We start from the raw sequence: 57,671 nt of genomic DNA, 5'->3' as shown, positions 1-57,671 counted from the left end.
GGAAGCTAAACAGTTCGCAGATCGCAACTGGAAAGGAGTAGTTAAATTAACAGCGATCGCTGAAAAAAATGGTAGACAAATTGCCTCCGATAGTATTCAAATAGGTGTAGTTCCCTGGTTAATGTCTCCCAATACTGCTCCAGTTAAAGAGCTTCATGTCAGCGAACGTGGTTTTGGCAATCAAGAATTTGTCGCCAAAATCAAACAGATCGTCGAAAAAACAGGTGCTAAAGCTCAAATTAATTCTGGTGGTACCACCTGGATGCAAGATACTAAAGAAATAGGTTATGTGCAATTTCCCTCTCAAGGTAAAACCCGTAATATGAATGTGGCACTTAAAGCTAATCGCCCTGGGGAAAATGACCAATACGCTAGAAGTCTGCTCAAAGAAGATTTTGGCTGGTTTGAAGTAGGTAAACCCAGACAACTCGATCCCCTAAATAGGTGGGCAGATGCTTATGGAAACCTAGAAGTGACACCACCTCTACCAGGATACAATCTGGGAAGAATTTATTATGGTAAGGCAGGTGAAGTAGGAATGAATCCAGAAATCGTTGATTTTATTAAAGCGCAAAAAATTCAAGGTCCGCCAGTAGATATTGATACTTCTTGGTTAATGATTCGTCATGTAGATGAAATTATTACTTTTATTCCTAGTAAATTTGGCAAACCTTTAATGTTAATTGTTAGTCCAGAAGCAGGGGTAAAACTATTAGAAGAATTGAGTCTACAAGGATATGGACAAGCGGCAATAAATCGTGGTTTAAGTACTCAAACAACGGTACGAGCAGCGCTAAAAAATCAGAAGTTAATTCAGCATAATCTTTATTTGCAGCGGGAAAAATTAGACCCATTAATTGAAAAGTTGAAGCGGGAGTTTAATTTAAGCGATGACCAGATTATTCAAGTGCCAGCTATGTTTGGATATAGTGGTTATTCTTGGTGGCCGAATATGGTGAATTCGGTGGTAGTGAATGGAGAATTGTTGGTTTCAAATCCCGTAGGAGCATTAATTAATGGTAGAGATTATACTCAGGAAAAATTCCGCAGGTTAGTAGCTGATGCTAGTTTAAATATTAATTTTATAGACGATAAATATTATCAGAATCTCAGGGGAAGTATCCATGATGCCACAAATACAACCCGTTTAGGAAAAAATAATCCTTTCTGGAAATCTTTGTCTGAGGATATTTCAGAGTTGAGATTTCAAAATTATGAGCTTAGAGGTCAGAGGTGATATAGCAGAAGGAAGAAGGAAGAAGGAAGAAGGAAGAAGGAAAAATCCAACGTTGTTTGAGTTTTAAGCTTTTGATCTATCCTGACCTTTCCTTCAACTTCTATAGAACCCCTGAGTGGTATCTCTGCAAAGGTGAGGGTTTTTGGCAAAGGAGTCAGGAGATTGAGAAATAAAATATGGGAAAAAAGTTGAAATTTGCCCCCATCTCCCCACACTCCCCACACTCCCCACACTTCCCACACTCCCAATCTATAGATCCCAAATGGGTTCTATATTATCCCAGGGAGTAGGGACGTTGCATACAGCGTTTGTAGGTCCTAGCGTCGCTACCCGGAAGTTAAAAGTCAAAAGTATTGATTCGCACCCTACATGATTTAATATTTATTTGACAAACACTCTCTTAATCAAGTTAAGAAGTCTTATTTTTGACTTTTGATTTGCTATTAAACCCTATCTATCAGGAGAAAAAATGTCGGATTTTATGGATTTTTTGAAGCATAAATATGCTTATGTTGCTTTGGGAGAATTTAAACCAGGAAAGTTTGAAGAAGCAAGAGAACTTTATGAAAAGGCAGTTGCTACCTATAACGAAGGTTTTAAGGGAGCTTATTTATTGCAGTTGCCAGGAACAGATAAAGGTATTGCCGTTATTTTTTGGGAAGGGGTTGAAGATATGGATGCTAATCAAACTGAAGCTTATAAAGCGGCATTGGAAGAAATGTCACATTTATTTGCTCAACCACCAGAAACTAATTTTTATGAAACTGTTACTGAGATATTGCCAGAATAATTTGGCAGATGAGGGTAATTTTTTGTCTAATTTATAGCAGAAGGAAGAAGGAAGAAGGAAGAAGAAAGAAGAAAGAAGGAAGGACTGAAGAACCGAAAAATATTGCTTTGTCTGAATTTTCAGCTTTTGATCTGTCCTAACTTTTTCTTCGAGTGCTATAAATTGACAAATCTTGCCTTTAGAGCAGTTTTCTTGCACGGTAGACCACAGTAGGGACGTTCCATGGAACATCCCTACAGGGTTTTGATTGTGACGCGAGGTCATCAATATGAAAAGCGCTGTAATATCTTGGCAATTAGATAAATTTTCCCTCTACATTCTCAATTGGGGAATAGACTTTTTCTATCCCCCAATTCCTGAATATTAGGAACTAACTTTGATTGTAATCTCAATCCGATCTGCGACACCAGAGGGAACGCGCCATTTTAAAAGCGATCGCTTAATTTCTTCTACAATTTTTTTATCCTTCAAAGTGGAAAGTTCATCATCTAAAATTACTCGGAGTACGCGATCGCCTTTTGCCTGCAATTCCAAAACTATTTCACCATGAATATTTGGTGGAACATCCAAATTTTGTAAATGCTGTTGCAGATTTTTTTGCTCTGCTGTATCTAACCCGATAACTTGGATAATGTGCAAAGGAGTATCAGTTGAGTTTGCAGAATCTTTTTGTTTGAGAGAAAGTACCATTTGCATAAAATTCCCTACTACTTTAGGAGTTTCCTCCACATTTGCAACTTCCTTCAAGTCTGTCGCTATCCGTTTCAGCAGTTGCTCGGAAGTAGGAATTTTTCGGTCGCGGACTAATATTTTAACTACAACCTTATCGTTAGTTTTGAGAAAGCGCTCTATATGAGAAAGTCTTACTTTATAGTCATTATCCGAAATATTGTAGCGTATCCTTACTTCCTTAGTAGAAGCAGTTTCCTGTAGTTCGCCTTGTTTCAAGAATCTCGAAATTCCTTTCTTGATACCCAAAGACCCTATTTTCTCTTGTTGCTCCACCGAATCTATTGCTTGAAGTTGCGATAGCTGCATCATCAAGTCCGGAGAGTCAGAATAAGTTGACATGATACGATCTGAATCATTGTCTAGCATCCGACACAGCAAGTCCGGAGAGTCGGAATAAGTTGACATGATACGATCTGGATAATTGTCTACTCGAAATCTGTCAGGTGCAGGACCGAACCCCTTATAGCTCACTCCCTCTGGCATTTCCACAGGAACTTCCATCGAAATCCGCTGACCACCAGGTTCAACACGCACATCTTCACTTACTGCCACAAACGCCGTATATTCTGACAACAATTGATAACTTAAAGCTGTCTCCGTCACCTCTTTTACCATCGACTTCTTATCATAATCAAACATCTGATTCATCAAATGCTTAATCTTTTGTCTCGCCCAAATTTGAGCAACTGCCACATTACCACTCTCAGCAAAAATCATCTCGAAAGTCTGCTGATAAATTTCCCCACCAGCAGCAATACCATTAACCTGTAACTCACCTCCCACAGCATCCTGTTTGTACCCAAATAAAACCAAAGGTTGTTCGGCAAACAAATCTGGAGTTGTCACCGGATAAATTTCTGGTATTTCACCCCAACCATTCCACTCAACCTCAATTTGAGTCAATACTGGATTATTAATTTGCTGAAAAAATTTCTCTGCTACTTCCTGAGTGGGTTCATCCTGTCGCACAACCCTGGCAATACCCTGCCCAATTTCTGCCAAACGATTAATCAAATATCGATTTACCGAACTACCAACGCCAAAACTATAAAGTCGGTTGCCTGGTTGGAGTTTGTCTTGCACTTCTGCCAATACTGCTTTTTCATTACCAATATAACCATCGGTCAACATCACAATACTCCGCAGTCTTCCCGCAGGTGGAGGCGGAAAATTCAAAACTTCCTGGATGCCATTAAGTAATTCAGTGCCACCATTTGCATTTAATCTGTTGATATAGTTAATTGCAGTGGCAATGTTTTTAGGTGTATTTGCCAAAGGAGTTTCTGATAGTTTTCTGGTAGTATTGGCAAAGTCGATAATTGTGAAAGTGTCGTTGGGGTTAAGTCTGTGAATAAAACGGCGCATCAATTCCTGACATTTGAGCAAGGGTTCTCCCATTTGGGAACCGGAAGTATCCATGAGGAAAACGACATCTTTCGGCACAATTTCATCACTTCGATACTGTAAAGCGGGAATTAGATAAACGGCAAAATATCCGCCACGTTCGTCTGCTTGAGTTAATACTGTTGCTTTGGTATGATTGCTAGCAACTTGATAGCGGAGAATGAAGTCTTTATTTGGGATGGTGTCTTCATTTCCTAATTTAACCGTAACAATTTCTCTTCGCTCAGATGTTTGAATTTGGTGGGATGTGGAATTCACCTGAAAAATTGGCATCCCACAGTCTATTTCTACTGTCATACCAATATCATGTCCCGAACGCATTGCCGGGGGAACTATTGGCGGTGTAATTTGACTAGCATCAGGAACTTGGTCTGTATCACCACTTCTATCTAAAGGCGTTCCGGGAATATAGCGAGGTCCCACAACCATGGGAAATACAAATTCATAGTCCCCACCTTCAAATTTCAGGGAGTCTGTATAGCGAATAATTACATCTATTTTCTCCCCTGGTTTGATATTTGCTAAGGACTGAGTGAAAATATTATCGCGCTGTTGTTCGAGTAATCCTGCGGTGCGACCTTGTTGTTTAGCTTGTTGATAGATTTTTTTTGCTTCTTCTCGTTTTTTGATATTACCTTTGATTAAGCGATCGCCTATTTTGATTTCCATTTCATCGACTGCTGCTTCGTCTGGTAGTGGGAAGAGATAAGTTGCTTCTAGGGGTTCGGTGAATGGGTTCTCAAATTGTTGAGTTACTTCGACGCGGGATAGGTTGCCCGCTATTTTAGCTTTAACTTCGGTGTGTTTGAGCGGAAAAGTTAGTTTTTCTTCTGAGGATAGAATGTATAATCCTGCAAGAGTTGGTGTATTTGTAGACATAACTATGTATGATTCTAAAGAAATTAATTAGTTTTGTAATATATTCTTTTTCTTGTAGCATAGTCATTTAGGAATTGTCTATTAAGAATTATGTATTATTATGGTCAGCTTAAAAATTTAGGGGAGAGATTTCAAGATTTTTTTTCTGTTGTCCCTAAAGGGTTTTAGTTATGGCGATATGGTTCATCAATTTGAAAAGCGCTGTATAAAGTTATTTTTCTGGGCGTTGCACAGTGACGAATGATTTGACATTTTTGATGAACATAATTTTGGATTTGAGAATTGCTAGAATGATTAATACTAGGTTTTTTCGATTCAAATTATCGACTATTTTTTGGCAATATGGCAATATACATAGGCGTAAAAATCAAAAATAAAATCAATTATTATCCATAAATTATCAATTATTTCTCCCTATTCCCTATTCACTGTTGCCTGTTACCTGTTGCCTGTTGCCTCTTTTATGGAGATGTCTAATATCATTCCATAATGTGCAACCCCTTTTTCTGGGGATATATAATTATTTTTATCTCCACAGATGATCGTATAAAAAAACTAACTTGAATTTGAAAAGCGCTGTATAAAGTTATTTTTCTGGGGATATATAATTATTTTTATCCCCAAAGATGATCGTACGAAAAAACTAACTTTCGTCTGAATTATCCTCTTGACGTTCGTTAAGTAAAATATCTAAAATACGCCGATTTTCTGTTTGCAAACCACGAATTTCCGCTTGTTGTTGTGCAATAATTTCCAATATTTGCTCTTGTTTTTGTGAGATTCGTTCTCGTTCTTCTGCTGCTTCTGCTGTGCTATTTGCTAATGCTTGAATAATACGAGCATTACTGTTAATCAAATCCCGTGTTTCTGATAATTTATTATCTTGAGCTTCGATGACACGAGCGTTACTTTCAATGGTACGAGCATTGCGCTCTACTATCTCTCGTGTCTCTGCAATAGCACTCATAATACCAATTTAAAAAAAGAATGCTACAAAAAAGTAGACCTCGAACGGATATGCTTAAAAATAGCTGCTCCAGTTCATTTAAAATAGTTATTCCTATCTTTTTTCCCTTTTTTTCAATATTTACCCCAACTTCGGTCTTCCCTATTCCTTCTTTCGTACGGACTATGCAACGTCCCTACCATTTGTAACAAACATTTATCACGCTTGGTATAAGACGGTCTAATATTTCATTATTCCAACGTTCTGTTGTCATATTTTTTTCTCCTATTATAAAGTTATTTTTTTTGGGGATATTTCAATAATTGATAATTGATAATGGATAATTGATAATTACCTCTCCCTAAAAGGAAGAGGATTGAATAAAAGGAAAATTTTTTCTTGCTTCTCCTTTAAAGGAGAGGCTTTAAACCTTAATTATTCGGTAATTATTTTTATCCCCAAAGATTATGATACAAAAAACTAATTTTCGGCTGAATCAATAGAAAATAAAATCAATCATTACATCTAGATACATCAATTATTTTCCCTACTACCTACTCCCTAATTCTTATTTTTATAAATTATTCTGTTTATTCTGAGCAAATTTCAACAATTCTTGAGCTTCTTGATAATAAGTTGTTTCTGGTTTAATATTCTCTAACTGATTAATAATTAATTGAAGTTTACTTGCCAATATACCACGATTAGAATTATTATCAGCAGCATATCTTTGCCAATCTGCAATTAAATTTTTAGCCTCCTTCAAAGCTTTTTTTGACTCTGTTTCTGCTTGCAACCGCATTTTTACATTAGCTAAATTAACCTGATATTCTCCCAGTTTAGTCTGTGCTTCCAAATAAGCTGGATTATCTGCTGGTATTTTCTGTAATTGATTAATTGCTTGCTCCCATAAACTCGCCACCACTTGCCATTGTTGCTCTGGATGTGGTCCATTTTGGGCAGCTGTAGCTGCTTGCATATTAAATTGTTTTGCCACTTGCATAAAAGTGAAACTGAGTTTACTTCCCTCAGCTAAAACCGCCTCTATTTGAAAATCTCGCTTTGTCGCTGCTAACTTTGGTTTCACCATTTTTCCAGCGAGAGTAGTAGGAGGAATTTGCTCTAACTTATCTATTGCTGCTTGCCAGTCAGCGATCGCCTGTTGTTTATCTGCTGGTGTTGTCGCTTGTTGATACTGTTGTTTAGTTGTTGTAATTGTTTGTTCCGCTTCCGTTAACAATGTTTGAGCATTTTTTTCTTGAAATACCTTTGCCTCCATTCGTCCTATCTGTTTTCTCGCAGTTTCAAATTCATCTAATGTGAATTTCCAAGAACAACTAAAAAAGGTACAGTATCTTTCAGGATAATAACCTAAAAACCAAACTGGCAATTCATCAAGATGTTTTTGTGCTAAAGCAACTTTCTCAGCACCAAAATTGATATCTACACTGGAAGTTGCCTGATTAATTAATTGGTCTGCTTGTTCAACATTAGCGATCGCCTGTCGATAGTTATTATCCATACTTATATAGCTAGGTATCAAAATTATTGGTGCTACTCTAGACACAGGTTTACGAATCATTGGATAGGGTAAATTTGCCACCCAAACTATCCCTGCCATTCCCACTAATGCAGCAGGTATCCAGGCAATTTTACTCAACATTCCTGGTGGTTTATTTGCTTTAGCCGCTTTCTGAATAACTGTGTCACTAAAATTAGGAAATTGGTCTTTTACTAAATAACTTAACTCTTCTTCTTTTAGGGGTTCTCCTGATTGGAAAGTTAACTTATCCAATCTTTTCATTACTATATTTTTTCCTACTTCCCCAACCACATCTTCTTTAGCACACTTGTTAACTTCAACCTCTAATATTTTATAAGCTCGGTTATATAAACGTGACATATTTTTATTTTTACCTCTAGATTTATTACTTATATTATAATCTTCGGATAACTCATCAGTCCAGTAGTTAATTTAATAATAGATATACCTAATAGTTGCCCAATTTAAAATCCAGTTGATAGATAATACCGTAGGTTGGGTTAAGCGACCGCGCAACCCAACACCAAGCTATAATTTTGGGTTTCCGTAAACTTCAACCTAACCTACAAAGTGTCAATAATTTTTTAGTATAAAATTCGGTGTAAGAATTATGCCTGCCAAAGATGTTTTTCATGATGCTGTCAAAAATGCTTTAATTAAAGAAAATTGGACTATTACTGATGACCCCCTTTTTTTAGAATTTGGTGGAGTTGATATGTATGTCGATCTGGGTGCAGAAAAACTTGTTGGTGCAGAAAAAGATGGGGAAAAAATTGCTGTAGAAATCAAAAGTTTCATTCAAAAATCAATAACTTATGAATTTCATACGGCATTAGGTCAGTATTTGAATTACCGTTTTATTCTTAACCAAAAAGACCGGGAGCGAATTTTATATTTAGCTGTTCCTGAAGACACTTATAAAACTTTTTTTAGGTTACTATTTACTCAAGGAGTAATTGCATAACAACGTCTTAAACTAATTATTTATGATGTAGAGCAGGAGGTAATTATAGAATGGAAAAGTTAGAAAAATACAGAAATTATATTGAGCAAATAATTAAGGAATATGGACAATACAAACCATCTTATGGAGAGGTGGAAGTACAAACAATTTTCGACCGCGATCGCGACCATTATCAACTTTGGCGTTGCTGAATTGAAGTATGAATGCGCGATTGTTTAGTTTTGCTCAAGCCCCCTAAATCCCCCAAATATGGGGGACTTTCAGAGTTTCTTCCCCCCCAATTTGGGGGGCTAGGGGGGCTTGCATCATACCCAGAATCAGCAATGCCCAACTTTTAAATGTTGGTTGGGATGGGAATGAAAGAATACGAGGTTGTGTTTTACAAATAGATATTAAAAATGAAAAAATCTGGATACAACATGATGGTACAAAAATGGGTATTGCGGATGAATTAGTAGATTTAGGAGTGCCTTCATCAGATATTGTTCTGGCTTTTCATGCACCTTATAAACGAAAATATACAGGTTTTGCTGTGTCGTAAAAAGAGGGAGTAGGAATTAGGTAGAGATGTTGTATATAACGTCCGTACAAAGTAGCAGGAAATAATTAGTTTTATTTTTTATTATTAGAGATGTTTAATATAGCAATCCTCATATCAAATTTCATTAATTAGCCATAATAAATCAGCTATCTTTAGTCATCTTCAGATGACTTTTGCTATGAGCCAAGAAATTTATTTCTTGGCGGATGAGAAAGCCAAACTTGATACTCGATGGCTGCCCAAACCAAGCCAAACCAAGCCAAGGATTGAAATCCTTGACTGATAGCTTAAGTCATCTAAAGATGACTAGATTATCTATACCATAGATGACTAAATTATCTATACCATAAATGACTAGATTATCTATACCATCTTTTTGTATTGTGGTTAATTAATGCAACCTGACATAAATTGGTTGTGACAATTTTTATAACAGTTAATTTGAATTGAAAACATGAACAAATTCTGACTTATGACTCCTTAAATAGGGATACATTAACTTTTTTTGTTGACCGCTGAAGCACTTGATTTACTTTTTTCTATAAGTCTTTGCTGAGAATATCAAAGTACAATTTTAAGACTTTTTCTTTTATTCCTTTATCTGAATTTATGTCTATAATTAAGAGATTTTTTTGCTCTTTCTTCTGTTTTGTTTCCATACTAGGTATTTCCGCAGTCCATAAACACGGTAGTACACCGTCTAATTCCAAGTCAAGGTCTTTGTGTAATAACCGCTCCTCCTGCTTTTGCCAACCCAAACTTTCGCAAAAATTATTCAAATCCTCTATTTGCGAGTCTTTTGTCTTATCCTGATTACGGAAAATTTTCTTTTGAACACTAAAGCCAAATTTACCCCCACTATATTTTACCCAAAGTTGATCGATAGTACGAAGCTCATCAGAAAGGAAGTTTTCAATAGCTTTTGAGTATTGTAAGTATTTAAAGTCGCTTGAGCTTAAGCGCAATAATGGAAATCTGTACATTAATTTTACTCCTGATACTGCTACTCCTACTCCTGCTACGATTCCTCCTATTGCTGCTGATACTACTACTCCTACTCCTGCTACTATTACTCTTACTATTAATGCTACTCCTGCGGCTGCTCCGTATCCTACCAGAAATCCAGATACTGCTCCTGCTAATATTCCTGAAGGCAGAGATTCACTAAATTCTACTTCCATTTTTGCTTTCTTTACTCTTTTTACTCCTTCTGCTTTTTCTATTAATGCAGATAATAATCCCCCTACTACTGCTACCCCTAATATTAATACTGAAACTTCTAATAATCCTCTCCATATTGCCACTCTCACTCCCACTACTGCTCCTACTAAAGCTCCTGTTACCCACCCTACTATTGTTTCTCTCCGATATACTGATAAATATTTTTTAATTTTATTAGCTTGAAGTATTAGATCGAAAGTTTCATCATTAGCTTCTTTCCACTTACCTGCTGCTAATAACTCACGAAGTTTGAAATATTTAGGAGATATCCCTTGTTGTGAAACTTGCAGTAACTTTTTAACCTCTCCATTTTGGAAAATATACTTTTTATCATTATTATTCGACTTCATTTTAGAGGAAAGTAACTGTTGAATTTTTGGGTAATTATTAATCCAATAATTTGCATTTCCTTTATCCTTTAATGGCATTATCGAGTTATTTAATTCAGAAGATTGATCGATAGCATATTTTTCTAATTCAGCAAGTAGTTGATTATTATTTTTAAGTTCAACAAGAAGACGAGGATATTTAAGTGTGAGTGCAGTAAATTTACCCATCTGTTCAATAGTTATCGCTTGTTTCTCATCAAAAGTCACTCCAATAGAATAATAAGCAATATAAGTTTTTAACTTCAGGGCATTAACATACTGTTTTAAACGACGGGGGTTATTATCAAAAAAAGGAGCAACTATCTCCATTAGGATAGCAAGGTTTTCTGGTTCTAAATCTTTTTCAATAACTGGAAAAATAGGTAATTCTGGATAGAAAAACTCTGTTTCTTGGAGAATTTTCTCTAAAAGTAGTTTTAAACTTTGTTCTAATTCTGCCTCTTCTTTTGGTGAAAATAATCTGTTGAAAATTTTTCCTGCCAATTCTTTAAACTTTTTGTAAATATCAAATATTTTTATTTTAGCAATTTTAGCAATAAAACTATAAGGAATCCAAAAAAAGTATTTTTTCTTATCAGTTTCTATTTTTATCTCACTTCCAGATACTTTTTCTAGTAAATTATTTAATGTATTGGGAGAAGATTCAGGAACAGAGAATGATAATTGCACAAACTTTTCCAGAAAACTAAAACCATAGTCTACTTGTTTGATAGACCTATCATTTCGATTTTCCCACTCTTGATTTTCTTTAGCAATTGAAGCTAGAAAAGGAATCACATCTTTTTGTTTAAAAGTTATCGAAGCTGCTACCTTTTCCCGATCCATTCCCAAAATAAAAATCAAATTCTGGTCATCATAAATCATCATATTTATACCTTGTAATAGATCCGCAGCTTTACCCAATTCACAACGATCAAGATCATCAATAAAAACATAAATTTTCTCATCTCTACCTACATAAGCACCAACAATTTTAGAGAAATCTTCGTGAAATTCTTCAATAAAAGCAGCTTCCTTTTCATAATCAGGAGACTCAAGATATAGAGTTAAATCCATTTTCTCGTCCCCAATTAAGTCTTTTATTATTCCGAAAAGTTTTCCTATTCCGGCAGCAGAACTACTAATTCCGACCAGTTGTAACAAAATATTTAAAGAAAGATTATTTGCATCTTCTTTATTAGTTGATTCTGAGTCTCGATCATTATTTTCCTTTGTCTCATTGTTAGTTGTTTCAGCCTCTTCTTTTTGACTTTTATCTTCCTCCTTTGAATCAGATTTTAGAGTGTCAGCCAAATTTTCAGACAACTGATAAACTCCCTCAAAACCAAATTTCCAGTATACAATTGGAATAGCTACAGTAATACTCGAAATCAACGAAACCATCACTAAAGTCTGAATAGCTTTAAACGGTTTATCTTTAAAATTTAAACGATAAATAAATAACTGAAACCGACTGTATAAGTTATAGAAAAAATCAGGAATATTGCGATTTTTAGATAATTCTTCCAAAAAAGAAAGAGCAAAAGTCGCCCAAAGTGACTCAGATTTTTCATGTCGCCAAGCATTAAACCAAACAGTTTGAGTTTTTTGCTTTAATCCTAATTTGATAAATTTACCAATATCTGATAGATTGCTGAAAATAATCTGGTCTTCTTTAATTTTCTGCCAAACCTCTGCTAAATCTTTTTTATCTAATTCTTCAGACTTCTTAAGAATCTCCTTTTCCAACTGTTTCATAAAAGAAGATTTACCACTCCCCCATTCACCTTCGATAGAAATAGTCAGTGGAGGTTTTGTATTTTCATTAGTTAAAAATTCAGCCATAGCTATCACATAAGGAGTAAAACCAAGTTCATCTTTTGTTGTTGCTTGGTCTCCGACAGTAATAATTTTGTTTGATTTATCTGTAGATTCTGTCATAATTGATAAATTAAAAATAATCTTGATTTGTAACTATTTGTTGAGCACAAAATAGGTTCAATTCCTCTTGCTTCTTCTTCCCTCCTGTCTCCTGTCTCCTGACTCCTTCTTTATGTTTAGAGATATCTATTTTTGGCGTTGTTGAATTGAAGTATGAATGCGCGATTGTTTGCTTCTGGTCAAGCCCCCTAAATCCCCCAAAATTGGGGGACTTTTAGAATTTTATTCCCCCCAAAATTGGCTTGCTCGGGGGGCAAAATCATACCCAGAATCAGCAACGCCCTATTTTTGTTGGGTTTCCTGACGTCAACCCAACCTACACTTGTGCTAAATAGCTAAATGCTTACCTTCAGTTTTTCCCATAACGAGTAAATTGACGCTTAAAAGCAGAATGAAAACCGATAACTATATCTGAAGTAGGTACACCCATTTGCTCTAATTTCTCAGCAACAGATTCTTCCGTACCATTATATTGAATCCAAATTTTGCCATCTATAATATCAAAGTGCATCACAGGACCAAATACTCTTTTATCTCCTCGCCAACCTACATAAGCTAATTGATAATGGTCACGTTTTGTATCAAATATTAATTCATCTTTTACTGTATCATTGGTATTTGTTATTTCTGCGTGTGAACTCAAAATTTCCTGAACAAATTGTCGATATTGTTCTAATTTATCCATTCAGAAATCACCTCCAATTTAGGATTATAAATAATTAGTTTGACTTGAAAACGTTTAAGAGAACGTTGGATAAAAGGAAGCTGAAAAAAATCTTGATAAGTTTCCAGAGGAATAGCTAAATAAACAATTCGGTCTGCTTCTTGTTCTTCAAGTGCTTGACAATAGTTAAGATATTGTCCCAATGCAGTATGAAATGAGCTAATATCTGAGTCTGCAATAAAGCTTTTAATTTCTACAGCAATTTTTTCAGAACCTCTTTCTGCTGCAATAGCATTTTCTGCTGCCAAATCTATTTGTAATTTGATAGCTTCACTAATCCGAATTGTAAAAGGATCGTGGGTGATATTCCATCCATCCTTGATTAAAGCATTTTTAACCTGTTGATGGAAAATGTCTTTAGCCATTTGAGATAATTTTCATAATATCAGGACTTACGCACGGATACTAATACCATTTCTCACGCATTCTTGCTACACCTCCTTGAGAGTAGGGAGTAGGAACCCACCCCTAACCCCTCCTAAGAGGGGAATTTGAGAGTAGGGAGTAGGGTTAAAAGACATAAGATATTTGGATTTAATGCAGATAATCCCATGCAAACATTACTGAATAATTATTATTACTTAATAACTGAAGTTGCATCGGAAGTATAGCATTATTTTTGGGAATTGGTATAAATCTAGTGAGGGCGTTTTGCTCCGCAACATATAAAGCGAAGCTTTGCGGAACGCAAATGCCATTTGCTTCGCATAACTATCGTTAACGCCCCTACATATGGCATTTTCAATGTTAATTTGCGTAATTCCTGAGATATCTATTTTTGTTAGGTTTATCCTCCGGATAAGCTCCGCTAACCTGATGTCAACCCAACCTACACAACTTTCTTCTCCTCTTGCTTCTTCTTCCCTCCTGACTCCTGTCTCCTGTCTCCTGACTCCTTCTTCTAAACATACCTTGTCAACTGCACCCGATAACGTTCTTTTTTGGTAATCGCAACATCCCCTACTTCTAACCTTCCTTTTCCTCGAATAGCAATTAAATCTCCAGTTTTCACAGTATAACTTGCCTGACTAACTTCCTTCCAATTTACCCGCACATCTCCCCCCTCAATAAAACCAACCATTTTACTACGAGACATTCCAAAACCAGCAGAAGCAACTGCATCTAATCTCATGGAAGCTTCCACAGTTGTTAACTCTTTCTTTTTCGGTTCTCTTATTCTTAAATCACTCAATTCTAGAGGTTTAACTTTAACAGGAACAGACCGAACTTGTTGCAGATTCATTTCTAAATATTCCACCAATTCAGGCACTACTATTACCTGAGCGCCACGTTCTCCCAAAACAATAATATCCCCCGTTTTTTCTCTGACAATTCCCGTCCCTAACATCGAACCAAGAAAATCTCGGTGAGTCGCAGTATCAAACAGAAAATTTCCCTCAATATTAATAGCTGTTAATTCCACACTCGAAATATCAATAGGTAAATCTGAACGAGCGATCGCTAATCTTTTTCGTTCCGCTTGAGGATAACCACCCCAGGAAACTAATTCTACTTCTGTCAACTTTTGAAAAATTGCTTCCGACTCAAATATTTCTGGCGGTGACAAAAAATCACTCTGAGTAATTTCCCAAGTTCTGATAGCTTGTTCTGCTAGATCAATTATGCGAGTAATAGTTTCGCGATTTTCAATTCCTTTGAGAAGTTCTTCTTTTGGTAACATAATTTTTATTGAATAAGTGGCGTTTCTGAATAAATGTATTATTTCACAATAGTCAGGAGTCAGGTAAAAGGAAGGATAAGAATGAGAATTACAGCAAATTCGGTCGTAATATGAAGTACAAATATTAACGTTTGCTAACGCAAAGCTTTCTTTACGGAATGCTACCGCAAACGTTAACATATGTCTGTAGTGCGGGCATCTTGCCCGCAACCAGAATTGATATAACCCGATTTCAAATAGCGTTCAGGAGAACCTTTGTACTCTCCAGTTATTAATTATTAATTATTAATTATTAATTATTTAAAGTATATCCTTGGATATTTTCTGGTTTAAACTCATATAAAGTGCGAGTTGCTAGACGAATCAGAGCTTCTGAACCCTGAACAACAATCAAATACTTACCAGCATTGAGGCGGTTACGATAAGGCAGAGCATCACCACCACCAAAAATCAGACCCACTCCACCACCAACAAAAGTTCCACCCATTGCACCAGAAATAGCCCCCAATATACCACCAATAAAATGATTACCAAATTCTCCTGCCCAAGCAAAAGTATTTAATCCCGTAATGAGACTAAAAGTAACACCAGCAGCAAAACCAAAAGGTGCAAGCCAAGTAACCATCTGCATAGCTTGTTTACGGGCCTGCTCGTTAGGATCGATTAGGCCATATTCATCAGCAGTTTTATAGCCCCGGCCCAATATTGCCACTTGCTTCATTGGCAAGTCTTGTTTTTCCAAAGCAGAATAGGCAGATTCAGCTTGAATGCGGTCTGATAATACAGCAACTAGATAATTCATAAAATTCGGTCGAAGCAATCTAAAATATTTCTGACAATCAATAAAATTATAGGCCCATACTGATACTCTGAAGGGAAAGGTTAAGTCAGCAGCTAATATTTTTGCTAAATCAACATGACTAATCATAATGATAGTCTGGCAAAATTTCCTGCTGTTTGAGAAACTCAAAAATCAAACTGAAGCGAAAGTTTCAGTGGGTAAAACAGTCACATAATTCAATTATTCAACTAACTTCCTATGCCAAAAGTTCTTGTATCCGATTCAATAGATAAAACTGGAATTGATATTATCTCCCAAGTGGCTCAGGTAGATGTCAAAACAGGTCTACCCGCAGAAGAATTGGTCAAAATTATACCAGAATATGATGCTTTAATGATTCGCTCTGGTACTAAAGTTACTAAAGAAATTATTGAAGCTGCTACTCAACTAAAAATTATTGGTCGTGCTGGAGTAGGGGTAGATAACGTAGATGTAACAGCAGCAACCCGTAAAGGTATTGTAGTAGTTAATTCCCCAGAAGGAAATACGATCGCTGCAGCAGAACACGCTCTTGCCATGATGTTATCTATGTCTCGCCATGTTGCAGAGGCTAACCAGTCAGTTGTTAGTGGTAAGTGGGACCGTAAAAAGTTTATTGGGGTAGAGGTTTACAAAAAAACTCTCGGTGTTGTTGGTCTGGGTAAAATTGGTTCCCATGTAGCTAAGGTGGCGAAAGCTATGGGTATGAAAATTCTGGCCTACGATCCATTTATCTCTAAAGAAAGAGCTGACCAATTGGGTTGTAATTTGGTAGATATGGATTTATTGGTCCAAGAGTCGGACTACATTACTCTCCACATACCCAAAACTGATGAAACTTATCATTCAATTAATGCTGAAACTTTCACAAAAATGAAGCCCACAGCTCGTATTATTAATTGCGCTAGAGGTGGCATTATTGATGAAGTTGCTTTGGCAGAAGCTTTAAAAGAAGGCAAAATTGCTGGTGCTGCTATAGATGTGTATGAAAATGAACCTCTAGAAGCTGAGTCCCCACTACGAGATCTAGGACAAAAAATTGTGATGACTCCTCACCTGGGAGCTTCTACTGCTGAAGCTCAGGTGAATGTGGCAATAGATGTTGCGGAACAGATTCGAGATGTGTTGTTGGGGTTGCCTGCTAGATCGGCAGTCAATATCCCTGGTATGTATCCAGATACATTAGAAAAACTTAAGCCCTATTTGTTATTGGCTGAAACTCTTGGTAATTTAGTTAGTCAATTGGCAGGTGGACGAATTGATTTTCTGAATGTCCGTCTTCAAGGAGATTTGGCCACTGGGGATAGTAAACCAGTAGTAGTGGCGGCTCTCAAAGGTTTACTCTCTCAAGCTCTGCGAGAGCGTGTAAATTATGTAAATGCTTCAATTGAAGCTAAGGAAAGAGGTATTCGAGTAGTGGAAACTAAGGATGCTTCAGTCCGGGACTATACTGGTTCGTTAGAGTTGGAAGCAAAGGGTTCTCTGGGCGACCATATTGTTAGAGGTGCTTTACTTGGGGAAGATGAGATTCGGATTACTAATATTGATGGATTTCCAATTAATGTACCCCCAAGTCCCTATATGTTATTGACTCTGCACCGGGATCTGCCCGGAATTATTGGTAAAATAGGTTCCCTCCTGGGTAGTTTTAATGTGAATATTGCTAGTATGCAGGTGGGTCGTAAAATTGTCCGAGGTGATGCGGTGATGGTATTAAGTATTGATGACCCATTGCCAGAAGGAATATTAACTGAAATTATCAAAGAACCAGGAATTAGGGATGCTTATACAGTTGCTCTTTAATAGACATCTCTAGAAAAGAGGGAGTAGGGAGTAGGGAGTAGGGAGTAGGGGGAAATAATTGATGATTTATTTACGATAATTGATTTTATTTTTGATTATTTGGATATGTCTAATAGGTCATTTCAGTTATCAGTTATCAGTTATCAGTACCTCTGCAATAAGGAGGCTACGAAAATACGGAATTATATTTTTTTATCCCCTTAAAAGGGAAGGCTTTAGACCAGGATTTTTCGGTAATAGGTAATATGTTATAGGTTATAGGTAAGAGTAAGATCTAAAAAAGCGTTTGTAGGTTATATACTCTATTATGAATTATGACAAAATTTACCGAATAATTAAGGTATAAAGCCTCTCCTTTAAAGGAGAAAAAATTTTCCTTAAGGGTCAATCTTCTTCTTTTCAAGGAGAGGTAATTGTTAATTATTAATTATTAATTGTTGAACCTACGACCTAACAACTACCACCTAATCTAGAATATAACAATGTAAAAGAGCTGGAATTTTTATGGCATATAACTGGTGGGAAATTAGAGTGTTGTGTCACCCAAGTCTCGAGGAAGTCATTGCTTGGCGTCTAGATACTTTTGGTTGTCGAGGTACTGCGAGTCAAGTCCAAGAGAATCAGTGCTTGATCTTGGCTTATATACCAGAAGAACAAGCTCAAATGTTGGACTTGTCAGCTTTGGCCGTACACTTACGTCAGGATGCCCTATGTATGAATTTACCAACTCCAGTAGTGAATTGGGATTTAATTGAGGAAGAAGACTGGGCAAGTAGTTGGAAACAATATTGGCAACCTCAAGAAATTGGCGATCACTTTCTAATTCATCCTGCTTGGCTAGATTTACCAGAAAATTTAGATAGAATTATCCTTCGTTTAGATCCAGGAGCAGCTTTTGGTACAGGAACTCATCCTACTACGGAGTTATGTTTGGAGTCATTGGAAATGCGCTTGGGGTTGGAACCTAATCCGGAAGCTATTATTGCTGATATTGGTTGTGGTAGTGGTATTTTGTCCATTGGGGCAGCATTATTAGGGGTACGTCAGATATATGCAGTTGATATTGACCCACTAGCAATTAGATCCACTATTGGTAATCGGAAATTAAATGATATAACGGCTGAAAAATTAATTGTTGAACATGGGGATATTGAGCATTTAATTAAGTTAGCTTCTGGTCCGGTAGATGGTATAGTTTGTAATATTTTAGCTGAAGTAATTATTGATATAATTCCACGTCTGGAAGCGATCGCTAAACCTACAACTTGGGGCGTTCTTAGTGGAATTTTACTAGAACAAGCTAAATCAATTGCTGATACTTTGGAAGAAAATGGTTGGGTTGTGGCCACTCTTTGGAAACGAGGAGAGTGGTGTTGTTTTAATATTCGCCGTTCTTAATTAATTTAAGAAGGTTTTAGGTTTTAGGTGGTAGGTTGTAGGTGAAAATTTGAGAACGATTTAAGAAGGTTTTAGGTTTTATATCAAATCCGTTTAATTAGGTATAAAAATATTGTCCATCTTCACAATTACCAAATCTTTATAACTGTTTTTCCTCCTGACTCCTGTACGGGGGTTTTGCTGTGGCATAACTCCGTTAACGCTCCGCGAGATGTCAAGCGGAGAGCTTCTATGTTAGCAAATGGCCGTTAGCTTCGCATAACTATCGTTAACGCCCCTACTACCTGAGTCCTAACTTCAAAAAATTTTATACCGATGCTAACAGATTTGATATTAGGTGGTAGGTGAAAATTTTAAGAACGAAGATATAGCAGTGGAAGGAAAGGGCGCGGACATATCAAAAGTTTAAAACTCAGACAAAGCCAGATTTTTCCTTTTTCACTTCTTCCCTTTTCCTTCTTCCTTCTTCCTTCTACTATAAAAATAAATATAACTACTACCATAAAAAATATTAACTAGAACTATCAATACTTTTCCTATTGCAGAATTAATACTAGGAAATATCCACAAACTTGCTAATAACACCAGTAAAATTTCTATCAAGGCAACAATTGCTCCATAATGTTTCGGGTCCCAATAAGAAATAGGGCTAATAAATCGATAATTACTTAAAGGGAAAAAATGTCTATGAGCATCATTATTATGTACTGGTAAATCAAACAGAGAATGAAGCACCAAACTAATACAAATAACTTGCATGATTTCCCAGCCAAAATAGTAAGAAATTAGTAATAAAATTATTGCTAAAGGAATAGAATGAAAAGTAGCAACAAGATTTTGTATTAATGGTTGATAATAGGCTTCTGACCAAATTTTGGCTTCTGGTAACCGGACAATAAATTTTGCCCAAAAGTAGAAAATAAAGATCGGAATATCTGGTAAAACTCCACCTATTACAATTGCAAGATTAGCTTGTGGTAATTGTGGTTTAGCAAGAATAACTAGATTAATAATGGCATGACTTGGTGTATTCATTAGAAGTAAGAAACAAGAAGGAAGAAGTAAGAAGGAAGAAGGAAAAGAGATTTGCCCTTGAAGTGAGAAGATAATTTTTTTTCACCACTAATAGACATCTGGTAAAAATCAAAAATAAAATCAATTGAAGAAGGAAGAAGGAAAAGAGATTTACCCTTGAAGTGAGAAGATAATTTTTTTCACCACTATATAGACATCTGGTAAAAATCAAAAATAAAATCAATTATCGTACAGGAATTATCAGTTATTTCCCCCTCCATACCTATTCCCTATTCCCTATTCCCTCTTTTCTGGAGATGTCTTATTAAACAGAAATGATATAAAACTTGCTTCAACAAAATTCTTGCTACAATAAAAGTTTGAATAATTTATATAGCAATCAGAAATCAGATGTGAGAATTGGGGTGTTCCTTTAAAGCATAGAACATGGCAGTTATCTTATTCATATATATTCGTTTTTTCCCTGTTGCCTGTTGCCTGTTGCCTGTTGCCTGTTGCCTATTGCCTAAAAGTCTTCAATATCTCACAACTAAAATCATATTGTTATATTTAGCTAAACTAATTAAAATTAAGTATGTCCTTACCTATAGTAGCTATTATTGGCAGACCAAATGTGGGAAAGTCCACAATAGTAAATCGCTTGGCCGAGAATCAAGATGCAATTGTCCATGACGAACCAGGAATAACTCGCGATCGTACTTACCGTAACGCATATTGGCGAGACCGAGAATTTCAAGTTGTAGATACAGGAGGCTTGATATTTGATGATAATACAGAATTTTTACCGTTAATTCGCGAACAAGCTATGGCCGCTCTCGTGGAAGCAAGTGTTGCTATTTTTGTAGTAGATGGACAAGTTGGTCTGACTGGAGGAGATGAAGAAATAGCTAGATGGCTTCGTCAACAACCTGTCCCTACCCTCCTAGCGGTTAATAAGTGCGAATCTCTGACAGAAGGATTAACCCAAGCTGCAATGTTTTGGGAATTGGGTTTAGGAGAACCTTATCCCATTTCTGGCATTCATGGCAATGGCACTGGAGAATTATTGGATGAGTTAATTACCCATTTACCACCTATTACTGAAATTCCAGAAACAAATGAGGTTAGAGTAGCAATTGTTGGTCGTCCTAATGTGGGTAAATCTAGTTTATTAAACGCATTTCTTGGAGAAAATCGTGCAATTGTTAGTCCTATTTCTGGTACTACAAGAGATGCTATTGATACTGTAGTAGAACGTAATGGAAAAACTTATCGTTTGATTGATACTGCTGGTATTAGAAAAAAGAAAAATGTGGAATATGGTGCAGAATTTTTTGGTATTAATCGAGCTTTTAAAGCTATTCGTCGTACTGAAGTTGTTCTGTTTGTAATTGATGCTTTAGATGGGGTAACAGAGCAAGACCAAAAATTGGCAGACCGGATTATTGAGGAAGGTAGAGCTTGCGTTATTGTGGTGAATAAATGGGATGCTGTGGAAAAGGATGCCTATACTATTTATACTTATGAACAAGAAGTAAGGTCGCGACTATATTTTATGGAATGGGCAGAGATAATTTTTATTAGTGCATCTACAGGAAAACGAGTAGAGAAAATTATAGATTTAATAGATAATGCTGCCAATGAATATCAGCGTCGGGTAACAACTTCAGTTATTAATGAAGTTTTAGAGGAAGCTATTAGTTGGAATTCTCCTCCAACGACTCGTCAGGGTCGTCAAGGAAAAATTTATTATGGAACTCAAGTAACAAGTAAACCACCAACAATTGCTTTATTTGTGAATGACCCCAAGCGTTTTCCTGATAATTATCGTCGTTATATACAAAGTCAGTTTCGTCAACATTTAGGATTTACAGGAACACCAATAAGATTACTTTGGCGTGGCAAAAAAGCTCGGGAAGTAGAGCATAATACTGTTAATAGAGCAACTCGTGTTTAGGGTTAATGAATTCAAAAGTCAAAAGTCAAAAGTCAAAAGTTAGAAGTTTTTTTGTAACGGGGATCTGAGCAAGTCTCCAAAAACATTTTGCCATTTCCCGGTGGGGTTGCGCGACCCAATTATTTTGATAATTAACAGGTAATTGTTAAAGTTAATTATTAATATATTTGCCTGTTTTTTTTATTTGCTAAATAATGTTATATCTGGTTAAATACTGAGATAAATAACATTAATATTAGACATATTCCATAATAAAAAATGAAATCAATTATCGCACATAAATTATCAATTATACCAATTTGAAAAAAGAATGCTATAAAAAGTGCCTCTCGATCAGATATGCTTAAAATAGTGGCTTTCGTTCATTTTAGATAGTTATATCTATTGTTTTTACCTTTTTTACAATTTTTTCTCCTTCTTCCTTCTTCCTTCTTCCTTCTTCCTTACCTCTACTATTTGTAACAAACACTTATCAAATTGGTATTATTTACCCCTAATTCCTACTCCCTACTTCTTACTCCCTCTTTTGATTCATTACCAGAGATGGGTAGATAGCAAAATAACTTATATTTCATCTAAATTTGTTCTTTTATATCTCATATCGCTCAACTTTTCGTGATTTTAATTAATTCCAAAGACTTGAGATAAAACCTACCACCTAATACCAGTTTGATAAAATACTGCTAAAGTAGTTTAGTTTGGTAGAAATATAGAGATTAAGACTGTAACTACCGAAAAATTATGCTCTAAAGCCTCCCCTTTTAAGGGGATAAAAAAGCGGTCGAGAGATGGCGAGGAGACCTCGCCATCTCTAATCGACCAAGAGAAGAGAATATTTCAGATTTCAAGCCTCTAGCTGTTTGCGCAGCATTCCGTAGGAAAGCAAGAAGTACTGATAACTGATAACTGATAACTGATAACTGAAATAACCTACCACCAAAGTAAAAATGGATTTACTACGATCGCTTCCTTTAGGACTATACTTAGAAAAACCCATAACATGGCTACATAAACTCGACCCGAGAGTTAAATTAATCTGGCTAATGAGCTTTCTAATCAGCCCAGTTTTGAGTAGTTCAATCTGGCGTTTAATATTAGTAGCTATGTTAATTTTATTAACATTTAGTGCCTCAATTCCTTTACGAGTTTGGAAACGACAAATGGGTTGGTTGCTCACATTTTGTTGTTTAGTTTTTGTCATGAGTGCAGCTATTGCCCCTGATGGACTTTCAATTAACTATCAACCCCGTCTACCAAAAGATGAACTAACCTTTGCTGAACAAACTAATAATTTACCACCAGTACCAGAAGCTAAAAATTTTTCCAATTTTTTTGGATTGGTAAAAACAGAAACTTCAACTGAATCAACTTCTCAAACACAACAGCAAAAACCAACTGAATTACCTCAACCCACCTCTTATAAATACGTCCTTTTTCAACAAAGACCACTAACTATAACTCGTCGTTCAGTAGATTTAGGTATTAGGATTGCCACCTTATTATTCACCGTTATTTATAGTACGAACTTATACCTTTTAACCACAGGGTCAGAAGAAATTACAGCCGGAATAGAAGACTTAATGCAACCTTTGAATAAATTAAATTTACCTGTAACAGAAATAAGTTTAACTTTAACGTTATCCTTAAGGTTTATTCCCCTAGTTTTAGAGGAAATACAAAATTTAGTTCGTTCAGTTAGAACTAGAGCAATTAACTGGAAAAAACTAGGACTGCGACAAGCTTCTCAGGTATGGTTAATAGTAGCAGAAAGACTATTAGAAAATTTGCTATTGCGAGCAGATCAAATTGCCAGTGCAATGAAAGTGCGAGGTTTTACAACTCCCGATCAACATAAAGTACAATGGCATGATCTACAGTTAAAGGTATTGGACTGGTTAGTATTGGTTACCTTAGTGTTATTCTGGTGGGTTAGGTTAGTTTGGGGAGGACAAAATTAAAACAAAATTATATATTCTTATAGATAATTATTTATCTGGTATGGTTAATGTATTCAAAGTCAAAAAAATTCAAAAAGTTCTGTGGGATACCTAGTCACTGATTGATTTTGTTGATAATTTTTAAGACAAAAATTATAGATTGATATTCAACTCAAATATCAAATAATTATAATTGCAGAAAATATATTTTCTGGGTCTATTTACTTCTAAGAGAATTTAATAATTTACAGAAAAAAACAAAAACCTAAATTTATCTGTTAAGCTGTAAAATTTAAAATCTAAAACAATTAGGGGCTTTCAATTGACAAAGGCCACTAAGTTATTTAAAAATCCTGTCATTATCTGCTGATTTTTAAGCCTAAATGACCAACGAAACTTATATGAACCATCCTAACTTTGGCCTCTTATACAGAGTGTGCTTAGTTGAGGATAACCAAGAATTATTTACTACCCTCTATGCTCAACGCTTATTTTTTTTAGTGACAAATGGAATAGGAGGTATTAAATTTGAACCTTTAGGTCGTTCAGACGCACGTTTAATGGTGGAAATTCGCCTCCGCCAACTGCGTCGAAATGGTCAAGCAACTGAGTACCAAAAACTTCAGGCAGTTCACAAAAATACTTTTCAATAATGAAACTGTTCTGTGCTTCTACTCAAGTAAAGTAAAGTTAACTATATTGTCCGGCCTAATCTTGAAGAAGGCAGAAGGCAGCTATGCTGAAGGCAGAAGGGAAAATTGCATGGGTATAGTCAAGACCGCCCACCTGCGTGTCTTATCACCCCAAGCAATTTTAAGCACCCCCGTTGACGGTGGGTTATTAAGCCCGCCACAGACAAAGATAATAAGAAATTCTCAAATCTCAAGATAAAATGGTTGAGTCAATTACTGAACGTATTACTAAAATCCGCTCTAACTTACCTGCATCAATACGCCTAATTGCTGTAACTAAACAGGTATCAGTTGATGCTATTCGTACTGCTTATGCAGCAGGAATAAGAGATTTTGGAGAAAATAAAGTTCAAGAAGCAGAAGAAAAGCAAGGCCAACTACGAGATTTACCAGATATTACCTGGCATATGATTGGCCACTTGCAAGGAAATAAAGCAGCAAAAGCCTTACAGCAGTTTCAATGGATTCATTCTGTAGATAATTTAACACTGGCCAAACGCCTTGACCGTTTAGCAGAAGAGTTATCTTGTAGTCCTAATATTTGCCTGCAAGTCAAAATTTTACCCGACCCTAATAAGTATGGGTGGAGTATACCAGAATTAATTACTGACTTACCACAGTTAAATCAATGTCAAAATCTTAAAATTAAGGGTCTAATGACTATTCCACCCCAAGGATTAGATCATGGGCAAACCTTATCAGTATTTGAGAAAACTCAGGAGTTAGCCCAGGAAATTAGCAAAAAAAATTTGTCTAATCTAAATATCCAGGAACTTTCAATGGGAATGTCAGAAGATTATAATTTAGCCATAACTGCTGGTACAACTATGATTAGACTAGGTAGAATTCTATTTGGTGAGAGGAGGATTATACATAAGAAGGTTGAAAGCTCCTCGCCTTTAGGCAAGGGATGAAAATGACGGTTTGGGATTTATCCCGCCGAAGTGATAAAATTAAAGTTTGAGTAAGGGGTTCATCTGCACTTGGAACTGTCCTAGTACGGAGAAATCCAGGTAAATTAAGAAACAACGGTTGATACATTCAACGCAAGCAATGGCAGGATAGGGAGTGTACCATTTTGACATAGTGATAGAACCTCCCGAAAACTAACAATGTGAATACAAGTGAGTTTCTAGGGGCGCTTTGACTGGTCTGACCTAGATAAGTCTGGGTGACAGCTCAGAACAAGCAAGCAAGCAATATGTATTTGTCCCGTTGCGTAGCATCCGCTTAAAATGCCTGTATCTTTAAATTATCGGGGAGAAGTCATTAAATCTGAGGACTTATGATTGTCCAGAATGTGGCTGATCAATAGACCGCGACTTGAATGCGTCAATTAATTTAAAAAAGCGAGTGCGTAATTCTGAGGAGACCTCAGAATGTAAGACGCACTCAAGAGGTGCGGTAGATTTGACCGTTAATGCCTGTGGATGAGTAACTGCCGACGGTCTCACAAGAAGCAGGAAGTAAACATCAATTCGTCACTTTTTGTGACGTGTTGTGTCAGTTTTATGAAGCAGAAGTCAAAAGGACTGATATGCTATCAAATACAACTTAAAAAGTAAAAATAGTAGTAAACTACCCACGATTAAGCTACCTTGGGACAATAGCCCGAATTTGACAGTAGCGAAGGAGTAATTTAATGGTGAATAGTATTTTTTCCAAACTAAAAGATTTTGTGGGACTCAACGAACAAGTTGAGTACGAATATGATTACGATGAAGTGGAAGGAGAACAATATCAAAGTGTTTATCCTCCACAACAGCAAGCTCCTGCTGCTATACCAATAGCAGAAGAGGAAAATCGCAATAGTCGCCGATTAAGAAATAGGGCCACTACTGCGACAACAACGACAAGCAGCACAGGTATTACTGGAGCTGTTAAATCAGAATCTGGAATGGGATCGGTTATGAACAATGTAATTGGAATGCCTGGCGCTTTAAATGGAATGTCAGAAGTTGTGGTTATGGAACCACGAACTTTTGAAGAAATGCCTCAAGCAATTCGTGCTCTACGGGAGCGCAAGTCCGTGGTTTTAAATTTGACTATTATGGACCCAGACCAAGCTCAAAGGGCAGTGGACTTTGTAGCAGGTGGTACTTATGCTCTGGATGGTCATCAGGAACGTATCGGAGAAAGTATTTTTCTGTTTACACCAAGCTGCGTACAAGTCAGAACTCAAGCAGGTGTAATCAATGAGATGCCTCAGACTCAAACACGCCCTCGTGTGGGAACTTCTGGGTCTCAAGTTTGGCAACCAGATCAAATTCAAATGATGCAATAATAGCTGAGGAATTTTGGATATGGGGTCACAAACAAATATAATTAGCGCTAATTATATATATCTATCTAATACCAATTCACTCTAAGGATGTCACAAATAGTCAGCAACTGATGATGTGGAATAATAGGCTGAAATTATTGTGTAGTTAATACTTTAAGTCTATCAACTTTTACTTCGCGCCTTCTGTACGGGCGAATCGCCATTCATTCGCCCGTGCTGACTTCTAACTTCCGTGAAACGGTATAGGAACCCATTCTCAATTCCCTATTCATACATTTTAGTTGAAAAATGAGGCGTTGGTGATTTGAGGTATGATATCATATCCCTATCGGAGTGCGATAGAACTCCGTTCCGCGCTCCGCGACCAAAAAACTTTCTTCTTCTATTCCTCTTTCTTTCCTCCTGACTCGGTCGTTCCCCTCCTGGGAGGGGTTAGGTGCTGGGTTTGCTCCTAAGTAGTTAAGACTAATATCATACACGCTATTCAGCAACGCGAAAAATGACAACTGCAAAGTTTGGTTTAATTGGTGGTGGGGTAATGGGTGAAGCTTTATTATCCCGACTACTGGAACAAAAAATTTATCAACCCTCAGAAATTTTAGTTAGTGACCCGCAGCAACAAAGGCGGGATTTTTTAGCACGGGAATATGGTGTAGAGGTAACTACTGATAATCGTTTGGTGGTGACTACTACAACGGAAGCTTTGTTACTGGCGGTTAAACCTCAAATATTTGATACTATAGCATCGGAATTGGCAGACTGGCAAGTTGGTGGTAAGACTATATTAGTAATTTCAATTATGGCAGGTGTACCTCTGCAAAAGTTGGAAGCAGCTTTCCGATCACGACCTATGGTAAGAGTCATGCCTAATGCTCCAGCAACGGTAGGTGCAGGAATGAGCGCGATCGCTCTTGGTAAGCATATTCAACCGGAACATCAGGAGTTAGCTACTCGCATTTTACGGTCGGTAGGAAAGGTAGTGGAAGTTCCAGAAACTTTAATGGATGCAGTTACGGGTTTATCTGGTTCGGGACCTGGTTATGTGGCAATTTTAATTGAGTCCTTGACAGATGGGGGAGTTTGTGCTGGTTTACCTAGAGCGATCGCTTATCAGTTAGCATTACAAACAGTTTTAGGTACGGCAGTTATGTTACAAAAGTCGGGAATGCACCCAGCAGAGTTGAAAGACCGGGTAACAAGTCCTGGAGGAACAACTATTGCCGGAATTGCCGAATTAGAAAGTTTGGGTTTTCGTTCTGCTTTAATTGAAGCAGTGATGGCGGCAAAAGAAAGGTCTCAAGAATTAGGCAATAGTTAAAATAGTCGGCGTTGCTGAATTGAAGTATGAATGCGCGATTGTTTGGTTCTCGCCTTCGCCCCCGCGCATCCCCCGCGCATTGGGGGACTTTTAGAGTTTTATTCCCCCCAAAATTGGGGGGCTAGGGGGGCTTGCATCATACCCAGAATCAGCAACGCCAAATAGTCCAGTAGGGTGCGTTAATGAAATGTAATGCACCATCTAGATCGGAACTTACGCCACTGACAATATATATAGGGTTTTGGTGTGTTACGCTACCGCTAACACACCCTACTGGACTCCTGACTCCTCCCTTATTAACAAGCTATCGGCGCTTCCCTGCGGGATGCTATGCAAACAGCTAAAATCGGCGGGTTCGGCTTCCCCCACGCTGACTTGAAAAAGCTCGTGGTGTGCGTGTTCTGGGGGTTTGTAGACGCGGAGCGGCTTGTCTTGAGTATCCCCCATCATACGCCTTGAGAGCTGACCGCTGATCGCTGAGGTGCTGACTGCTATTTCAAAACACAATTTCCGGATGAACTAACTCAAAACCTTCATCCCTCAATTTTTTATTTGATACTCTGGCATTAAAAGGTCGCATTGATGAGGGGGAACCATCCCAAGAAACTTTTTCTAAACCTTGATATTTATGTAAACCATCCAGTAATTCTCTACCTTTGATTGGTACATCATTAACTAAGTTGTAAATACCCTGCAACTGTCTGTCTCTAGCAAATTCTACAGCACCGACAATATCATCTAAGTGAACCCAATTAGTGACATGATCGCCAGTCCCAGGGCGAGTTTTGCCTGCCGACCTACTAAAAATTTTCATCAGCTCTCTACCGGGACCGTAAATTCCCCCTAGACGCAGGATACATACTCGTTGCTGGGGAGTGGATGCGGATAATAAGACTTGTTCAGTTTCATGGAGAATTTTTCCGTTGTCAGTGGAGGGGTTAGCGGGGGTATTTTCATCTATCCATTCACCATTTTTGTCACCATAAACTGAGTAACTACCTGTGTAAATTACTTGTTGAATATTGGGAGTTTTTTTCAAGGTGGCAACTAGAGTTTGGGCAGTTTCTAAATAGGTTTGTTTGTACTCCATGCCAATATGAGAGCGAAAACCGACACTCAATAATACCATGTCTTGGTTTTGCAATACATCCTGCATCGCTTGGGGGTCATTGCCTTTCATTACTACTACTTGTGAGGTTATATTTTTTAGTTCTGAAGCTCTTTCTGGAGTTGTAGTAGTCACTGTTACTTGATGACCGTTTTGACTCCACAGTTTGGCAACTTTAGTGCCTACATAACCACAACCGATAATTGCAATTTTCATTCTGTTATCCAATATATTACTTACTTTTGATACTATTGTTATCATAGGATATTATTGATTTTTTTGATAGTAGTTAGAGTCTTATATCATGTCTCTTTAAATAACCACTTCGGAAAAATTTAGGGAGTAGGGAGTAGGGAACAAAAGGAAATTTGTTTGCTCCCCATGACAAACTGAAAAAATATTCTCTCTCAAGATAAGAACATTTTTACCCTTGGCTAATTAATGAGACTTTATCTTAACTCTAGTTGTCATTATTTATGTTAGAATTACATCGGTATTGTTAATAGTTGAGAAGTGGCATTTGCTGTAAAAAACATTCATCAAGAGGTTGAAAAGCATATAGGAGAATATGGAGAAAAAAAATTAAATTATGTCTATAAAAAAGGCTTTTCTTGGTTATCAAGATGAAAGTTTGGATAAGGTTTATGAACCCGTTACAAAAACAACTTCTGACTTCTGACTTCGTTAACGACTCCCATGATGATGATTCACGGGTCAATTTAACTGGTGCTAATCTTGAAGGTGCTAATTTTAGTAATTCTAGTTTATATCAATTTAATTTTACCGAATAATTAATAATTAATAATTAATAATTAAATAATTCTGGTTTAAAGCCTCCACTTTTAAGGGGAAAAAAAGCGGTCGAGGGATGGCGAGGTCCCCTCGCCATATCCAATCGACCAAGACAGCGGTCGTTTGCTTTTGCTTCGCAAAACTGGCGTAACGCAACGCTGACGCGAAACGCGACAGCGGAACGGAGTTCTCTCTTCGCAGCTTCCCCGTTGGGTGGGATGGCGATCTTCGGAGCGGCTCTGATAAGAGCGGGTCTCCTCGCCATATCCAATCGACCAAGAAAATAAATAATATCTCCTGATATTCAATTCCGTAACGGTTTTAACTTTCTTGTAATTATCAATTATCCATTATCCATTATCAATTAATGAATAATGCTAATCTCAAAAATGCTAATTTAAGTGGTTCAGAACACGCTTTTTTAGCAGGTGCTTGTTTGGCAGGTGCAGATTTAAGTGATACTTGTTTTATTGCAGGTCATTTTAATGATGCTGTGTGTATTAATACTAATTTTAGTTGAGCTGATTTTTGGCATGAAGATTCACATTTTAGAAATGCTAATTGTAGAGGGGAAAATTTTCAGGAAGCACATTTTACTTTAGGTGAAATGAATGGGGCAAATTTTAGTTATGCAAATTTTTCAGGTGCAACAGGTTTAGATAATTTTTTTGTTAGTGCTATTATGGAGCTACTTACAGAAGAAGTAAATTTTCAAGGTGCTAATTTTACAAATACGGATTTATCAGGAGTGGATTTTACTCAGATTAAGTTGATTAATTTAACTGGAGTAATATTTGACGGAGCGAATTTAAAAAATGCTAATTTTTCTGGTTTAAATTTAAGTAATACTTCTTTTAAAAAAGCGAATTTACAAGGAGCAAATTTAGAAATTTGTAATTTGGCTAATGCAGATTTAACTGATGCTAATCTTGAGGATGTTAACTTAACAGGAGTGATTTTTGAATAGATTTGTCATGGGTGAAAATCTCAAAATTAATGGTATTGAAGAAAGGAAGAAGGAAGAGGGAAGAAGGAAGAAGGAAAAATCTGGCGTTGTTTGAGTTTTAAGTTTTTGGGTAGTCCTGCATGGTAATGGTGAAGATATATCTTTTTTAATTTCTCCCGCACTCCCCATCCCCCCATCTCCCCATCTCCCCATCTCCCGCACTCCCCACACACTCTCTACCATTACTATGCACCACCACCAGTTTTTGATATATCCGCGCCTTTTCCTTGCACTGCTATATTTACAGCAGTTTTCTAGTTGATGAGGTACAAAGTTTTATTGCTCTAGGCAACACAACAGCTCCGGAAGGCAACAGGGAATATAGAAATAAATAGTCTTATAGCTGTACCTCACGCTTCCTCAAAAGTGCTGTAATACCAAATTGATAAATTTTTGCTACAAATAGCTAGGGTATCTCTTAGAATTCAGAATTTCCTACCGAATGCTCCGCAAACAGAATTCAGGAGTCGTATGGGAATAGATTTAATACCATTTTTGATGTTGTAAGTTATCTTTTTCGTCAAATATACTTTCATATAAAGTATGCGTGATGGAGCTTATTATTCGTAACATTCTTTTTTCAAAATGGTATAATTAGTAGAATCGGTTTGCTGACCAAACGCCTAGAAAAAACTAGCTATAAGATCAGAAAATGTTATTTAGACAACTATTTGACCCAACAACAAGTACTTATACTTATCTGTTTGCTGACCAGGCAACTAAAACTGCTGTTTTGGTCGATCCAGTGCTTGAACAGGTGGAACGAGACTTGAAATTATTAACAGAGTTAGAATTGCAACTACGCTATTGTCTGGAAACCCATATTCATGCTGACCATATTACAGGAACTGGTAAGCTAAAGACTGCAACAGGATGCTTAGGTGTTGTACCGAAAAATGCTCAGGTGACTTGTGCCGATCGCTTTCTCGAAGACAAAGAAATATTGGCAGTGGGAGAAATTCAGATTCAGGCGATCGCTACTCCCGGTCATACTGATAGTCATCTTGCTTATTTAGTAAATAACAAATACCTATTAACAGGAGACTCTCTGTTGATTAGAGGATGCGGTCGTACAGACTTTCAAGGAGGAGATGCAGGGGTATTGTATGATGTGGTTACTCAAAAGTTATTTACCCTCCCTGATGATACTTTGGTTTATCCAGGTCACGACTACAAAGGTCAGACTGTTTCTAGCATTGGGGAAGAAAAACGGTTTAACCAGCGTTTTGTCAGTCGCGATCGCCTTGATTTTATTCAACTTATGACCAGTCTAAATTTATCCAACCCGAAAAAAATAGCAGAAGCTGTTCCAGCAAATCAAAATTGTGGACAGCTTAAGAATTAGCTCTTATATAATGCTCGGTTGAATACTTATAAATAACTTAGCGAGGAGTCAGGAGTCAGGAGTCAGGAGTCAGGAGGGAAGAAAGGAGAAAAATCAAGATAATTTCAGTATTTCAAGATAATTTCAGTATTTATTCGGTATTGTCAGTTCTGAAATTTTATTTATAACTGATTATCCGTTAGCGTAGCTCCCCCGGAGGGGGAACATGATATTACTGATCTAATCTAAAAGCATTGACATATAAAGACAAGTGCCTTTTTGGGGTCGAAAAAAGTGCCTGGTTTTCAGCTGTTTATGCTCATGCATATTAGTATTTTATATCATGTTCGGACGGGTCAGTTATAATACAATTTAAGGACTCCGGGTACTGACAGTACCAGAGAAATACTGAAATTATCAATACCCCATCTCTAATATTTCCTATGTATTCCTCCTTTCTTCCCCTCCTGGGAGGGGTTAGGGGTGGGTTGACTCCTGAGGACTGAGGACTGAGGACTGACTCCTCACAACAGTTATTTATAAGTATTCAACCGAACATGATATTAGGCTCATAGTTGGGCAGAAAAATCCCAAATTGACAATTCTTATATCATGTCCGGATAAGAACGTGATGAAAAAAGTTATAATGAATGCTTCAACAGTAAATCTTTCTGTTTTCCCTACTCCCCCGCTCCCCTACTCCCCTACTCCCCCGCTCCCCTACTATCTTAATTATAAGTATTCAACCGGACATGATATTAATCCTACCTCCTCGCTCCCAAGCCATTTCTCCTGACTCCTGAGGACTGACTCCTGAGGACTGATTCTAAGAAGGATGAAAATAATCATAAATTTGCTGCGCCAACTTTGGTCCGACTCCCGATACCTCTGCCAACTGCTGTACCGTTGCCATCCGAATATAATCAACAGAATGAAAATGCCCCAATAACAATTTTTGCCGATGATGTCCCAAACCAGGAATCTCATCTAGGCGCGATCGCTTCATTCTTTGACTTCTTTTATCTCTATGGAAACTTACGGCAAACCGATGCGCTTCATCTCTCAACCTCCGCAATAACTGTACCCCTAATTGTTCCGGATTAGTTTTTAATGGTAGCGACTCCCCAGGTAGAAAAATTTCCTCCCGTTGTTTTGCCAAACTTACCACCCGCACTTCCTCTAATAATTCCATATCTTGTATCACTTTCATCACTGCGGAAAGTTGCCCTTTTCCACCGTCTATCATGATTAAGTCTGGTTTCTCTGTAGTGGGTTGTTTTTCATAGTTGCGAAACCGTCTTTGAATGACTTCTGCCATACTGGCAAAGTCATCAGAATGACCAGACTGCACTTCTGGGTTTTGAATTTTGTAATGTCGATAATGTTGTTTTGCTGGCAAACCGTCAATAAAAACGACTCGCGACGCCACTGCATCTGAACCTTGAATGTGAGAAATATCATAACCTTCAATACGGTGGGGTAATTCTGGCATATCTAATATTTCTGCCAAGTCGTTCATTGCTGCGGTGTTGCGATCGCTCATTTTATTTAATCGTGCCAATTCATATTCAGCGTTCTTTTTTACCATTTCTATTAATTCTGCTTTTCCCTGACGTTGAGGTACGAAAATTTCTACTTTTTTACCTTTTTTTTCTGTTAACCAATTTGTCAAAAATTCACTTTCTAGTAATTCATATTGCACAATAATTTCTACAGGAATTTCTACAGATTCTACTGTTTGATAATGTGATTCTAAAACCCGTTGTAAAATTAGTCCTAATTCCTTACTTTCTCCAGTTACTAAATTGGGTGTTTCAGCAATAAATCCTAATCTACCTACTAATTTACCTGCTCGAATTTGGAATAATTGAACGCAAGCAAATTTATCATTACCAGCTAAGGCAATTGCATCTCTGGAAACTCTATCGTCTGGCAAAGAAACTTTTTGGTCGGCATTTAGAGAATCTAAGCCTCTAATTTGGTCGCGAATAGCTGCGGCTTTTTCAAAATTTAAAGTTTCTGCTTCTTTTGCCATTTGAGTATTCAATATATCAATTAATTCTCCTGTTCTGCCTTGAAAAATCATTGCGACTTTTTGCACAATTTTATGATATTCATCTGGTGTGATTAATGCCTGACAAACTCCCGGACAGCGACCAATGTCATAATTCAGGCAAGGGCGGTCTTTAAATAAAGGTTTTTGTCGTTGGCGTAGAGGAAAAATTTGTTTGACTAAATGTAAGGTATTTCTTAAAAGTCTGGTATCTACATAAGGACCGTAATAACGGTCTTGAGCTTTACCTAATCGTCGTTTTCTAGTAATAAAAACTCTGGGATAATCTTCCGACCAAGTTATACATAAATATGGATATTTTTTGTCATCTTTGAGTAAGACATTAAAATATGGTTGATGCTGTTTAACAAGATTAGCTTCTAATGCCAAAGCTTCTGCTTCTGTATCTGTGACAATAAATTCAATTTCTACCACTTGTTGTACCATTAAGCTGATACGATGACTGTGGTTTTTGCTTTCTCGAAAATAGGAGCGGACTCTATTTCTCAGCTTTTTTGATTTACCAATATAAAGCAGGCGATCGCTACTATCACGCATTAAATAAACTCCCGGAGTTTGGGGAATTTCTTTGAGGCGATTTTCTAATTTTTTTGAGTCTTTTACTAGGGGTAAAATTTTAGTTATCATATTTTTAATTATCCTAACTGGTAAATATTTTACTTAACTATCAATTAAATTCAAAAAGAATAAATGTATAACCAATATTATATTATTTCTCCTCTTTTTTTTTGTAACTTATATTATTTTTACCGAAAAATTAATAATTCAATAATTCAATAATTCAATAATTCAGGTTTAAAGCCTCCCCTTTTAAGGGGAAAAAAATAATTTTTTTCCTTATTGGTCAATCCTCTTCCTTTTAGGGAGAGGTAATTATCAATTATCCATTATCAATTATCCATTATTGAATGTTTTACTTAGATAAAATACAGTAATTGAATCCATTCCATAATTGTCAGCATTCAGGTGCCAGTTCTCAGATCTCAGCGTTCCTAGTTTATTGCATTTGAAGTAGGGATTAGGATTGAGCTTGAGCAAGAATTAAAAGTCTGGGAAAAAGCAAAGGCATCAGCTAACTTGAGCTATTTAGGTTAATTTTCATTCCTGTTTGCGTAGCATCCCGTAGGGAAGCGCTGACCGCTAATAGCTGTTTGCGCAGCAGTCCGCAGGAAATGCTTACCCATAATTTACATTATACTCTATCTACTAATCTTGTTTATAATCAATTATTTAGAACTTCATTAAATACTTAAATAGTTAATTGAAAAATAATGAAATTATCTCCAATTTGTCAAAATCAAATACTCTTAAAATAAAACTATACTGTTAAAGTCTAATTTATTAAAAGTAAAACTATAATTATAGCATTTAAATTTAGCTCAATTTATCAATATTTATTGAGAGGATTCCAAAAGTAAAGAAAGTCAGTGAGCCTCGAAGAACTACTCACCAAATATGTCAAAATTTTTATTTTCAGGTAAAGTTATTGCATATATATATCAAGCCCACAAAAATGAGTAACGACTTGAATCAAATCCCTCCGCTGGATACTACCTTAGTCACATCATCTTCCCTATCTACCACCCCTATTCTCAATAACATTGAAGCAGTCAAAGAATGTTTACTATATGGTGAAGTACAATTGAGAATAGCAGCAGTTTCTGAAACTCTCAAATACGGAGATTTAGGACTAGATTTGTTACTCATGGCCTTGCAGGATCGGTCAGCAGAAGTGCAATGGGTCGCATATTCAATACTCCTAGAACAACAACAACCTAAAGCTAAATTGGCATTGTCCCAATATACTTGGGATATATCTAAACTACTAGAGTTATACACTACTGGAAAACGGAATTTTATCCGAGCTAACATGAGGGGAGCAAACCTTAATGGTTCAGACCTACAAGGTATAAATTTCAGTTTTGCCTATTTAAAAGATGCCGATCTAAGTATTACTAATCTTAGAGATGCTAACCTCACAGAAGCTAACTTAAGAGGTGCTAACCTGAAAGATGCTAACCTAAAAAACACTAATCTTGAAAATGCTAATCTTAGCCTTGCCAAACTCAGGGGTGTTAACCTAACTAATGCTAATTTAACTAATGCAAACCTTAGTGGTGCAGATATAAGTCTTGCTAACCTAAATAATGCTAACTTAACTAATGCAAATCTTAGTCATGCAGACTTAAGAGGTAGTAAACTTAGAGATACAAATCTCAGAGGTACTAAATTAAATAAAGAAACAAAACTTGATCGTAAATGCTTATTAATCTGGGAAATAGTTAATCAGCAAGCTATTGGTAAAGACTTCAGAAATATTAATCTAATTGGCATCAACCTTGAAGGTGTAAATTTGAGTAATTCTAACTTCAGTGGCGCTCAACTTAGAAGAGTGAATTTGAGTAATTCTAATCTCAGTGGAAGTAACTTTAGTGCGGCTAAACTTATAAGTATTAATCTCAAGAATACTGACTTTAGTAATACTAATTTAACTGGTGTAAATTTGAGTGATGCTGACCTAAGTAATGCAAATTTATTTAATGCCGACCTAAGTAATGCCAATCTCAGTGGTGCTAATCTTAACTACGTTAACCTCCGAGAAACAAAAATAAATGATTTGACAAAAATAGACTCTAAATGGCATTTGGTATGGCAAATTGTTAACCAACAACCTACAAATAACAATCTCAAAAGAATCAACCTAAGTCAGTCCGATCTTCGAGGTGTTGACCTCAGCAATATTAACCTCCGGAGTGCTAACCTAGAAGGAGCTAATTTTGGGATGTGCGACCGCAATGTTCTCTATTGCCAAAGACAAAATATTGATAGCAACTACTACAGTTACTCAAATCTCAGAAAAGTCAATCTTTGTAACGCTAACTTGAAAGGAGCTAACCTAGCTGGAGCTTATTTAGAGAAGGCTAACTTGAGTGTAGCTAATCTAATGTCAGCTCAACTCAACTATGCTGAAATGAGCGGTGCCAACCTTACTGCTGCTGACCTCAATGATGCAGACTTGAGAGATGCCAACTTCAGTAGCGCCAACCTCAGTGCTGCTGACCTTAGTAACGCTAACCTTAGTAACGCTGACCTGACAAATGCTCATCTGAGTGCTGCTAAATTCTGCAATGCTCAACTTAATGGCGCTAAAATGAACCAAGTCGATCTGAGTACAACTAATCTCACCAATGTTAATCTCACTAATGCTAAACTCCGTCATGCCAATCTTCGTAATGCTAATTTAACAGGTGCTATTCTTAAGGGAGTCGATCTTAGCAATGCTGACCTTAGTCATGCTCACCTGAAAAATGTCGATCTTAGTTGGGCTGAACTTAAGGGTGTAAAACTCAGTCAAACAACTAGACTTGACCAAAAATGGTATATAGTTTGGGACATTGTGAATCACAAAATAGAAGGAAGAAACTTACAAGGTAATGACCTCAGTAATGCTCAACTAAATCGTGTAGACCTCAATCGTGCCAACCTCAGCAATGCTAATCTCTGTGGCGCTAGTCTACGAGTAGCTGCTCTGTGGGATGCTAACCTAGAAAATGCCAATATTAGCAATGCTAACTTGGGTGGTGTGAACCTTAGTGGTGCTAATCTCAAGGGTGCTAACCTTAGTGGCAGTGACCTTAATCGTGCCCACCTTTGGCATACCTATCTAAGTGATGTCAATCTTAGTGGTGCTAACTTGATGGGAGCTGACTTGTGGGGTGTTAACTTGGATGGTATCGATCTTAGTGGCGTTAACCTTAGTTATGCTAACCTCAGTCATGCAAATCTCAAAGATGCTAACCTGATTGGAGCTAATCTCAGTCGCGCTAATCTTAGCTGTGCAAATCTCAATGGTGTTAATTTCAGTGACGCTAATTTAAGTGGTACTAATTTTAGTGATGCTAATATTAATAATTGCATATTACCGAATTGAAAGGAATTAGATAGAATAGAGAACGATAATTACTTTATTGTAGAGTTAAGATCATCATTTATATAAAGCTAGTAATATTATATAAAACCCATTTGATATCTATCAAAGCTACTAGACATCTCCAGAAAATAGAGAGTAGGGAGTAGGGAAAAAGAATTGATCATTTATGTGCGATAATTGAATTTTATCTTTTATTATTGGAGATGTCTATTTGGAGCTTGCTGATTAAATCTAAAAGTATTCATATATAAAGGTTTTAGCCTTTTTAAGTATCAAAAAGTGCGAGGTTTTAAGTGGTAATGGTTCAAAAATTTATGATTTTGGTCAAGATTTGGGCAGAACAATCTTGGGACAAAACTTAGCTCCTACCTCCTCGCTCATTCCCCATTCTTCCCCTCCTGGGAGGGGGAGGGGCGAGGGGTTGGTTGTCTCCTGTCTCCTAGACCTACTAAAAGACTTTTTCAGCAAACCCTATTTGCTTGTTATACAGCGCATAGCGCTATACAATACTGACTAACTTCTGAGGAAGAAATCATCTCCTGTTAACGAAGCATTATTTGTCAAGTCGGCAAACTGACCTCCATCACCGAAACCAGCGTCGCTACCATTAGGATTATAGAATAAGTGTCCATTGGCACTATTGTAGACAATGACTGCATCAACTGTGGCTGCAAGTTCGTCACTATCTACTGTTGTAAACTCATCATCAATACTGAAACCTGTTCCTGACTCACTGTTAATTGCACTAAAAGTTGTTTTATCGAGAAGAATAATGTCTCCCTGAGTTTCAGAAAAATCAGTAATCTTATCTATACCTAAATCTTCTGAATCAAATTCTTGATTCGTATTGAAAATAAAGCGGTCAATGCTGGCACCACCAGTTAATTGGTCGTTGCCGGAACCTCCATTTAAGCGATCGCGACCTTGACCACCTTTGAGAGCATCGTCACCACTACCACCAAACAAGCGGTCAAAACCCTGACGACCTTCTAACACATCGTTGCCGTCTTTGCCGTAGAGAGAGTCATTACCCAGACCGCCAATATACGGTCGTTGTCGGCGCCACCAACTAGGGTCTCGTTATCCTGAGTTCCTTTAATTAATAGACCTGTATTGATTAACTCTCCTGTATTTAGGAATACAGAAATTTCGTTAGCAGGTTCTGCTTCTTCCCCAAAGATGGCAACTACTAGGTCTAGGTTCTCGTCTTCGTTAAAATCTCCAGTAGCTATAGCTCTAGCTGGAGTTCCTACTGGTAGGTCATTTCGATTATTAAAGTTTCCAGAACCATTTCCTCGCAAAATTGACGCACTATTGCCGAAAAAGTTGGCAACTGCTAAATCTGGATTTCCATCATCATCAAAATCTCCTATTCCAATTTCTGTAGGCAGTTCTCCTACAGGGAAATCAGTACGAGTAAAACTTCCGGTGCCATCTCCGGCAAAGATTGAAACATCTGCATCATCTGCATTAGCGACTACGAAATCTAGATGGAAATCTAGATGGAAATCCCCAGCATTAATCCCATCAGGTCGATCTCCTGCTGGCAAATTAGTAGGCTCCTCGAAAGTACCATCCCCAATTCCAAAGAGGATAGAAATGTCATCGCTCAAGGAATTAACAACAACTAAATCTTCATTTTCATCCTCATTAAAATCTCCTATTGTGAGGTCAAAAGCTCCATCCTCAAAGAAAATTTCTGGCAGTGGTTCAAAACCACCTAGACCATCTCCTATAAGAATTGAGACCCCTTCTCCTCCAAGGTCTTCTAATTCTCCTCCTCCTCCAAAGTTAGCAACCGCTAAATCTAATTGTCCATCGTTATTCAAATCGCCTATTTGCAAGGAAGCTGGGAAATTTCCTACTGGAAAATTAACAGGGTCATCAAAAAGACCAGACCCATCTCCAAGTAATACTGAAACATTGTTATCGAAACCATTAGCAACTGCTAAATCTGAGTTTCCATCGCCATTAAAATCCCCTGCTCTTACAGCGGTAGGTGCTAGTCCAACTGTTATTGCAGTGGAGTCACTGAAATTTCCATTCCCATCTCCTGATAGGAAAGAAACTTCACTACCTCCAAAATTGGCAACTACTAAATCTAAATTCTCATCACCGTTGAAATCATCACTTACAATAGATATTGGAGCTAGTCCGACTTCATATCTTGTTTCATCAAAGGCAACAGAAAAAATTAAATCTTCCATTTAGTGAAATTGAGCTAAGTTTATTTTAAGTGATACAGATAAGTCATAATATCAAAGTTTAGGAAAAAAAGCATTATCTATTGAAAAAAAATATATAGCTCATTTTCTACAAGTTAACATCTTTATGCTTTTTGCCTTTAAGGGGTTTATTTCAGCTATAGAAATTACTCCCAAATCTAAATGCTTTAATAATTGTTGTCAACTTATGTTGTCCTTGTTTTGACGCTTTGTCAAACATTTTGTCGTTATAAGTTGTTATAAACTGACAGATAAATTACCTGTAAACTTAGATAATACACTAATTACCAGCAATAGCGATCGCTAACCATGAATAGTTTGATAACTGTTGTCAACCTATGTTGTCCTTAATTTGACGCTAATAACGGAATATCAATAATCAACCTTCCTCCTTCTTCCTTCATAAAAATAACGGAATGCAAATAATCAATCTTCCTACTTCTTTCTTCTTCCTCCTTCCTTCTTATTTCACAAAAATAACGGAATATAAATAATCAACCTTTCTTTTTCCTTTTTACTTCTTTCTTCTTCCCTCTTCCTCTTTCCTCCTTCCTTCTTATTTCACAAAAATAACGGAATATAAATAATCAACCTTCTTTCTTCCTTCTTCCTTCTTCCTTCTTCCTTCTTCCCTCTTCCTCCTTCCTTCTTCCTTCTTACTTCACAAAAATATCTGACATTAACTGTTGCCAAATATCCGAATTTGTTAAATCATAAGCATCAAATTCATAACCATATTGTTGATAAAGACTATTAAAACTATCAATCCAATGATAAATAGTTTCTGTCATAGATAAAGGAGTATATTTTACAGCTTGTCGTAGATATTTACTCATCTCAACTAAATTCTCATTTCGATGTGCCTGCCATGCTAACCAACTCAAAGTATAATAACGAGATTTTCCCTCTAATTTACGAATAGATACTGATAAATTTGGTCTGCTAAAAAAGTTATCTAAAACAGACATCATACTAACAGCTTGGTGGGTAGATTTTCTAGTAGCATTTCGATGATGTTGACGATAACAATAAGTAACTTTTGGCAACCAAACTGCCTCACAACCATTTACAGATAAACGTAATACTAAATCTATATCTTCTCCATGATGCCAACGAGTATCAAAACCTCCAGCACTTTTTATCCAACTCCGACGAAACATCATAGAAATAGTTACAGGTTTCCAAACTACCCAAGTTTCTAAATCTAATTCTAGGGAACCATGCCATAATTCTATATCAGAAATTTTCTCCCCTTTTTCATTAACTAAACGCCACCCACTATGCACAATACCAAGAGAAGGACGAGTATCAAAAATAGCTACCTGTTTTGCCAGTTTATCTGGTAGAAAAAAGTCATCAGCATCCAGAAAAGCAATAAATTCTCCCCCTGCCATTTCTAAACCTAAATTTCGGGCGTGGGATACTCCTTTATTCTCTTGATAAACATAACGAATTTTATCAAAATAAGGTTCTAAAACTTCGCGGGTATTATCTGTAGAACCATCATCAATTACAATTATTTCATAAGAGGTATAAGTCTGATTAAAAACGCTGGCGATCGCTTCTAATATATAGTGGGCATTATTATAGGTGGCAATAATTACGCTGACTCTCGGTACTACTGGATTAAAAATATTACTAATTAATTTTTTCCACTCTGGTAATTGACTAAAATTATAGGCATTAAATTGATTTCCTTCTTGGCGAGCAAGTTTGGTAAATAATTCTATCCAAGTAGAAATTGCTTCTGTCGTAGAGGCGGAAGTATAAGTTAAAGATTTTTGCAAATAAGCAGCCATTTCGGAAAAGTTTCCCGCCTGATATAAGCGCCAAGAATTCCAAAGTAGGGAGCGATATTTTACTTGATTTTCTATTTGACGTATTGAGGCAGGTAAATTAGGCTTTCTAAAAAAATCATCCAATAATTTTTCCAATTCTTGAGTAATTTTTTGTCGATTTCCTAACCCAGAAACACTACTATTATGCTGTCGATAACAAACACCAACTCTTTGTAACCAAGTCGCTTTTCCGCCGGATAAAGCCAAGCGCAAAACTATTTCTAAATCCTCTGGAATATATCGCGGGTCGAATCCTCCATTCAGATTTAACCACTCACTTCTAAACATCATTGCACTAGGCAAAGTTGCTTGCCAGATTAACCAATTTTCTAAGTCTAATTCTGCACCATTTTCCCAAGGTTTTACATCTTTAATAGTATGACCTTTTTCATCAACAAATCTCCAACCACTTTGCACCATAGTTAAAGTAGAATCTTCTGCAAAACATCCTACTTGTTCGGCTAATTTTTCGGGTAGAAAAAAGTCATCGGCATCCAGAAAGGCGATATATTTTCCTTGAGCTATTTCTATGCCATAATTCCGCGCTTTTGATGGTCCTTGATTTTTTTGATATACATATTTAATTTGATTTAGGTAGGGTTCCAAAACTTGATGAGTATTATCGGTAGAACCATCATCAATAACAATGATTTCATAAATGGTATAAGTTTGAGTCAGGATACTTTTAATAGCGGTAAGAATATAATCGGCATTATTGTAGGTAGGAATTACAATACTAACCAGTGGTAAACCATTAGGAATTACTTTAGTTATCAATTGTTGCCATTCTGGTAATTGATGGAAAAATACAGAATTAAAATCATAGTTTTCTAGAGCAGCATAATATTGAAAATAATAGAGCCAATTACAGATAGTTTTAAGAACAGAAAAAGAGGAAAATTTTAAAGATTTATATAAATAATCAGCCATTTCAGCGAAGTAGTTAGATTTATATAAACACCAACAATTCCAAATTAGGGAACCGTAACGTAACTCTTTTTCTAACTGTTGAATTTTTAGGGGAAGATTGGTGTTAGAAAAAAGTTCATCTAAAATTTGTTCTTCTACTGCTGTTTGAGCAAGTAAATTTCTAGTCATATTACTGCTATGTTGACGATAACATACAGCTACTTTAGGAAACCAAGTAGATTGACAACCTGCTAAAGCTAATCGAATGACAATATCAAAATCTTCTAATCTGCGTAATTTTTCATTAAACCCACCTACTTTTTCTAACCATTCTTTGCGAAACATCATTCCGCTAGGATTAGTAGTTTTCCATTTTAACCAACTTACTAAATCTAGTTCTGGAGATTTATGCCAAGGTTCAATATCTTGAATTTTTTCTCCTTTTTCATTCACAACTCGCCACCCACTTTGTACTAAACCAATATTTGATTGAGCATCAAAAATAGCAAGTTGTTCTGTGAGTTTATAAGAGAGAAATAGATCGTCAGCATCAAGGAGAGCAATTAATTCTCCTTTTGCCAATTTAATGCCACGGTTACGAGTTGCAGATAATCCTTTATTCTCTTGATAAAAATAGCGAATTTTTGTCATATATGGTTGTAATACTTGACGGGTATTATCTGTAGAACCGTCGTCTATAACAATAATTTCATAGTTAGTATAGGTTTGTTTAAATACACTTTCAATTGCTTGGGCGATGTAGAGTTCACAATTATATACTGGGATAATTATACTTACTTTTGGAGTTAGAAAAGCTTGGGACATTATAGTTTTTTATTTTTAACTTTGCTGGTGGTTTAGGTGCGCAAGATATAGGAAAAATTGCTATGACTAAAGCCATAAAATTTGAGAATATTCTAGCAGTAATGGCAACTGCTATAAATGCGCAGCATTCAGTAAAAAAGAAAAGAGAAAGATGTTTTTAGCTTTTAGTAGTTTGGTATCCCATGTATAGCATAACTTTTGGTAATTGGTATAAAACTCTATAAAAAAGCTATAAAAAGAAAGTAAAATATACTATTTATTTCACAAAAAATTAGGTTATGTGCTGAAACAAGTAGATGTATATTAATATTCCCAAAATTATCTGGGTATATAGGAAAAATGTCTATTTTAAAGAAATGCTAAACTATTTAATATTATGTTTGGAAACAATGAAAATTAATTCTGAAATAGCCGATATTATTAGACATCTCCGATCATATAACGTTTCTCAACCTAATGAGGTAGGCTTATACTTATTTATTTTCTATTTCCTGTTCCCTCTAATATAGGAAAAATGTCTATTTTCAAGAAATACAAGACTATTTAAAATTATCTGGGGAAACAATGAAAATTTATTGGGGAATAGGCGATGTTATGAGAAATATCTGATAATATAGTATTTCTCAAACTCATAAAATAGACCTATACTTATTTGTCTTTTATTCCCTATTTCCTATTCTCTCTGATATAGGAAAAATATCTATTTTCAAGAAATACCAAACTATTTAAAATTATCTGGGGAAACAATGAAAATTAATTGGGGAATGGCTGATGTTATGAGACATCTCCGATCATATAGAGTTTCTCAATCTAATAAGGTAAAGCTATACTTATTTATCTTTGGATTCCCTATTCCCTATTACCTGTTCCCTGTTCCCTATTCCCTATTCCCTCTGATATAAAAAAAATATCTATTTTCAGGAAATGTCAGACTATTTAAAATTATCTTGGGAAACAATAAAAATTAATTGGGAAATAGCCGATGTTATTAGACATCTCCAATCATATAACGTTTATCAACCTAATGAGGTAGACCTATACTTATTTCTCTTCTATTCCCTCTGGGTATATAAAAAAAATATCTATTTTCAGGAAATGTCAGACTATTTAAAATTATCTTGGGAAACAATAAAAATTAATTGGGAAATAGCCGATGTTATTAGACATCTCCGATCATATAGAGTTGATCAACCTAATGAGGTAGACCTATACTTATTTATCTTCTATTCCCTCCATAGCTATTCCCTCTGATCGGAAAAATATCTACTTTCAAGAAATACCAGACTATTTCAAATTATCTTGGGAAACAATGAAAATTAATTGAGGAATAGGCGATGTTATTAGACATCTCCGATCATATAATGTTGATCAACCTAATGAGGTAGACCTATACTTATTTATCTTCTATTCCCTCCATAGCTATTCCCTCTGATCGGAAAAATATCTACTTTCAAGAAATACCAGACTATTTCAAATTATCTTGGGAAACAATGAAAATTAATTGAGGAATAGGCGATGTTATTAGACATCTCCGATCATATAATGTTGATCAACCTAATGAGGTAGACCTATACTTATTTATCTTCTATTTCCTATTCCCTCCATACCTATTCCCTGTTCCCTCTGATATAGGAAAAATATCTACTTTCAAGAAATACCAGACTATTTCAAATTATCTGGGGAAACAATGAAAATTAATTGGGAAATAGCTGATGTGATTAGACATCTCCGATCATATAGAGTTGATCAACCTAATGAGGTAGACCTATACTTATTTATCTTCTATTTCCTCCATACCTATTCTCTATTCCTTGTTCCCTCTGATATAGGAAAAATATCTACTTTCAAGAAATACCAAACTGTTGAAAATCATCTGGGGAAACAATGAAAATTAATTGGGAAATAGCCGATGTGATTAGACATCTCCGATCATATAGAGTTGATCAACCTAATGAGGTAGACCTATACTTATTTATCTTCTATTCCTATTGCCTATTTCCTCTGGGTATATAAGAAAAATATCTATTTTCAAGAAATACCAAACTGTTGAAAATCATCTGGGGAAACAATGAAAATTAATTGGGGAATAGCCGATGTTATTAGACATCTCCGATCATATAATGTTGATCAACCTAATGAGGTAGACCTATACTTATTTATCTTCTATTTCCTATTCCCTCCATACCTATTCCCTGTTCCCTCTGATCGGAAAAATATCTACTTTCAAGAAATACCAGACTATTTCAAATTATCTGGGGAAACAATGAAAATTAATTGGGAAATAGCCGATGTGATTAGACATCTCCGATCATATAATGTTGATCAACCTAATGAGGTAGACCTATACTTATTTATCTTCTATTTCCTATTCCCTCTATACCTATTCCCTATTCCCTCTGATCGGAAAAATATCTACTTTCAAGAAATACCAGACTATTTCAAATTATCTGGGGAAACAATGAAAATTAATTGGGAAATAGCCGATGTGATTAGACATCTCCGATCATATAGAGTTTATCAACCTAATGAAGTAGACCTATACTTATTTATCTTCTATTTCCTATTCCCTCCATACCTATTCCCTATTTCTTCTGAGTATATAGGGAAATGAAAAAACAACAGGAATATTCACTATATGAGTTAAATAAAACAGTAGAAATATATTTAGCCCAAGGAAAATTAGAAGAGGTAATAACAGCTTGTAACCAAGTATTAGAAATAGTGCCAGATTTTCCACCCACCTATAAAACATTGGGAAATATTTTCCACTTAACGATGCACTTATTTTGATATCCTACTCTGTAACTTATATAAGCAAGTAGGGATTAGAAGTTAGTTGACAAAGAAATGAAAATGAAAAAACAACAGGAAAATTCACTATATGAGTTAAATAGAACAGCAGAATTATATTTAACTCAAGGAAAATTAGAAGAGGCAATAATAGCTTGTAACCAAGCATTAGAAATAGTGCCAGATTTTCCACCCATCTATAAAACATTGGGAAATATTTTCCACAAAATGGGAGAAATAGACAAAGCAAAAGAATGGTATCTCAAAGCAATAAATCAACAGCCAGAATGGGCAGAAGTTCATGCAAACTTAGGCAGCTTATATGCCAAGGAAAAACAATGGCAATTAGCAATAAAATCTTACCAAGAAGCCATCGGAATTAAACCAAATTTACCAGGTTTTTATCGGAACTTAGGAAAAATCTGGCAACAAATAGGAAAAATAGAATTAGCCAGAGATTGTCAGGAACAAGCATTAAGTTTAGAAGCTGAATATCCTCAAGCTTTAGAATACTTAAAACGGGGAAAAAAATTTCTAGAAAATGGGGAAATAGAAGAGGCGATCGCTTATTTCCAGCAAGCCATAAAATTCAACCCATCTTTGGCAAATGCCTATCAAAAATTAGGGGATGCTTTAGTTGAAAAAAAAGAATTACATCCAGCAATTAAATCTTATCAACAAGCAATAGAACAGAAACAAGACTTGTTTATAGCTCATCATAAACTAGGAAAAGTATTTCAAGAAATAGGAGAGTTAGATACAGCTATCATAGAATTTAAACTTGCTATAGAAATCAACCCAAATTCTCCTTTGCCTTACAAAAAATTAGGTGAAATTCTAGAAAAAAAAAAAAATTAGACCCTGCAAAACACTATTATCAAAAAGTGATAGAAATTCAGCCAGATGCTTGGAATATTCACCGCAAATTAAATCAGATTATGCTGAAGCAAGGAAAATTAAAAGAAGCCATTACAGCTTGTAAGATTGCTATAAAACTAAATCAAAAATTATCTTGGCCCTATAAATTAATTGGTGACATTTATCAACAAAATCAAGAATGGGATGAAGCAGCTTTAGCTTATTATAATGCCTTAAAACTTGCAGAAAATAAAGATGTACTACATAAAAAACTAGGGGATATTTTACATAAAAAAGGTTTGGTAGAAGAAGCGATCACCAGTTACAAAAAAGCCATAAAAATCAACCCCAATTCTTGTTGGTCTTATGGAGCATTAGGAGATGCTTATGTTCAACAGCAAAGGTTTTCTGAAGCAATACCTTATTTAATTCAAGCTCTAAAATTGAGACCAGATTATGATGAAGTGCATAAAAATATAGAATATATCCTCACAAAACAAGGTCGTCAAGATGCAGCTAATATTTGGTCTTGTGAAGACAAATTACCCCTAGATTGGCTAGAAAAATTTTTTAAATTAACAGGAAACTGGGAAATTATATCTAGTTCATTAGACAGTAATATTATTCACATAAAAATATATCCAGAAATGCTAGTAACTTTCTTAGCATCTCAAACAATAGATTCCAAACTTCATCCCAATTTTAAAGAAAAAAAACTTAAATTAGCAGAAGCATTTATAGCAATAGTAGCAGAAGGAAGAGGTTGTGTAGAATTAGGAACAACTGCAGTTATTAGCTCAGATAATAAATTAGTATCAGACGTTTCTACGGGTTGTGCTGCAGTTATTATGTCCTCTTCCCAATTACCTCCTATTTATTACATAAATAAAAATGTAGCTTTTTTGTCAGCAAAGTGGAGAGAAAAAAATTATTTTCACTGGATGTTTGATGTAGTGGCACGGATAGATTTATTACGTCGAACAGATATTAAAATAGATAAGTTTATTTTTGGTAGTTGCGAAAAAAAAATTCATCGAGAAAGTTTAGAAGCATTGGGAATTTCCCAAGATAAAATAATCGAAAGTAGATTGTATCCTCACATAAAAGCAAAACAATTAATAGTGCCTTCATGTTCTGCGAAACAAAGAGAAATATGGGTAAATAAATGGAGTTGTGAGTTTCTCAGAAATTTATTTTTGAAACCTCAAAATATTAAAGAAGTATCTCATCAACCAAAACGTATATATCTTAGTAGAAAGCTAGCATCATGGCGTAGAGTTCTTAATGAGGAGGAAGTTGTGAATTTGTTAGAGAAATTTGGCTTTATTAGTCTGACCTTAGAATCAATGTCAATAGCAGAACAAGTATCATATATGGCTGCTGCTAAAGTTGTAATTGCACCTCATGGAGCTGGATTAACAAACCTAGTATTTTGTAGTCCAGGAACTAAAGTAATTGAAATTTTTTCTCCCAAGTATGTTAATTCTTTATATTGGCGGATTAGTAATTTTTGTAGTCTTTCACATTATTATCTATTAGGGGATTTTTTTGATAATGATAATTTAGGAAAACACTTATGGACACCAGATATAATTGTCAATTTAAAACAGCTATTAAAAATAATGGAATTAGCAAAAGCAATTTAAATAATTAATAATTAATAATTAATAATTAATAATTAATAATTAGGGCTTGCTGAATAAATCTAAAAGCTTTTACAGATAGAGCTTTTAGCATTTTTAGGTCTGTAATACCTTGGTTTTCAGCTGTTCATGCTCAAAAAGTTACCATTTTAGGCACATCGTTGGGCAAAAAAATTACTTTCCTGTTCCTCTACTCCCCTTTTCCCCTCCTGGGAGGGGGAGGAGCGAGGGGTGGGTCTCCTACTCCTTAAAAAAGACTTTTGAGCGCAAATCCTAATTAATTATTACCTTTCCTTGAAAATAAGAGGATTGACTAATCATGAAAATTTTTTCTTCTCTTGGTCCATTGGATATGGCGAGGTCTCCTCCCCATCTCTCGACCGCTTATTTCTCCTTTAAAGGAGAGGCTTTAAATCCTAATTATTCGGTAAGCATTCCGTAGGAATAGCTAACCGCTAATAGCTGTTTACGCAGCAGTCCGCAGGAAATGCTTACAAATTAATTTAGTATGACTAAGCTCAAGATGAACAAACAAATAAATCTAACAAATTTATCTCAAAAAGCAGAATTATATTTAACTCAAGGAAAATTAGAAGAGGCAATAATAGCTTGTAACCAAGCATTAGAAATAGTGCCAGATTTTCCACCCATCTATAAAACATTGGGAAATATTTTCCACAAAATGGGAGAAATAGATAAAGCAAAAGAATGGTATTTCAAAGCAATAAATCAACAGCCAGAGTGGGCAGAAGTTTATGCAAATTTAGGCAGCTTATATGCCAGGGAAAAACAATGGCAATTAGCAATAAAATCTTACCAAGAAGCCATCGGTTTCAAACCAAATTTACCAGGTTTTTATCGTAATTTAGGAAAAATCTGGCAACAAATAGGAAAAATAGAATTAGCCAGAGATTGTCAGGAACAAGCATTAAGTTTAGAAGCTCAATATCCTCAAGCCTCAGAATATTTAAAACCGGGAAAAAAATTGTTAGAAAATGAGGAAATAGAAGAGGCGATCACTTGTTTCCAGCAAGCCATAAAATTACATCCATCTTTGGCAAGTGCTTATCAAAATTTAGGCGACGCTGTTGCTAAACAAGGAGAGTTAACTGAAGCAATAAATTATTATCAAAGAGCAATTCAAATTCAACCTGACTTGTGGGTAGCTCACCATAAACTAGGAAAAATATTTCAAGAAATGGGAGAGTTAGATGCAGCTATTAGTAATTTCCAGCTATCTATAGAAATTAATCCACATTTTCCTTGGTCTTACAAAAAATTGGCAGATATTCTCCAAGAAAAAGGAGAATTAGAATCAGCAGAAAAATATTATCAGAAAGTAATAGACCTCAAGTGTGATGTTTGGGAAGTTCACCGTAAATTAGTAAAAATTCAGCAACAAACAGGAAACTTAGACAGAGCTATTTCTAGCTGTAAACGAGCGATAGAAATTAATCCCGCCTTAAATTGGTTTTATCGGAGATTAGAAGAAAATTTATCAAAATTAGAACGGCACGATCTAGCTATAAATTATTACCGAAGCTTACTAGAAGCTGAACCAAATAATATAAAATGGCTCTACGATATAGGACAAAGGTTAGTAAAAATTCAAGAATGGGATGAAGCAATTATTGTTTATCGTCGTGCTATAGAGTTAGAAGCAAATAACCATTTATTTCACAGAAAATTAGCAGATGCTTTACAACAAAAAGGTTTATTAGATGAAGCAGTTGTTAGTTATCAAACAGCTATAGAAATTAATCCAAATTTTTCTTGGTCATATTACAACCTAGGAGAAACACTGAGTAAATTCACAAAATGGGATGAAGCAATAATTGCTTACCGTCATGCTATAGAGTTAGAAGCAAATAACCATTTATTTCACAGAAAATTAGCAGATGCTTTACAACAAAAAGGTTTATTAGATGAAGCAGTTGTTAGTTATCAAACAGCTATAGAAATTAATCCAAATTTTTCTTGGTCATATTACAACTTAGGAGAAGCACTGAGGAAATTAACCAAGTGGGATGAAGCAATAATTGCTTACCGTCGTGCTGTAGAGTTAGAAGCAAATAACCATTTATTTCACAGAAAATTAGCAGATGCTTTACAACAAAAAGGTTTATTAGATGAAGCAGTTGTTAGTTATCAAACAGCTATAGAAATTAATCCAAATTTTTCTTGGTCATATTACAACTTAGGAGAAGCACTGAGGAAATTAACCAAGTGGGATGAAGCAATAATTGCTTACCGTCGTGCTGTAGAGTTAGAAACAAATAACCATTTATTTTACAGAAAATTAGGGAAAGTTTTACAACAAAAAGGTTTACTAGATGAAGCAATTTCTAATTATCAAATAGCCATAGAAATTAATCCCGAGCCTTTCTGGCATTATGCAGAATCAGGCAATATTTACGTCCAAAAACAGGACTTTTCTGAAGCAATACCCTGTTTAATGCAAGCATTAAAAATCAGGGCAGATATTGACAAAATTAACCAAAATATAGCATATATCTTGGAAAAACAAGGTCGTCAAAATGACGCTCGTATTTGGAAATCTGACCAAAAATTACCAAAAGATTGGCTCAAAAAGTTTTTTAATTTAACAGGAAATTGGGAAGTTACCTCAGACTCTATAGAAAATAATATAACCAGAATAGATATTCATCCACCTACTCAAATCAATTTGTTGGCATCTCAAACTATAGATCAAAAAATTCATAAAAGTTTCCAAGGCAGAAAAGCTAAATTAGTAGGAGGATTTATAGTAGTAGTACCTGATGGAAAAGCTTGTGTAAAGCCAGGAGCAACTGCAGTTATTACTTCAGATAATAAACTTGTTACAGATATTTCAACTGGTTGTGCTGAAATAATTTTATCTGACTCCAAACTTCCTTCAGTTCACTACATCAATGGTACTGTAGCCTTTTTATCAGTAAAATGGTTAGAAAAAAATTATTTTCAGTGGTTTTTTAATCTAGTTTACCGGATAGATTTATTGCGTAGAAGTAATCTAATACCTGTTATAGATAAATTTGTTTTTAGTATGGTCAATAAAAAATTTCATAGACAAACTCTAGAAGCTTTAGATATTCCTTTAGAAAAAATCATAGAAACTCAAAAATATCCCCATATAAAAGCGAAAGAATTAGTAGTACCTTCATTCACATCTAAACAAGGGGGTCTTAGAGTTACAAAATGGGGTTGTGAGTTCCTCAAAAGTATATTTTTAAAGCCTGAAACTAGATATAAATTATCTGGGAAAACAGAACGGATATACATTAGTCGAAGTCTAGCATCATGGAGGCGAGTTATAAATGAAAAAGAGGTAGTTAATTTATTGGAAAAATATGGCTTTATGAGCGTTACTTTAGAGTCAATGTCAGTAGAAGAACAAGCATTATGTTTAGGAGCTGCTAAATTCATTATTACTCCTCATGGTGCTGGACTGACAAACCTGGTTTTTTGTAGTCCAGGAACTAAAGTAATTGAAATTTTTTCTCCCAAATATATTACCCCTATATATTGGGAAATTAGTAATGTATGCGGCTTATTACACTACTACTTAATAGGTGAAAATTTTGATAATCCTAATTCAGCTAAATCAATGGGCTATGCACCAGATATTCTGGTCAATCTAGACAAGCTATTAAAAATTATGAAATTAGCAGAAATTGAATTAATTTCAGGTAAGCATTTAGCTATTTATTAGCATTCAGCATTTCCTAGGTCATGCTACGCAAACAGCTTTTGAACGTACAACTAAGGTTAGCTTGTTACCTTTTTCTTTCCTGCGGAATGCTGCATAAACATAATTTTAAATTCTCCTTCTAAGATAATAAGTTAATAACTCATAGCTGATAGCTGATAATTTAAGTCATATTGGTATCCCAAAATAATTGATTTTATTTTTGATAATTGGAGATGTCTATTTAGGGTTTGCGCTTCACTAGTCTTTTAGTAGGGGTAGGAGACAGGAGACAGGAGACAGGAGACAGGAGATAGGAGTTAGGGGAATTTAGAGGAGGTAGAAGTAAGAATTGTCCCTTGATTTTTCTGCCCAACTATGCGCCTAAAATATTAACTTTTTGAGCGTTTCAGACGTGATACCAGGCACTTTTTAAAGGCCCCAAAAAGCCTAAAGTCTTTATATTTCAATGCTTTTAGATTTAATCAGCAAGCCCTATTTATGGACTTACAGAACTTTTGAGGAAGCGTGAGGTAAAGTTGTAAGACTATTCTTATATCTCCTGTTCCCTGTTCCCTAGGGCAATAAAACTTTGTACCTCCAAGACTCGAAAACTGCTGTAAATATAGAGAGATGGGGAGATGGTTAATATAGGGGCAAAATTCCATCTTTTTCCCCTATTATATTTCTCGAACTTCTGAATTATGAGTTCTGACTCTGACAGCAAAAAAACCGCACATTTGCAAAAATACCAAATGGCTTATATAGACATGAATTATCAAAAATTTATATTAGATTTACATCTTATTTATAACGAAATAATAGAGATACAATAAAAATTTTCTCCTGCTTATAATATTCTAGGAAAAACTTTACAAACAATGGAAAAATTAGACTTAGCAAAAGAAAATTATCAACAAGCGATCGCCATAAATTCTAACTTAGTAGAAGCTCATATTAATTTAGGTAATTTATCTTCTCAGCAACAACAATGGCAAGCTGCAATTGAGAGTTACGATCGAGCAATTCAGTTAAACCCAAACCAAGCAGAAATTCATCACAAATTAGGAGAAGCATTCCTACAATTAGAAAAATGGGATGAAGCTGTTATTGCATATCAAAAAGCTACAAAACTAAATCCAAATTTTTCCTGGTCTTTCCATAAATTAGGAGAAGCATTCCTACAATTAGAAAAATGGGATGAAGCTGTTATTTCATATCAAAAAGCTACAGAACTAAATCCAAAATTTCCCTGGTCTTTCCATAAATTAGGAGAAACATTCCTGAAATTAAAAAAATGGGATGAAGCTGTCATTGCCTACAGCAAATTTATTGAACTAAATCCAGATTTTCCTTGGTCTTACCAAAAATTAGGCACAGCTTTTATGCAGCTAGAAAAATGGGAGGAAGCTGTTAAAGTTTATCGTCGTACTACTGAATTAAAGCCAGATTTATATTTGCCCCACAAAAATTTAGGGGATGCTTTAATGCAATTATCAAAATGGTCGGAAGCAGTAACAACTTATCGCCGAGCTATAGAAATAGAACCTAATATAGATGTGGCTTACTATAATTTAGGTGAAGCTTTAGTCAAACTTGAAAAATGGTCAGAAGCAGTAGCAGTCTACCGTCAAATTGTTAAAATTAACCCTAACTCTTATTTGGCTTATAGTAAATTAGCAGCAGCATTAGTTAAACTAACTGAAGTCGAAAAAAACAGGAAATTTGATATTTATTCAGAAGCGATCGCTTGTTATGAAACTTTAATCCAACTTCAACCAAATCAAAGAGAAAATTATCATCAATTAGCAGATATATTACACAAACAAGGAAAATTAGAAGCAGCAGTTGATAGTTATGTAGAAGCTATAAAATTCAAACCAGATGTACCTTGGTCTTATAACAATATCGGGGAAATTTTAATGAAATTAAAAAGGTGGAATCAAGCAATATTCACCTTTTTGACTGCCTTAAATATGGAAAAAAATATGCCTTGGATATATCAGACACTAGGAGAAGCATTCGCACAAATATCCCAAAGTAATTTAGAAGATAAAATTAACTATTATTGTTCTGCACTTCAAAATGATAGAGCAGAGATAATTAATTCTAAATTAGTGCTTCATTTACCGCGAAATTCAGATTTATATTTATATTTAGGAAACTCCCTCAGCAAAAAAGAAAAATATAAAGGGGCAATCATTATTTATAATATGGCTCTGCAACTGAAAGTAAATGACCAAGAAATTATAAATCAACTTCAGAAAACTTTAGAGAAAAAAGTAAAGTTAGAACTAGAAATAGAAAGATGTCGTAAAACTATCGAACAAAACCCAAAATCTTCTAAATATTACTATGATTTAGCCATCGCTCTGACTCGACAAGAAGAATTGGAAAAAGCAAGTCTAGCTTTCCTCAAAGCCATCAAATTAAACCCAGAAATTAACTGGTCTTATAATCGTTTCTGGAATTACTTAAAACAGTCCGATAAGCTTGATGAAGTAGTCAGTTTTTACCATCAAATTATTCAAAAGAAACCACACTCCGTTTTATCTCACTTAAACCTAGGAGAAGTTCTCAGCGAGCAAGGTAAAATTGACGCGGCAGTCACCTCTTATCGCACTGCTTGTTACGAGCAAACTTTAAAATCTCATCCCAATTTTGTGAAAAAATATTGGCATCAAGAACAAGTAACAAATCCTAACTTTATAATTATTGGCACTGGCAAAAGTGGCACTACTTCTCTATATAACTATCTCGCTCAACATCCCCAAGTTTTACCTGCCATTAAAAAAGAAATATATTTTTGGTCGAGACATTTTGACAAAGGAATAAATTGGTACTTAGCTCATTTTCCTCCCATTCCAAAAGGAACAAAATTTTTAACAGGAGAAGCAACTCCTACCTATATTAATAGTTGGCATACCCCGACACGACTATTTAGTATTTTCCCCAAAATAAAGTTGATTATAATTTTGCGAAACCCAGTAGATAGAGCAATTTCTCACTATTATCACGAAGTCAGATCGAAGATGGAAAATAAATCTTTATCAGAAGCAATATATTCCCAGTTAGAAAGACTTCAGCAAATGTCTGAATCTACTCTTGAGCAAGCTTACTGGAATCATATCTCTTACTATATAAGTTATGGAATTTATGTAGAATTTATCAAAAAATGGATGACTATTTTTCCCAGAAAACAATTCCTGATTTTGAGAAGCGAAGACTTTTATCAAAACCCAGCAACTATCATGGAAAAAGTTTTTAACTTTCTAGATTTACCCAAACATCAACTCAAAAATTACCAGAAATTAAATTCTGGTTCTTATCCTACTCTTCCTCAATCAATTCACCAGAGTCTAAGTAATTATTTTCAACCCTATAATCAAAAACTTGAAGAATATTTAGGTATGAAGTTTAACTGGGAATAGGGAGTCTTCAACAATTAATAATTAATAATTAATAATTAATAATTAATAATTAATAATTAATAATTAACAATTACCTATCCTTGAAAAGAAGAGGATTGACTAATCATGAAAATTTTTCTTTATTATCCCCTTAAAAGGGTCGGCTTTAAACCACAATTTTTCGGTAAAGAGGAGATAGAGATTAATATTGAACTGTACCTTACCATCTTAAAAAGTGCTGTAAGTATTGGTTAATATCTATATTTTATTCAAGAGTGAATGAAGATTTTTCCCAGAGAACAATTTTTAATCTCGAAAAGTGAATATATGAAAACCCCGCAGCAATAGCCAAACAAATTTTTGATTTTTTAGTTCTAACAAATCATCGACTCTGAGAATACAAAAACTATTATCCTGGTTCTTATCCTTCAATTAATTCTAGTCTCCTTATACCAAGGGTGAAAAAAGAATGTTTAGAATAATTGGGATAACTAAAATATTTTACCGAATAATTAAGGTGAAATTCCTCTCCTTTAAAGGAAAAACAAGAAAAAATTTTCCTTTTATTCAATCCTCTTCCTTTGAGGGAGAAGTAATTATCAATTATCCATTATCAATTATCAATTATTGAAAGGAGATATCCCTTTAACTAAAAAGATAATTTTCAATCTAAAAAATAGTATAAATGCCATTCATTATGACTCCAGACTCCAGACTCCTGACTACTCTAGAATATATTTATTCAAAAGTGAACGAATATTTTTCCCAGAGAACAATTTTTAATCTCGAAAAGTGAATATATGAAAACCCCGCAGCAATAGCCAAACAAATTTTTGATTTTTTAGTTCTAACAAATCATCGACTCTGAGAATACAAAAACTATTATCCTGGTTCTTATCCTTCAATTAATTCTAGTCTCCTTATACCAAGGGTGAAAAAAGAATGTTTAGAATAATTGGGATAACTAAAATATTTTACCGAATAATTAAGGTGAAATTCCTCTCCTTTAAAGGAAAAACAAGAAAAAATTTTCCTTTTATTCAATCCTCTTCCTTT

The 57,671-nt window shown here is 35.5% G+C and carries 39 protein-coding genes and 1 pseudogene (1 of these 40 only partly in view); 24 read left to right on the top strand and 16 right to left on the bottom strand.

Annotation, left to right across the window (positions count from 1 at the left end; genetic code table 11):
• On the top strand, positions 1-1,237 hold the 3' portion of the coding sequence (locus F6K23_RS27025; RefSeq protein ID WP_293161512.1) for a protein-arginine deiminase domain-containing protein. It extends 1,046 nt beyond the left edge of the window; the window shows 1,237 of its 2,283 coding nt (coding positions 1,047-2,283); its start codon lies off the left edge, out of view; its stop codon occupies positions 1,235-1,237.
• Here the strand turns inward: F6K23_RS27025 and F6K23_RS27020 are convergent.
• Positions 1,228-1,485 (bottom strand): hypothetical protein, encoded by a 258-nt coding sequence (locus F6K23_RS27020; RefSeq protein ID WP_293161510.1) that lies wholly within the window; start codon positions 1,483-1,485, stop codon positions 1,228-1,230. The genes F6K23_RS27025 and F6K23_RS27020 overlap by 10 nt on opposite strands.
• 221 nt (positions 1,486-1,706) lie before the next feature.
• Between F6K23_RS27020 and F6K23_RS27015 the strand changes: the two genes are divergently transcribed.
• On the top strand, positions 1,707-2,027 hold the full coding sequence (locus tag F6K23_RS27015; RefSeq protein ID WP_293161508.1) for an antibiotic biosynthesis monooxygenase: 321 nt from the start codon (positions 1,707-1,709) through the stop codon (positions 2,025-2,027).
• A 363-nt stretch (positions 2,028-2,390) separates the two neighbouring features.
• Here the strand turns inward: F6K23_RS27015 and F6K23_RS27010 are convergent, their stop codons facing one another.
• The 3 genes from F6K23_RS27010 to F6K23_RS27000 all read right to left on the bottom strand — a co-directional run bounded on the left by F6K23_RS27010 (position 2,391) and on the right by F6K23_RS27000 (position 7,891).
• Complete coding sequence (locus F6K23_RS27010; protein ID WP_293161506.1) at positions 2,391-5,042, bottom strand: VIT domain-containing protein; 2,652 nt, start codon at positions 5,040-5,042, stop codon at positions 2,391-2,393.
• A gap of 643 nt (positions 5,043-5,685) precedes the next feature.
• Entirely contained in the window at positions 5,686-6,009 is a 324-nt protein-coding gene (locus F6K23_RS27005; RefSeq protein ID WP_293161504.1) for a hypothetical protein, read from the bottom strand.
• Positions 6,010-6,562: 553 nt separating this feature from the next.
• On the bottom strand, positions 6,563-7,891 hold the full coding sequence (locus F6K23_RS27000) for a hypothetical protein (RefSeq protein WP_293161502.1): 1,329 nt from the start codon (positions 7,889-7,891) through the stop codon (positions 6,563-6,565).
• 250 nt (positions 7,892-8,141) lie between these two features.
• On the opposite strand from F6K23_RS27000, the gene F6K23_RS26995 reads away from it, so the two are divergent.
• Genes F6K23_RS26995 through F6K23_RS26985 form a run of 3 tightly spaced genes read left to right on the top strand, consistent with a single transcriptional unit; the run spans position 8,142 to position 9,036 of the window.
• Positions 8,142-8,495 (top strand): XisH family protein, encoded by a 354-nt coding sequence (locus F6K23_RS26995; protein ID WP_293161500.1) that lies wholly within the window; start codon positions 8,142-8,144, stop codon positions 8,493-8,495.
• Positions 8,496-8,545: 50 nt separating this feature from the next.
• Positions 8,546-8,686 carry an element excision factor XisI family protein gene (locus F6K23_RS26990; protein ID WP_293161498.1) on the top strand — a complete coding sequence of 47 codons (141 nt, stop codon included), beginning with the start codon at positions 8,546-8,548 and terminating at the stop codon, positions 8,684-8,686.
• A gap of 47 nt (positions 8,687-8,733) precedes the next feature.
• Complete coding sequence (locus tag F6K23_RS26985; protein WP_367267834.1) at positions 8,734-9,036, top strand: XisI protein; 303 nt, start codon at positions 8,734-8,736, stop codon at positions 9,034-9,036.
• A gap of 539 nt (positions 9,037-9,575) precedes the next feature.
• Here F6K23_RS26985 and F6K23_RS26980 read toward each other — a convergent pair.
• From F6K23_RS26980 to F6K23_RS26960, 5 genes are all read right to left on the bottom strand, one after another.
• A complete protein-coding gene (locus F6K23_RS26980) occupies positions 9,576-12,566 on the bottom strand; it encodes a P-loop NTPase fold protein (protein WP_293161496.1) in 2,991 nt (996 codons plus the stop codon).
• Between the two features lie 349 nt (positions 12,567-12,915).
• On the bottom strand, positions 12,916-13,251 hold the full coding sequence (locus F6K23_RS26975; RefSeq protein WP_293161494.1) for a XisI protein: 336 nt from the start codon (positions 13,249-13,251) through the stop codon (positions 12,916-12,918).
• Complete coding sequence (locus tag F6K23_RS26970; RefSeq protein WP_293161492.1) at positions 13,239-13,655, bottom strand: XisH family protein; 417 nt, start codon at positions 13,653-13,655, stop codon at positions 13,239-13,241. Before F6K23_RS26970 ends, F6K23_RS26975 begins: the two co-directional genes overlap by 13 nt.
• A 536-nt stretch (positions 13,656-14,191) precedes the next feature.
• Positions 14,192-14,971 carry a photosystem II S4 domain protein gene (locus tag F6K23_RS26965; protein ID WP_293161490.1) on the bottom strand — a complete coding sequence of 260 codons (780 nt, stop codon included), beginning with the start codon at positions 14,969-14,971 and terminating at the stop codon, positions 14,192-14,194.
• A gap of 292 nt (positions 14,972-15,263) precedes the next feature.
• Entirely contained in the window at positions 15,264-15,773 is a 510-nt protein-coding gene (locus F6K23_RS26960) for a hypothetical protein (RefSeq protein WP_293161525.1), read from the bottom strand.
• Between the two features lie 237 nt (positions 15,774-16,010).
• Between F6K23_RS26960 and serA the strand changes: the two genes are divergently transcribed.
• Entirely contained in the window at positions 16,011-17,594 is a 1,584-nt protein-coding gene (gene serA, locus F6K23_RS26955; protein ID WP_293161488.1) for a phosphoglycerate dehydrogenase, read from the top strand.
• Between the two features lie 504 nt (positions 17,595-18,098).
• Positions 18,099-18,992: a 50S ribosomal protein L11 methyltransferase gene (gene prmA, locus F6K23_RS26950; RefSeq protein WP_287324516.1), complete on the top strand. Its 894-nt coding sequence runs from the start codon at positions 18,099-18,101 to the stop codon at positions 18,990-18,992.
• Positions 18,993-19,430: 438 nt separating this feature from the next.
• On the opposite strand, the gene F6K23_RS26945 is transcribed toward prmA, so the two are convergent.
• The gene (locus F6K23_RS26945; protein WP_293161486.1) at positions 19,431-20,027 is read right to left on the bottom strand and encodes a hypothetical protein; all 597 of its coding nucleotides are present in this window, start codon (positions 20,025-20,027) and stop codon (positions 19,431-19,433) included.
• Positions 20,028-20,601: 574 nt separating this feature from the next.
• Between F6K23_RS26945 and der the strand changes: the two genes are divergently transcribed.
• The 6 genes from der (at position 20,602) to proC (ending at position 28,194) form a co-directional block, all read left to right on the top strand.
• Positions 20,602-21,963 carry a ribosome biogenesis GTPase Der gene (gene der, locus F6K23_RS26940; RefSeq protein ID WP_293161484.1) on the top strand — a complete coding sequence of 454 codons (1,362 nt, stop codon included), beginning with the start codon at positions 20,602-20,604 and terminating at the stop codon, positions 21,961-21,963.
• Between the two features lie 947 nt (positions 21,964-22,910).
• Positions 22,911-23,921, top strand: coding sequence for an energy-coupling factor transporter transmembrane protein EcfT (locus tag F6K23_RS26935; protein WP_287275161.1), 1,011 nt, complete (start codon positions 22,911-22,913; stop codon positions 23,919-23,921).
• A 362-nt stretch (positions 23,922-24,283) separates the two neighbouring features.
• Positions 24,284-24,553 (top strand): transcriptional coactivator PipX, encoded by a 270-nt coding sequence (gene pipX, locus F6K23_RS26930; RefSeq protein WP_124143128.1) that lies wholly within the window; start codon positions 24,284-24,286, stop codon positions 24,551-24,553.
• 239 nt (positions 24,554-24,792) lie between these two features.
• Positions 24,793-25,506 (top strand): YggS family pyridoxal phosphate-dependent enzyme, encoded by a 714-nt coding sequence (locus tag F6K23_RS26925; RefSeq protein ID WP_293161481.1) that lies wholly within the window; start codon positions 24,793-24,795, stop codon positions 25,504-25,506.
• Between the two features lie 731 nt (positions 25,507-26,237).
• The gene (locus tag F6K23_RS26920; protein WP_192901033.1) at positions 26,238-26,876 is read left to right on the top strand and encodes a cell division protein SepF; all 639 of its coding nucleotides are present in this window, start codon (positions 26,238-26,240) and stop codon (positions 26,874-26,876) included.
• 499 nt (positions 26,877-27,375) lie between these two features.
• Entirely contained in the window at positions 27,376-28,194 is an 819-nt protein-coding gene (gene proC / locus F6K23_RS26915) for a pyrroline-5-carboxylate reductase (RefSeq protein ID WP_293161479.1), read from the top strand.
• Between the two features lie 496 nt (positions 28,195-28,690).
• Here proC and F6K23_RS26910 read toward each other — a convergent pair whose 3' ends face one another.
• Positions 28,691-29,563 (bottom strand): SDR family oxidoreductase, encoded by an 873-nt coding sequence (locus F6K23_RS26910; RefSeq protein ID WP_293161477.1) that lies wholly within the window; start codon positions 29,561-29,563, stop codon positions 28,691-28,693.
• Between the two features lie 383 nt (positions 29,564-29,946).
• Here F6K23_RS26910 and F6K23_RS26905 point away from each other — a divergent pair, with 383 nt between their 5' ends.
• From F6K23_RS26905 to F6K23_RS26885, 5 genes and pseudogenes are all read left to right on the top strand, one after another.
• Positions 29,947-30,093, top strand: coding sequence for a pentapeptide repeat-containing protein (locus tag F6K23_RS26905; protein ID WP_293161475.1), 147 nt, complete (start codon positions 29,947-29,949; stop codon positions 30,091-30,093).
• Positions 30,094-30,461: 368 nt separating this feature from the next.
• Entirely contained in the window at positions 30,462-30,614 is a 153-nt protein-coding gene (locus tag F6K23_RS26900; RefSeq protein ID WP_293161473.1) for a pentapeptide repeat-containing protein, read from the top strand.
• A 33-nt stretch (positions 30,615-30,647) separates the two neighbouring features.
• Positions 30,648-30,728, top strand: a pseudogene (locus F6K23_RS26895) (hypothetical protein); the annotation flags it as partial.
• On the top strand, positions 30,702-31,061 hold the full coding sequence (locus F6K23_RS26890) for a pentapeptide repeat-containing protein (protein WP_375340788.1): 360 nt from the start codon (positions 30,702-30,704) through the stop codon (positions 31,059-31,061). The pseudogene F6K23_RS26895 and the gene F6K23_RS26890, both read left to right, overlap by 27 nt.
• A gap of 691 nt (positions 31,062-31,752) precedes the next feature.
• Positions 31,753-32,445: an MBL fold metallo-hydrolase gene (locus F6K23_RS26885; RefSeq protein ID WP_293161471.1), complete on the top strand. Its 693-nt coding sequence runs from the start codon at positions 31,753-31,755 to the stop codon at positions 32,443-32,445.
• 805 nt (positions 32,446-33,250) lie between these two features.
• On the opposite strand, the gene uvrC is transcribed toward F6K23_RS26885, so the two are convergent.
• On the bottom strand, positions 33,251-35,125 hold the full coding sequence (gene uvrC / locus F6K23_RS26880) for an excinuclease ABC subunit UvrC (protein WP_293161469.1): 1,875 nt from the start codon (positions 35,123-35,125) through the stop codon (positions 33,251-33,253).
• Between the two features lie 886 nt (positions 35,126-36,011).
• Between uvrC and F6K23_RS26875 the strand changes: the two genes are divergently transcribed.
• The gene (locus F6K23_RS26875) at positions 36,012-38,429 is read left to right on the top strand and encodes a pentapeptide repeat-containing protein (RefSeq protein ID WP_293161467.1); all 2,418 of its coding nucleotides are present in this window, start codon (positions 36,012-36,014) and stop codon (positions 38,427-38,429) included.
• A gap of 513 nt (positions 38,430-38,942) precedes the next feature.
• On the opposite strand, the gene F6K23_RS26870 is transcribed toward F6K23_RS26875, so the two are convergent.
• From F6K23_RS26870 to F6K23_RS26855, 4 genes are all read right to left on the bottom strand, one after another.
• Positions 38,943-39,464: a calcium-binding protein gene (locus F6K23_RS26870; RefSeq protein ID WP_375340789.1), complete on the bottom strand. Its 522-nt coding sequence runs from the start codon at positions 39,462-39,464 to the stop codon at positions 38,943-38,945.
• Positions 39,419-40,636, bottom strand: a complete 1,218-nt coding sequence (locus F6K23_RS26865; RefSeq protein WP_293161463.1) for a VCBS repeat-containing protein — start codon at positions 40,634-40,636, stop codon at positions 39,419-39,421. The genes F6K23_RS26870 and F6K23_RS26865 overlap by 46 nt, the downstream gene beginning before the upstream one ends.
• 579 nt (positions 40,637-41,215) lie before the next feature.
• Positions 41,216-41,347: a hypothetical protein gene (locus tag F6K23_RS26860; protein ID WP_293161461.1), complete on the bottom strand. Its 132-nt coding sequence runs from the start codon at positions 41,345-41,347 to the stop codon at positions 41,216-41,218.
• The gene (locus F6K23_RS26855) at positions 41,311-44,226 is read right to left on the bottom strand and encodes a glycosyltransferase (protein ID WP_293161459.1); all 2,916 of its coding nucleotides are present in this window, start codon (positions 44,224-44,226) and stop codon (positions 41,311-41,313) included. The genes F6K23_RS26860 and F6K23_RS26855 overlap by 37 nt, the downstream gene beginning before the upstream one ends.
• 2,607 nt (positions 44,227-46,833) lie before the next feature.
• On the opposite strand from F6K23_RS26855, the gene F6K23_RS26850 reads away from it, so the two are divergent.
• The 5 genes from F6K23_RS26850 to F6K23_RS26830 all read left to right on the top strand — a co-directional run bounded on the left by F6K23_RS26850 (position 46,834) and on the right by F6K23_RS26830 (position 56,636).
• Complete coding sequence (locus tag F6K23_RS26850) at positions 46,834-47,016, top strand: hypothetical protein (RefSeq protein ID WP_293161457.1); 183 nt, start codon at positions 46,834-46,836, stop codon at positions 47,014-47,016.
• Positions 47,017-47,079: 63 nt separating this feature from the next.
• The gene (locus tag F6K23_RS26845; protein ID WP_293161455.1) at positions 47,080-47,874 is read left to right on the top strand and encodes a lipopolysaccharide assembly protein LapB; all 795 of its coding nucleotides are present in this window, start codon (positions 47,080-47,082) and stop codon (positions 47,872-47,874) included.
• A gap of 26 nt (positions 47,875-47,900) precedes the next feature.
• Positions 47,901-49,520, top strand: coding sequence for a glycosyltransferase 61 family protein (locus F6K23_RS42950; protein WP_293161454.1), 1,620 nt, complete (start codon positions 47,901-47,903; stop codon positions 49,518-49,520).
• A 505-nt stretch (positions 49,521-50,025) separates the two neighbouring features.
• Positions 50,026-53,229 (top strand): tetratricopeptide repeat protein, encoded by a 3,204-nt coding sequence (locus F6K23_RS26835; RefSeq protein WP_293161452.1) that lies wholly within the window; start codon positions 50,026-50,028, stop codon positions 53,227-53,229.
• Positions 53,230-54,062: 833 nt separating this feature from the next.
• A complete protein-coding gene (locus F6K23_RS26830) occupies positions 54,063-56,636 on the top strand; it encodes a tetratricopeptide repeat-containing sulfotransferase family protein (RefSeq protein WP_293161520.1) in 2,574 nt (857 codons plus the stop codon).
• Positions 56,637-57,671 lie beyond the last annotated feature (1,035 nt).

The organism is Okeania sp. SIO2C9 (genome assembly GCF_010672455.1).
GTDB lineage: Bacteria > Cyanobacteriota > Cyanobacteriia > Cyanobacteriales > Microcoleaceae > Okeania.
The sequence above is the reverse complement of the archived record's forward strand: the minus strand, read 5'-3'. Positions and strand labels throughout refer to the sequence as shown.

What these genes read in the sequence shown, in the direction of transcription:
- F6K23_RS26965 (WP_293161490.1), bottom strand. Translation starts at nt 14,971, where the DNA reads ATGTTACCAAAAGAAGAACTTCTCAAAGGAATTGAAAATCGCGAAACT.
- prmA (WP_287324516.1), top strand. Translation starts at nt 18,099, where the DNA reads ATGGCATATAACTGGTGGGAAATTAGAGTGTTGTGTCACCCAAGTCTC.
- pipX (WP_124143128.1), top strand. Translation starts at nt 24,284, where the DNA reads ATGACCAACGAAACTTATATGAACCATCCTAACTTTGGCCTCTTATAC.
- F6K23_RS26905 (WP_293161475.1), top strand. Translation starts at nt 29,947, where the DNA reads ATGAACCCGTTACAAAAACAACTTCTGACTTCTGACTTCGTTAACGAC.
- F6K23_RS26885 (WP_293161471.1), top strand. Translation starts at nt 31,753, where the DNA reads ATGTTATTTAGACAACTATTTGACCCAACAACAAGTACTTATACTTAT.
- F6K23_RS26850 (WP_293161457.1), top strand. Translation starts at nt 46,834, where the DNA reads ATGAAAAAACAACAGGAATATTCACTATATGAGTTAAATAAAACAGTA.
- der (WP_293161484.1), top strand. Translation starts at nt 20,602, where the DNA reads ATGTCCTTACCTATAGTAGCTATTATTGGCAGACCAAATGTGGGAAAG.
- proC (WP_293161479.1), top strand. Translation starts at nt 27,376, where the DNA reads ATGACAACTGCAAAGTTTGGTTTAATTGGTGGTGGGGTAATGGGTGAA.
- F6K23_RS26910 (WP_293161477.1), bottom strand. Translation starts at nt 29,563, where the DNA reads ATGATAACAATAGTATCAAAAGTAAGTAATATATTGGATAACAGAATG.
- F6K23_RS26980 (WP_293161496.1), bottom strand. Translation starts at nt 12,566, where the DNA reads ATGACAGAATCTACAGATAAATCAAACAAAATTATTACTGTCGGAGAC.
- serA (WP_293161488.1), top strand. Translation starts at nt 16,011, where the DNA reads ATGCCAAAAGTTCTTGTATCCGATTCAATAGATAAAACTGGAATTGAT.
- F6K23_RS26960 (WP_293161525.1), bottom strand. Translation starts at nt 15,773, where the DNA reads ATGAATTATCTAGTTGCTGTATTATCAGACCGCATTCAAGCTGAATCT.
- F6K23_RS26925 (WP_293161481.1), top strand. Translation starts at nt 24,793, where the DNA reads ATGGTTGAGTCAATTACTGAACGTATTACTAAAATCCGCTCTAACTTA.
- F6K23_RS26935 (WP_287275161.1), top strand. Translation starts at nt 22,911, where the DNA reads ATGGATTTACTACGATCGCTTCCTTTAGGACTATACTTAGAAAAACCC.
- F6K23_RS26900 (WP_293161473.1), top strand. Translation starts at nt 30,462, where the DNA reads ATGAATAATGCTAATCTCAAAAATGCTAATTTAAGTGGTTCAGAACAC.
- F6K23_RS27000 (WP_293161502.1), bottom strand. Translation starts at nt 7,891, where the DNA reads ATGTCACGTTTATATAACCGAGCTTATAAAATATTAGAGGTTGAAGTT.
- F6K23_RS27010 (WP_293161506.1), bottom strand. Translation starts at nt 5,042, where the DNA reads ATGTCTACAAATACACCAACTCTTGCAGGATTATACATTCTATCCTCA.
- uvrC (WP_293161469.1), bottom strand. Translation starts at nt 35,125, where the DNA reads ATGATAACTAAAATTTTACCCCTAGTAAAAGACTCAAAAAAATTAGAA.
- F6K23_RS27015 (WP_293161508.1), top strand. Translation starts at nt 1,707, where the DNA reads ATGTCGGATTTTATGGATTTTTTGAAGCATAAATATGCTTATGTTGCT.
- F6K23_RS26995 (WP_293161500.1), top strand. Translation starts at nt 8,142, where the DNA reads ATGCCTGCCAAAGATGTTTTTCATGATGCTGTCAAAAATGCTTTAATT.
- F6K23_RS27005 (WP_293161504.1), bottom strand. Translation starts at nt 6,009, where the DNA reads ATGAGTGCTATTGCAGAGACACGAGAGATAGTAGAGCGCAATGCTCGT.
- F6K23_RS26835 (WP_293161452.1), top strand. Translation starts at nt 50,026, where the DNA reads ATGACTAAGCTCAAGATGAACAAACAAATAAATCTAACAAATTTATCT.
- F6K23_RS26875 (WP_293161467.1), top strand. Translation starts at nt 36,012, where the DNA reads ATGAGTAACGACTTGAATCAAATCCCTCCGCTGGATACTACCTTAGTC.
- F6K23_RS26855 (WP_293161459.1), bottom strand. Translation starts at nt 44,226, where the DNA reads ATGTCCCAAGCTTTTCTAACTCCAAAAGTAAGTATAATTATCCCAGTA.
- F6K23_RS26990 (WP_293161498.1), top strand. Translation starts at nt 8,546, where the DNA reads ATGGAAAAGTTAGAAAAATACAGAAATTATATTGAGCAAATAATTAAG.
- F6K23_RS26975 (WP_293161494.1), bottom strand. Translation starts at nt 13,251, where the DNA reads ATGGATAAATTAGAACAATATCGACAATTTGTTCAGGAAATTTTGAGT.
- F6K23_RS26845 (WP_293161455.1), top strand. Translation starts at nt 47,080, where the DNA reads ATGAAAAAACAACAGGAAAATTCACTATATGAGTTAAATAGAACAGCA.
- F6K23_RS26945 (WP_293161486.1), bottom strand. Translation starts at nt 20,027, where the DNA reads ATGAATACACCAAGTCATGCCATTATTAATCTAGTTATTCTTGCTAAA.
- F6K23_RS26865 (WP_293161463.1), bottom strand. Translation starts at nt 40,636, where the DNA reads ATGGAAGATTTAATTTTTTCTGTTGCCTTTGATGAAACAAGATATGAA.
- F6K23_RS26890 (WP_375340788.1), top strand. Translation starts at nt 30,702, where the DNA reads ATGAATGGGGCAAATTTTAGTTATGCAAATTTTTCAGGTGCAACAGGT.
- F6K23_RS26970 (WP_293161492.1), bottom strand. Translation starts at nt 13,655, where the DNA reads ATGGCTAAAGACATTTTCCATCAACAGGTTAAAAATGCTTTAATCAAG.